This window comes from Helicobacter macacae MIT 99-5501 (assembly GCF_000507845.1).
GTDB classification, from domain to species: domain Bacteria; phylum Campylobacterota; class Campylobacteria; order Campylobacterales; family Helicobacteraceae; genus Helicobacter_B; species Helicobacter_B macacae.
Genome location: NZ_KI669454.1, coordinates 634,385 through 690,224 on the forward strand (window position 1 = coordinate 634,385; position 55,840 = coordinate 690,224).

A 55,840-nucleotide genomic window follows, 5' to 3' on the forward strand; every position below is an offset into this window, starting at 1 on the left:
GCGGAAAAACACCCAAGCGATATTTATAAAGTTAAATGTGATAAACCAGCAAAGGAATTTATAAAGGCGCGTTTGGGTAAAGCGGAGGAATTTTTGATTTTTTTTCATTGCTAGAAAATAATATTTTATTGTCATTTTGAGACTTTTTAACTTTGTCATTCTGAGCGAAGTGAGCGAAGAATCTCTACTTTGCGTTATTTGTAGAGATACTTCGCTACGCTCAGTATGACAACGCATAATAGATTTTGCAAGCCTTTCTAAAATCCACGAGTAGATTCGATGAATCATCATTGCCACTCCGTGCAACACTCCCCATATCACAAATCCCCACCCAGCTCCGTGCCAAATTCCGCTTAAAAACGCTACAATAAAAAGATTGCGTAAGTTTAGAATCTTACCTACACGATTGCCACCTAGCGGGATATATAAGCATTCGCGCAAAAATCGTCCTAGCGTGATATGCCACCTACGCCAAAACTCTGTAATGTTTAGCGATTTATAAGGCGAATCAAAGTTAAGTGGCAACACTATGCCAAACATTAGGGCAAGTCCCATCGCCATATCGCAGTATCCGCTAAAGTCAAAATATAGCTGAAATGTGTAGCTTATCGAAGTCGCCCAACTTTCTGCTATATTTAGCACTCCGCCTTGCTCTACTACGCCAAATCCTGCATTTGCCCATTTGGCGAAACTATCAGCGATGAAAACTTTTTTGAAAAGCCCAATGCTAAATATAAAAATGCCTTTGGCGAGATATTCATAATTGATTATAGATTGTGCGTTGTCTTTTTGGGAATCTACCCACCCCCTAACCCCCTCCGCAAAGGAGGGGGAATTTTTAGAGTGTGTGTATTCCATTTCGTCATTGCGAGATTCCACAATTCTAGTATTTGTGGTGGTGCTTGTGGAGTTTTTGCTAGATTTTGGGAGTGAGCTAGACTGAAGTGTCTGCGAATTCTCAAAATCTAGCAAATCTGCGCAATGATTACCCAAAGATGAATTGCCCATAGAGGCGAATTGTGGCATCATCTCGCGGTGGTGAACAATCGGTCCCGCAATCAACTGCGGAAAAAAGCTAATAAATAACGCGTAATCCACAAAATCAATGTGTAGATTTTCTCTCAACTCGCCTTTAGTGCGCTTGTAGCAGTCAAACAAAAATGCGATTTGCTGAAAGGTTACAAAGCTAAGTGCAAGTGGGAGCAAAATATGTGGCAGTGGAATATCAAAGTCTAAATGTGCTAGTTTGCTAAAGGTGTTGAAATTTTCTAGCAAAAAGTCTGTGTATTTGAAAAAGCCAAGTAGGGAAAGATTAAAGATAATGCCAAGAATGAAGTAGAATTTTGGGACAAATTCGTCTTTCGGCGATAAATCGTCGAGACTTGCCACTCCCTTCGTCAATTCGCAGAATTTGCGAGTGTAACAAAGCAACCATAGACTCTCAGTCTTATTTCCTTGCTCGTGGCTACGCAACCCCGATTTCTCGCTCGAAATACTAGAATTTGTGCGGTTATTGTTGTGGATTGCTTCGTTCGCTTCGCTCCCTAGCAATGACGAAACATCGGCGTTTGAATCGCGTGAGGCACTAGAATCTAAATAGCGATTCCCCCCCCCCCCCATTAGTTGCGCTAGATTTTAGCACAACTAATGGGTTGTAATTTTTTAGAATGAGTTTTGCCAAAGTGTAATTTATAATAATCGAGCTAAGCAAAATAGGTAAATACGCCACTTTCCAAAACGCATAGAAAAATAGACTAGAAATAATCAAAAATATTTTTGCGATTGTGTAGTGGGATTTGAATTTTGCATTTTTAAGCAAATGAAACACTATCCACACGATAGGTAAAAATATAAAGATGAATGTGAATGAGGAGAAGAGCATTTATGTCCTTATTTTTAAGAAGTTTTTAGTAAAAGTTTTTTTCACAAGATTTTGCAAGAATCATTAAGAATCTTTTTATAGAAAATCTTGTAGATTTTAGCAAGGAATCTTTATAAAAAATCACAAAATCTACATAGGTGTAACGCGCTACATTAAAAGCATAACTAAATCCTACTAAAGCCTTACAAGGAACTCACAGAGCAACAAAAACTATGCAAACAAAAACTACACAAAGAGTAATAAAGCTAAAACAAAACTAAAATAACAAAGCGCAATGATAACAAAAAAAAAAAAACGCAAAAGAATTTGAATACTTCTAAAACGAGTTTTTAGGGAAAAAGCTCTAGAGGGACTTTTAGCACGGTTTTATGCACTTCTGGGATTTTTTTGGCTGTCGCACCACCAAAATCCTCTAGCCCAAGTCCGCCTGCGTGGACATCTTGTGGGAAAAACACCGCTAGCGTTCCTGCGTTTAGAAATAGCTTTGAGCAGTGATTGGGAGTTTTATACACAAGCAAATCTTTTTCTGCATCGTATTTTTCTTCTATCGTGCATTCCCCACTAGGAGCGATGAGAAAATACTCCTGCCCCCGCACGATAAGCTGAAAATCCACAAACTCTTTGTGGCTTTCAAAAAAGGCTTTGGATTCTAGCTTTAGCGGATAGCTTTGCTCTATTGCGTAGATATTTTTGGTGATTTGGATTTTGCTCTCGCCCTTTGTAGATAGGATTCTTTGGTGGATTGGGCTTTTGGGAGTGAGTGCTTCAAGCATATATGGATAGACATATTGGAGTGCTTCAAAGACATTTGGTGGTTCTTCATTCACGCTATTTGGATTGATTTGAGCGCGATTTTCATCGATATTTAGACTATCAAAAAACTCTGGTGCAAAAACCTGCAAAAGCGCACCCGCCTTACCAAATACTGCCATTTTTACCCCTTTATTCACAAAAGATAAGCGCGATAAGCAGGAATACCGCGCTTTTTAGCCTTTCATTGTAGCATTTTTGTTTGTATTTGTGCTAAAGATTTTGCCTAGATTTTGCTAGGCAATCTTTTTTCTACGATTGTCTTTGCAGATTTGTTTTTGCGACTTTTTGCCACCTATTTTGTTGCTATTTCATTTGCGCGGCGACTTCATCAGCGAAGTTTTCAGCTTTTTTTTCTATCCCCTCGCCAAGCTCAAAGCGCGTATATTCTAGGATTTCTATCTCATCGCCTAGCTCTTTTGACTTTTCTTTCACAACTTGTGCAATCGTTTTTTTGTCATCTAGCACAAAAAACTGCCCTAGCAAAGTAAGCCTTTGGTCGATGAGTGTGTTATCTGCGATAAATCTCTCAAGTTGACCTGGGACAATCTTATCCCAAATCGCCTCTGGCTTGCCCTGCTTGGCTAGGTTTTCTTTTATCTTGGATTCTTGCTTTTTTAGCACTTCATCGCTAAGCTGTGCACGCGAGACAAATTCTGGCACATTTTTGAGAGGTTTGCCAAGTCGCTTTAGCTCTTCGTTTTCTTTCTCTATTTCAGCGGCAAGTGCTACGCATTCTTTTTCCAAAAACTCTTTGCTAAACCCACTATAATCAAGCACTGTAGGCTTCATAGCCGCTGCGTGCATACATAGATTTCGCACTAGCTCGGCGATTTTTTCTGCATTTGCGCTGTTTTGGAATCTAGCACTGATAAGCACGCCTACTCGTCCATTGAAATGCACATATCCATTTACAAGTGTGTTTGGCTGTGCTTTTATGCTTTTGATTCTGCGGAGTATGATATTCTCGCCGATTTTTGCGATTTGACTTTTTAGGTAGTCATCAAAGCTACTGGAATCTATCTGTAGATTTTGCAAGTCTTGTGCGTCATTTGCGGAGTTTTCATAGGCGAGCGAAGTGATTTTTGCTACCAAGTCTTTGAAGTTGTCGTTTTTGGCGACAAAATCCGTTTCGCTATTTATCTCTATAAGAGAGGCTTTGGAAAAATCTTTTGCCACTTCCACAGAGATGACACCCTCTGCGGCTACTCTATCAGCTTTTTTTGCAGCTTTGCTAAGCCCTTTTTCGCGCAAGTATTCTACCGCTTTTTCCAAATCTCCATTTACTTCGACAAGTGCTTTTTTGCAGTCCATCATTCCCGCGTCTGTCATCTCGCGGAGCTGCTTTACAAGCTGTGCGCTAATCTCACTCATCTTCGCCACCTTTTCGTGATTTTGGGCTTTCCTTTGGAGTGCTTTTTGGTGCTCTAGGAGCGCGTGGAGCTCTAGGGGTTCTAGGCTTTTTGTTAGCTTCGCTTGCTTCATCTGCTTGGCTGGAGCTTTTTTCACTCATAGATTCTTGCATAGCCTCTTGCAAGACTTCTTGTTTTTCTTTCTCGCTTGCGGGCACATATTCGCTTGATTGGGCGAAGTCTCCCTCTTGCAGTGCTTCAGAGTTCATCTCTCTCCCCTCAATGATAGCTTCACTCATCTCTTTGCAAAATAGCTGAATAGAGCGAATCGCATCATCATTTCCCGGGATAGGATAGTCTACTTTGTCGGGGTCGCAGTTGGTATCAAGCGGGGCGACTACGGGTATGCCAAGTCTGCGTGCTTCTGCTACGGCGATTTTTTCTTTTACGACATCGATGACAAAAAGCATATCAGGGGCTTTTTTTAGGTGTCGCACACCGCCCAAATATTGGGTAAGTTTGTCTTTTTTGCGAAGTAGCATAAGTTTTTCTTTTTTGGTTAGCAAGTCGATTTGCCCGCTAGATTCCATTTCTTCGATGATTTCTAGCTTGCGGACGGAGCGTTTTATCGTGCTAAAGTTTGTTAGCATTCCGCCTAGCCAGCGATAATTCACATAGGGGACATTGACTTGCTCGGCTACTTCTTTGATAGCTTCGCTTGCTTGTCGCTTCGTCCCTACAAACATTATCACTTTGCCTTGTGAGGCTGCCTCTCGCACGATATTGTAAGTGTATCGAAAGTATCGTAAAGTCTTTTGTAAGTCAATAATGTGGATATTTTTTCGCACACCAAAGATAAATGGCTTCATCTTTGGATTCCATCGCCTTGTCTGATGCCCGAAATGCACACCGCATTCAAGCAAATCTTTCATCGTTACCATTGTAGATTCTCCTCTTTAGATTTGGTTTGTCATCCACGCTCTTTAACGCAAAAAGGGCTTTTTGCTAGCCCAAATCGCGCAACACAAATAAGGAATAGCGTGTGTGAAATGTAGTCTCGCACTTAGATTTTGAGACAAAATGGACGAGCGGATTCTAGCCTAGTATCCCTGATTTTTTGCTTAAATTTAGCAAAATCAAAGCAAAACCACAATAATCAAACACAATCAAATAGAATAATTTAGCTTTTTGCGATAAAATGCGCGTTTTTGGCTTACTAAGATTTTGGCTTTAAGGGTAGAGATGCAAAAGCGGTCGTATTTTATGCTTGGGATTGAGCTATATATGGAGGACTTTTTGCCATTAGATATTTATGGCGAGCTAGGACTTCGCCCTAGCGAGTGCAAGATTCCACAAAAAGAAGCCATAACCCTATCCTATAAGGATTGGAGGGCAAGCCTAGAGCGTTACAAAAACGATGATTCTAATGGTATTGAGCCACAAGCCCAGCACAAAGCAGATGAGGCAAAAGAAGCAAAAATCGATGAAGCAAAAAAAATAAAGGGATTTTACAAAATCCGCTCAAAATCTTTTGAGTTTCATTCTTTTCGCAAAGAGTGCGATAGATTTGTCGCAAGGCTAGAAAAAAAGAAAAAATCCCTCCTAGCGATTAAGCAAAAGCATAACGCCTTTATCGTGCTTAGAATCTATGCTTTTATCAACAAAAAAGACTTCATAAGGCACGATTCTATATGGCTAAATCTATCTGCAAGCACAAGCCGATTTTGCGCTAGTGTAAATGCGAGAATCCTCACACAAATAAAGGTGCTATGATGAGCGTAAAAACCCCGCAAAACCCTAACCCAAAATCCAAAAGCGACACAGAATCAACGCATAAAATAAACCCTGAAATTCGCTCCAAAACAAACTCCAAAATCCACCTAGAAAATCAGCAAAAAATCCAGCCAAAAAATCATTGGAAAGGGACAAAAATGCCACCAAAAGTGGTGCTTGTAAGCTCGCTACTTTTAAGCGCGATTATCATCACAGCAAACTACACCGTGCAGTTCAAAATAGGCTCTACGCCGCTTACTTTTGGTGCGCTTACTTATCCTTTTAGCTTCTTGCTACTAGATGTTTTGAGTGAAAAATACGGCAAACAAGAGGTGGTAAAAGTGCTTTTTTTGGGGCTTTTGATTGCTTTTTATCCCTCTTATTTTGCCTCTACCCCACAAATCGCCCTTGCTTCTATCATTGCCTTTTGCGTATCCCAGCCGCTTGATGTAGTGATTTTTTATACGCTAAAGACTTACGCGCCAAGACATTGGTGGCTTAGAAATGGTGGCTCGACATTGAGTGCGCAATTTATCGATACGATAGTGTTTTTTTGCGTGGCATTTTGGGCGGTGCAATCTGTGGGCGAGTCTTTGCAAATGGCTTTGGCAGACTATTGTATAAAAGCAATGGTAAGCCTTGCAAACACGCCGATTTTTTACTTGCTTGCGATTCGGGCAAGGCGGATTTGGCGCAATATCACTTAAATGCAAATATCACTTAAGTGGATTGTGTAAAATTTTGCACGAAAATTTGCGTTAATTTTGAAAAATGCCTAGCATAGACACAGCACAACTGCGATAGCAAACCCGCCATCGTGGCTAATGCTTAGGGTAAATTTGGGGGTAAATGAAGTAAATGAATTGGGGGAAGTGCTAGCCACTTTGTCGGCTACTTTGCTAGATAAATGATTTTTTTTGAAGTGTTTTGAGAAATGCTTTGAAGCGCGTCTAGATAGTGTGATTTGAGGGGCGTTTGCGCTTGTGTAGGATACAATCATATCTTTAAATCCCAAATTTTTGCTGATACCCACACCAAGTGCTTTGCTACACGCTTCTTTACTTGCGAAAAACCCAGCCACGCTCGCAGGAGCAAAACCTTTTGATTTCAGTAGCTCTATCTCGCTTTTGCGCAAAAATCGCTTCAAAAAAGCATCTTTATAGCGAGATAAAATCCGCTCTATGCGAGAGATTTTTACAATGTCAATGCCAATGCGTGGCAACCAAATGCACGGCGATTTTGCAAAATCTACAAAATCACTTTGACAATCTTTTTTTGCAAAATCTAGCAAATCCTTTTTTGAATCTAAAGACTTGTGAGATTTTTTGCAAGACTTTTTGCTAGATTTTGTAGATTTGCTGGCGCATTTGGGCACACACTTAGCAGAGTTTTTTTTCATCTTGTGTTTTGGCATTTATCCACTCTATATATTTCTATCTACGCTTAGAAACCCCCCACGCCTAAAATCCAAAATCTTTAGAGAAAAATCTTTATGGAATCAAAAATTTAAGAATCCAAATTCTACAAAGCGATTTTGCAAAATCGCAAGATTCCCCTAAAAGATTCCAAAGACTTTATAAAAGCTACAAAGACTTATGAAAGCTGTATGATATAGTTTGTGAAAAGCACCGCGCTTACTTCACCGTCCATCAAAAATTCATTAAACCTATCCCTTAGCTCATTAAGGGCGCGATTTTTTCCTTTTGTGGTGTTTAGCTCTTCAGGGCTTTTGGTGCTTAGCACATCGATGATTGTGGATTTTATGATGTCGAGTTTTCTCTCTACTTCGGCTTGGAGCTTGGCATCACTTAGCACGAGCGATACACTCACTTGCAAAAACGCTATTCTGCCTTGCCCAGATAGATTGATAAGAAATGGTTGCCCTACGATTGGAAAAATCGGACCAGGGTTTAGAAACACTGCTGCTTCACTACTAAGGTTTGAATTTCGCTTCATAGATTTTTCTTGCTTTGCGGGCTTTTTTGCTCCATCCTCTGCTCCCTCTTCTTCCTCGTGTCCACCGCTCATTAGCATTATCACCACCACACCTATGATGATGAGAAGTAGCACCGCGCCCAAGATGATAAATAGCATCATCTTGCTCCCGCCTTTTGCTCCTTCTTGCTGTCCGTTTTCTTCTTCTGTCATTGTTGCTCCTTTGCCTTTGGTTTAGCATAATTCTTTGGGTGCAAAGTATGTAAGCGAACTTTTTCCAAATCTCTTTATCCGCACTTGAGAGAAGCACCCCAAGCACTCTTTAAACGCGTATAAGCTACTATGCTCGATGATGATAAGCCCCAACGCCCTAGAGTGAATATGAGCGATAATATTAGCGCATTTTTCATAAATATCGGCATAATTTTGGCGCATAAAAAATGGCGGGTCTATATACAATATACTAGAATCTGTGAGGGTGGCAAGAAATGTGGGGAGATTTTGCAGGCTATCGCCCTGTATGATTTGGTAGTTTTGGGGATTTTGCTTTGGTGCGCTTTTGTCTATGTGTTTGCTTATAAGGGCGAGATTTTGTCTAAGGACTTCCAAAGCCTCTTTATTTTGCTCAAAAAATACTGCCTTTTTTGCGCCACGACTAAGTGCTTCTATCCCCATACTCCCACTCCCGCTAAATGCCTCTATGAAGTGCATACCGATGATATAGCTCCCCAAAGTATCAAAGCAAGATTCTTTCAAAATCGCTTTGCTTGGGCGGGCAGACTTTGGTGCATATAGCTTTAGCCCCTTGTGCTTGCCACCTATCACGCGCAGTGTCTTTTGCGTGCGCGGTGGCTTGCGTGTGTGTTGGGATTGCGTGCGACTTTTTGTGCTACTTTGCGTGCGCGGTGGCTTTGATTTTGGCGCACCCATAGATTTTGCTTTGCGTAGCGACTTTGATTCACGCATAGATTTTGACTGCTTTTGCTTGGATTTGGCTATTTGCGAGATTCTTTGTTTGCTTGGAGTATTTCATAGAGTTTTTGACGAAAGTCGTTTAGCGTTTCTTGGATAAGCGCGTCAATTTGAGCAAAAGTCTTGGCATCTTTTGGGCTAAGAGAGGCGATTTGCTTTCCTTTGCAATACCGCTCATAAAAAATCCGCAAATTTGCTTTGAGCGTCTCTGGGGTAAATGGCTTTTTGATATGTGCACCGCTAAAGTTCCCCACCAAGCACACAGGCTTCATATCGCACGCTTGGTAGTCTGATAGCACAAAATCACATTTTTCTAGCGAGGTTTGGTAGTCTTTTAGGTATGGTTCTAGGCTTTTTTGGAGTAGTTCGGATTCACACATTATGGCGATTTTCATTTGGCTTCCTTGTGGCTTACCTTTCATTATCTTTGCTATCAAGCGCGAAGTTTCTTAGTGCGTTTGCAAAGTGCTTAGTGCGTTTGTAGATTTTGATACGCTTATAGATTTTGCAAATCTCTTTGCAAACGCTTTTTGTAGCACATTTTGCAAAGCTATTTGTAAATGCTTTTTTGTAAAGCTAGCTTAGATTTGACATTATACGCTTTTATCTTAAATCACTTTAGAATCTTAAAATCCCAATTCTTTGCCATACTTAATTCATTGTCATATCTTTAAACACACAAACCCAAAGTATCTCAAATCATTCCTCATTGCGAGAATCGCGTAGTGATTCGTGGCAATCCATAATTGAATTTAAAGAGGATAAAACCATAAATCCTCCCTCCCTTAGCACAAGTGGGCATAATGTTATTTCCCCCTTCCCTTGCGAGCAAGCATAAACAAATCAGTTCCCCCTCCCTTGCGGAGGGGGCTAGGGGGTGGGTAGATACCACCTCCGCTTCTTAAGCAAAGCTAACAACTGCTAGCGACAAAAACCCAACTGCTAGCAATGCAAATGCCCCATTACCAACAAAGCAAACACAGCACTTCTGTCATTACTAAAGAAACTTCGGCTTCGCCTTGTTTTCTAAAGAAACTTCGGCTTCGCCTTGTTTTCTAAAGAAACTTCGGCTTCGCCTCGTTTTCTAAAGAAACTGCGCTACGCTTGTTTTGTGAGCGAGCGAAGCGAGCGTGGTAATCTACAAAAGTAAAGAAATGGATTGCTTCGTTGTGGCTAAAGCCACTGCCTCGCAATGACGGTGTGGTGGATTGCCACGAATCGCTACGCGATTCTCGCAATGACGCAAAGTCAGCACATAATACAAAATTAACGCTCAAAGACGAAAGACTTACCCACCCCCAAACCCCCTCGTGCTGCGGGAGGGGGCTTTAAGAAGTTTCCCCACAAGTCAAAGCATTTGCGATACTACAATCCCTCGTCATACTTAAGCGAAGCGAAGTATCTCAAACAAACTTCTTAAATTGTCATACTACAACTTTTTGTCATACTTAAGGGCGTAGCCCAAAGTATCCCAAGCAAATCCACGCACAAACAACCAAATCCACCATTACACAAATTCTCTACATTTGCACTAAAATTGTGCATATTGTGCTTACACTACCCCAAAATCTAGCAAAATCCTCCCAAAAAATTCGCCGTTTTTTTTTTTTTTTGGTTTTTTTGCATTTTTTTTGAAATTTTTTCTTTCATTTAAGAAACATTTAAGCTACATTTACTTATCATTTACTTTGATTTTTTCATTACGAACAAGTGTTCTTGCTACCCAAAATCCAAAACGCAAGAGTAAAACACGAAAGGAGATGCAAAATGAAAAAAGCAAAATTCAACGCGATTAACGCTATAAACGAGAGAGAGAGAGAGAGAGAGAGAGAGTAGCTCACGCTTAAGTGGAATCTCAATCAGTTCCCCCTCCACTTATGAGGGACAATCTGTAATTTCCCCCTCTATTGTAGGTGGCGATTCTACTTATTCCCCCTCCATTGCGAGAGACAACCTCACGAGTTCCCCCTCCCTTGCGGAGGGGGCTAGGGGGTGGGTAGATACCACCTCCACTTCTCAAGTAAAGTCAGCGACTGCTAGCGAAAAAGATACCCACCCCCAAACCCCCTCCGCAAGGGAGGGGGCTTTAAGAAAGCCATCCAAACCCAAACGCCTAGCACTATCTCTAGCTACTGCTAGCATTCTAGCTAGTGGTGCTCTAGACATCGCTGCAGCGGCTTGTCGCTGGAGTGAGGATTGGAGTAGAGGAGATGCCAACTCACACGGCGTAGGACGATATGAGAGAGTGGATTGCACAGGTAGCTCTAGCATACAAAGTGCTTTTCGGGGCTCAAACTACTACCGCGAAACAAGATACTATCTAAGTGGTAGCACAAATGAGAGAACCGTGAATTGGACTTTTACCTCATCAAATCGGTGGTGGAGAAATAATGAATTCGTCCAAGAAGTATACTTCAATGGCTTCAATGCACCAAACACTAACTTTACTTTTAACAATGGTAGCAATAGTGTCGGCAATGTCGGTCTCTCTGTCACAGGGTCAAACCTAGCAAGCATCAGCACTAGTGGTAACTTCAATAGAGGCGTGTCTGTCTCTAGCTCAAATATCGGTAGCCTAACTGTCGGAGGCACTGCTAGCCACCTTATCATCGGTGGTAGCTCCACTATCGAATCGCTTACCATCTCTGGGACTATCTCTGGAATTGCCCAAATCGGTGGTGGCTCACTAGTTGAACGACTATCTATCACAGGTAATGTATCTGGCAATCTATCTGTGGGAGAGAGAGGTGTGCTAAATAGCGGCTTTTTGACAGACTTTAGCGGAGCGATTGGAAAATTTACCGCTGCTGGGAAGAACTTCATCGGTGTGCTAAGTGCAAACCTTACCATAGATGGCGATGCAAACACTTGGAATAATGGCTCAACTGCTGGACAGCACATACTAGGTGGTAATAACCAAATAGGACTTCCGCTATATGATAGCGATGGTAACATAAATGGTAATATCGTAATCAACGCTGGGGATAACATAGAGCCAAACCAAGTCTATCTATTTAAAAATGTCGTAAAAGATGCAGCAAATCAAACAAATCTCAATAAGGACCTAGACATTCGCTACTTCCGTCCGGGCACAGGGCTTACGCTAAATGAGGGCACAGACGCTAATGGCGAAAAAGGCTTTGTCGTATCAGCTGACATCGCTACTAGCTATGGAGCAAACCTTATGCGTGCTTTAGTGCTATCTAGCTTGCGCAGGACTGTCAATACCCAAAATATCTTAGATACGATGACAACTAAGACATTCCATAGCGATAGGTATTACAATCAAGAAGTAGAGCTAAGATTGCTTCAATACGATATGTCGCGACTAACAAATAGAAGCTCAAAGTTTTCTAAGCAAACGCGTAAAAACCAAGAGAAGCTAGACAAAGTGCGTGAAAAAATGGCAAAACTAACGCTCGAGCAATCTAAGGGGCAAAATCTAGATAAGGGCTATAACAACTTTGAAGTCATAGACCAACTAGATGCAATCTTTATCCCTTACACAGGTAGGAGAGATTGGAGATTTTTCGCTGTGCCTTATGCGACACATAGCTATGTGGATTTGGGAACTTCCCAAGCGCAAGAATATGCAGGCGGTGCGCTACTTGGTATACAGCGAAACCTACGCTCTTCTGGTATCATAGGTGCGTTTTTGGGCTATGAGTTTGTAAATACTGATACAGAACTAGCAGGTGGAGTAGATACTCGCATACAGACAAACTCACTCCAAGCAGGGCTAAACTACTTCAAAAGCTTCTCTATCACTTCTAAAGTGTGGGAAGCATTTATCAAAGGTAGTGTGCGTGCTGGGATAGATATGCCAAACTTCACGGCAAAAGCAGGTGCGTTTGAACTAAAGCTAGCAAACAATGCAAAAAATGTATCTATGCCTCTAGTGTATAATCTAGGTGCAGAGCTCAAAGGTGGGCTTACATTTTATCAGTTCAAACGCAATAGCTATGTAAGCCCTGAAGTAAGCCTAAGCTATGATATGATGGCTTCTACAAAGTCTATCATTACAAAGCCTATCGTAAATTTTGGGACAACTGCTACTTCATATCGTCCGCTAGGTGCTGATGAACGATATAGTGATGTCTATTGGCATCTGCCTCAACTAGGTGTGCATGTGCGCTATTATAAAATGTTTGGTAACAAATTCCGCACAAACCTAAAAGCAGGGATAAAGTATAATATGCTAAATAAGCAAAAAGCATATATCCAAATCGGTAACCTAAAAGATGCCTCTACTATCACGCTTCCTGCGGTGTATGGAAATCTAGGGTTTGATTTGATTTGGATGATAAAGAAAAACCACGAGCTTAGCTTTGGCTATGATGGACTTTTCTATGCTTCTAGCTTCGCAAAAGAGCGAAACAATCAAGGGCAAAATGTGAAGACAAATGATTGGTTTAATGGCGTAACCACCAATCTAAACTTCAAATACGCTTATTGGTTTGGCGGGACTGACTATGTAACTGATAAAGACGGCAACGCTGTCTCTCGCTCAATCGCAGAGGGCAAAAAGTCCAAAAAAGGCAAGAAGTCTTCTAAGTCTAAAAAGTCAAAGAAGTCTAAGAAAAAAGTCTACTATATCGATGGGTAATGGCATTGTGGATTGAGTAAGTGGGCTTGCAAAATAGCATAAGGACTTTTTGTAGGCAACACCAATAATTCCCCCTCCCTTGCAAGTAGGAATCTTAAGATTCCCCCCTCCCTTGCGAGTGCGGGCAAGCAAATTATTCCCCCCTCCCTCTGCGGAGGGGGACTAAGGGGGTGGGTTCTTTTAGATTCTTGCGTATTCGTCATTGCGAGAATCGCGTAGCGATTCGTGGCAATCCATTCTCTTTATTTTGTGGATTGCCACGCTCACTTCGCTCGCTCGCAAAACAAGCGTAGCGCAGTTTATTTAGAAAACAAAGCGAAGCCGAAGTTTCTTTAGTAATGACGGAAGTGTTTGCGTTTGCTTTGTTGGCAATGGAAATATTTGCATTGCTTGCAGTTGCCGACTTTACTTGAGAAGCGAAGGTAGTATCTACCCACCCCCAAACCCCCTCCGCAGAGGGAGGGGGCTTTAAGAGAGTCAAACACGGTTACTCTAAGGGAGGGGATTTTGAAATAGCAAACCAAATTAGTTTGTCATACTGACTAAAACATTTGTCATACTTAAGAGTGTAGCTCGAAGTGTCTAAAAAAACTCTGCTTGTCATACTGAGGCTTTAGCCGAAGTATCCAAAAATGCAAACGCAAATGTGCAAAATCCTTTGGATATTTTAGCTTCTTATAGAAACCTCAATATGACAATGAAAAATGAGTAGGCAAAATCTAGAGATATTTCGCTTATGCTCAATATGACAAAAAAATGAGCGACAAGGCAATATGACACAAGTCAAAAAGCCAACACAAAAGCAAGTGCTAGCAAAAAGCAAATGCAACAAAAAGCATTTTTACATTTCCTACAGCCATAGCAGTCTACTCCTCTCCAACTTTGTCAAATGAATAGACTTTGCTTTAAGCAAGCAAAACCTTAAGCCTAACGCCACATTCTCTCTCTCGTTGGTGCTAGGAATGAGATTTTGCGCTATGGTTGTGAGAAGTGTAAAAAATGTGAAGTAAGTGCAGTCTCTTTAGTAATCCACACAAAAAAGAAATGGATTGCTTCGATTTGACTTTGTCAAGTCTCGCAATGACGAATCTTTCCACGCTTTTGCTAACGCAAAAGATACCCACCCCCAAACCCCCTCCGCAGAGGGAGGGGGCTTTAAGAGTGGCAAACACTGTTACTCTAAGGGAGGGGGCTTTAAGAGTGGCAAACACTGTTACTCTAAGGGAGGGGGGTTTAAAATCGCAAGCACCATCCGCTAGAATTTTATCATTTGGGGAGTGGGTTTTTAAAGTCGCAAACCAAATCAGCTTGTCATACTTTGACTTCTTGGCAAACTTTAAGTATGGCAATATTTTGTTTGTGCTCAAGGTGGTTTATCTAAGTGGTTTTACAAATGGTTTTATGATAAGTGCAAAAATGGTTTTTTACGAAGCGTGATTGATTAAAGCGTTTTTAAGTAGATTTTGGCTAGAATTTGCCCGCTCCTTTTTAGACCTATGCAAGGTGGCTTCTAGGCAACGCTTCAGGGTGGAAACACAGCAGAGCACTTGGATTTTGCCTGTGCCGTAGGTATCTAAAGAGGGGTTTTGCTTTTGAAAATCTTATAAAATCCAAAAACTACTTTTTATAAACTCACACTAACTTACGCTGCATTTTTACCAAATAGAATCTTTATCGCGTTTGTTTTCTAAATAAACTTCACTTTGCGTATTGCTAAGGTTTGAGAAGTCAAACTTTTGGTGATACATTACTTTTTCCGTCATTGTGAGCGAGCAAAGCGAGCGTGGCAATCAAAAAAAAGAAATGGATTGCTTCGATTTGACTTTGTCAAGTCTTGCAATGATGAAAGAACCCACCCCCTTAATCCCCCTCCGCAAGGGAGGGAGAATCTTTGGATTGCCACTTGCAAGGGAGGGGGAATGGGATACTTCGCTTTGCTTAAGTATGACAAGAAAACTAAAAAACTAAACTCCTTTTAAAGCTAATTTTGGATTGCCACGCAAATGCTAACGCATTTGCTTGCAATGACAATGGAGTGGATTACTAAAGAAACTTCGCTACGCTTGTTTTACTAAAGAAACTTCGCTTCGCTTGTTTTACTAAAGAAACTTCGCTTCGCTTGTTTTACTAAAGAAACTTCGCTTCGCTTGTTTTGCCACGAATTTGCTACGCAAAACAAACGAGGTGAAGTTTCTTTAGTAAATTCTCACAATGACGAGGTGTGGCGGATTGCTTCGACTTGACTTTGTCAAGTCTCGCAATGACGAATAAAGGCGTGGCAATCTGCTTTCTATTTCCACGATTTTTGACTTCTTTTGTGGTTTTGCCATTTCGCATTATCTCTTACTACATTACTTCATTATCTCTTGCCACATTATCCTTGCTATTTTACTTCTTGCCACATTGCCTCTTGCCATTTCTTGCGACTTTCTCAAAAAGATTGCAAAAATACTACGAAAACACATTAGATATTTTTATGGTTTTTATTTTTTATGAGTGCATATTTCGGGGTGCATTTTGCCTTTAGATTTTGCTAGATTTTGTAGAATTTTGACAATATTTGTGGATAAAAGTTTTGGCAAAAAAACTTCATATTTTTTGCCAAAATGCGCATAAAGCTATTGATACAGCGATATTTCATAGATATATTCTATTTCCATTTATTCTACATAAATGCACACAAACTTTGCAAAATCTTAACAATTTTTTCGCAAAATTCCCAACTTTTTGATAAATTGTTATTGATTTATATTATAATTTCTCATCGCTTTTTTGAGAATGCCACTCTACATTTGTTTTTGGGGATATGCTAGATTTCACAAGCAAGTGATTTGTAGATTTTATGCCTAGATTCTAAGGTTTTGTGCGTGTTTTTGGGGCGAGATTTTATGTCTTAGATTCAAGTCTTGGAAAGGAGAGATTATGCGAGACGAGAGTATTATTGAGAGCTACACGGGCGTTACCAAAGAGCGCAAAAAAAGCAGAATGCCCGCCGTGCTAGACTTTTGGCAAAGTGCCACAGGGCTGTTTTTGGGGTTGTTTATGATTGCTCATTTGTTTTTTGTATCAAGCATACTTATCAGCAAAGAAGCAATGTTTACGATTACCAAAATGTTTGAGGGTAGCTTCATCTTTGGTGAGGCTGGCAAGCCCGAAATCGTGGCATTTATAGCGGCTATTGTGATTGTTGCGTTTGTGGCGCACGCGTTTTTGGCGATGAGGAAATTCCCCATAAACTACCGCCAATTCATCAAGCTAAAAACACACAAAAACTTGATGAGGCACGGCGATACGACATTGTGGGCGATACAGGCTTGCACAGGGTTTGCGATGTTTTTCCTTGCTATGCCACACCTTTTTGTCAATCTCACTCAACCTGAAAACATAGGACCACTTACTTCTTCATTCCGCTTCGTTCAGCAAAACTTTTGGCTACTTTACATTTTCCTACTTTTTGCAGTCGAGCTACACGGCTCTATCGGGCTATATCGCCTTTGTATCAAGTGGGGTTGGTTTGAGGGACTAGGACTAAAGACATTGCGCTCTATCAAGTGGGCTATGTCTGTGTTTTTTATCGTGCTTGGTATATGCTCTTTTGCCGCGTATGTCAAAATCGGGCTAGATTTAGACCCGCACAAAAGCATACACGATTATAGAGTGATAGATGAACAAACACAAGGAAAAGGAGAGTAGATGAAAGTAGTATATTCAGACGCGTTAATCATCGGTGGAGGCTTGGCAGGGCTTCGTGCAGCCGTAGCCGCAAGACAAAAAGGACTTAGCACGATTGTGCTTTCACTCGTGCCTGTGCGCCGTAGCCACTCTGCTGCTGCGCAAGGCGGTATGCAAGCAAGTCTAGGCAACTCAAAAATGAGCGATGGCGATAATGAGGACTTGCACTTTGCCGATACGGTAAAGGGAAGCGACTGGGGCTGTGACCAAGATGTCGCTAGAATGTTTGTAACCACTGCGCCAAAAGCTATTAGAGAGCTTGCCTCTTGGGGTGTGGCTTGGACTAGAATCCAAAAAGGCGATAGGACAGCGGTTATCAATGCGCAAAAAACCACGATTACCGAAGAGGACTTTAGGCACGGATATATCCACTCTCGCGATTTCGGTGGGACCAAAAAATGGCGCACTTGCTACACTTCTGATGCCACAGGGCATTCTATGCTATATGCTGTGGCAAACGAAGCCTATAAGCACGGCGCAGACATACAAGATAGAAAAGAAGCAATCGCACTTATCCACCAAGACGGCGTGTGCTATGGGGCTGTGGTAAGAGATTTGGAAAATGGCGAGCTAATCGCGTATGTGTCAAAAGGCACGCTTATCGCCACAGGTGGCTATGGCAGAATCTACAAAAACACTACCAATGCCGTAATATGTGAGGGTATAGGGCTTGCTATCGCGCTTGAAACAGGCATAGCAAAGCTAGGCAATATGGAAGCGGTGCAATTCCACCCAACTCCACTTTTCCCAAGCGGAATCTTGCTCACAGAGGGTTGTCGTGGAGATGGCGGGCTTTTGCGTGATGTCGATGGATATCGCTTTATGCCAGACTATGAGCCAGAGAAAAAGGAGCTTGCAAGCCGAGATGTCGTCTCCCGCAGAATGATTCAGCGAATCCGTGAGGGCAAGGGTGTAAAATCTCCTTATGGAGACCACTTGTGGCTTGATATTACGATTTTGGGTAGAGAGCATATTGAGCGAAACTTGCGCGATGTCCAAGAAATATGTGAAGTGTTTGCAGGGCTTGACCCCGCAGAGAAGTGGGCACCTGTCAAACCTATGCAGCACTACTCAATGGGTGGAATCCGCACCAACTACAAGGGCGAGACTTACCTAAAAGGGCTATTTGCTGCGGGCGAAGCGGCGTGCTGGGATATGCACGGGTTTAACCGACTTGGTGGTAACTCTGTAAGTGAAGCGGTGGTAGCAGGTATGATTATTGGGGATTATTTCGCACAACATTGTGTGGATTCTCAAGCAAATATCCATACTTCTGTGCTTGAAAAATTTGTCCAAAAAGAGCAGGCTTACCTAGAATCTCTTGTAAACAATAGCGGTAGCGAAAATGTCTATGCTATCAAAAACGCTATGAAAGAGATAATGGAAGAAGATGTGGGGATTTTCCGTGATGGCAAGGGGCTAGAAGACGCTGTGAAGCGACTAGAAGAGCTATATAAACGCGCTAAAAATATCGGCATCTCAAACAAAAAGCTCCACAACAACCCCGAGCTAGAAGACGCCTACCGCACACCAAAAATGCTAAAACTAGCACTTTGCGTGGCAAAAGGTGCGCTTGATAGGACAGAATCTCGTGGGGCACACACACGCGAAGACTATCCAAAACGCGATGATGAAAAGTGGCTAAAGCGCACACTCACAAGCTGGGAAGACCCAAGCCAAACAATGCCTACGGTAACTTACGAGGAGCTTGACATTATGAAAATGGAGATTGCGCCCGGATTCCGTGGATATGGAGCAAAGGGTATGATTATCGAAAATCCGCTCTCTGCAAAACGACAAGAGCAAATCGATAAAATCACTGCTGAAATCCAAGCTAAAGGTGGCGACAGATACGAGCTACAAGAAGCGTTAATGGAATTTAACTTGCAGCCAAAATACAAGGCTAGAAACCAACGACTAGGAGATAAGTAATGGAAAACAACAGCAAAAAAGGGAGAATCCTAACTATTCGTGCGCTAAAATTTGACCCAAAAAGCGCGGTATCTAAGCCACATTTTGCCGAGTATAAAATCGAAGAGACTGATTCTATGACGATTTTTATCGTGCTAAATATGATACGCGAAAATCAAGACCCTGATTTGAGCTTTGATTTCGTATGTCGTGCGGGGATTTGCGGAAGCTGCTCTATGATGATAAATGGACGCCCAAGACTTGCGTGTCGCACACTGACAAAGGACTTCCCTGATGGTGTGATTACGCTTATGCCATTGCCTGCGTTTAGACTTATCAAAGATTTGAGTGTCAATACAGGCGAGTGGTTTGCAGGTATGACAAAGCGCGTAGAAAGCTGGGTGCATACAAATGAGGAAGTGGATATTTCTAAGCTAGAAAAACCTATTGAGCCAAAAGAAGCTGATGAGGTGTTTGAGCTTGATAGATGTATAGAGTGCGGGTGCTGTATCGCTTCTTGCGCTACAAAGATAATGCGTGATGACTTCATCGGTGGTGCAGGTATGAATCGTATCGTGCGCTTTATGATAGATTCTCACGATAAGCGTAGCGATGAGGATTGGTATGAAATCGTGGGCGATGATGATGGAGTGTTTGGCTGTATGAGCCTAATCGCTTGCCACGACACTTGCCCTAAAAACTTGCCATTGCAAAGCAAAATCGCATATTTGCGCCGCAAAATGGTAAGCGTAGAGCAAGGCTCAAAGAAAGCAAACGCATAATGGCTTTTGTGGCTACCAAATCTGCCTAAAATCTTGCTAGAATCCGCTAGGCTTTGCTTTGTGATTTAAGAGTATCGTTTTTAAGCAAAGTCTAGCGATTTTGGTGGGTTTGGTGGGGTTTGGTTGGCTGGGTTTTGGCGTTTGTGCAGATTTTGCGCAAGTCGATAAACCGAAGTCGGCAAAGAAGTCGATAAAAATCTTTGATTCCACACTATAAGATTTTGGCTAAGATTTTGGTAAATCATTTTGATGATTTTTCATAAAATCTAATAAAGCTAGATTTTATGAAATTCTAAAAACTTCTCTAAAATTCCTGCCCAAATTTTTTGACATAAAAAACTTACTACAAAATTTTTGCAAAAATTTTCCTCCACTGCCACATTTCACAGCACTTATACTAAATCATCACTAATCACTTACAAGCAAAAATCACTAGTGCAAAACCTATATGTAGTTGTAGCTATATTTACTTTGTGGGTATATATTTCCTTGCAATCCATTACTAATAAGGAGAATTTATGCCTAAAATCTATTTAGCTTTTGTAATATTTGTAGCGATATTTTTTGGTGGTTGTGCAAGCTATTTTATCACGCCAAAGGGTGAAGTGGTGCTTGAAAAGGGCGTGCAGATTTTGCGCTCTGCAAAGCCTCTATCCAAAGTCCAAGCCGAGCTAGCACAAAAAGACTTGCAAGATAATGTCGTGGTGGTGCATATAAGTGCGGAGCTACTTGGTGGCAAGCCTTTGATTTTTGGCACGGAAGCTGTAAGCGCGAGATTTGAGGGCAAGCCCCTTAGGATTTACTCTTATGATAAATTGCGAAATAGTGAGCTTAATTTTATTGATATTTTGCAGTTTTATAATATCCCTACACCCACACCGAGCGTGCAACAAAACAATTTTTATAATATCTCGCCACTTTATTATTATGGCTATCAAGGATTTTTGTTTTATCCACCGATGATGAGTCCGTTTTTTAGTCAAAGTCCTAGCTCGATTGCTTATATGCAAGAGAAGCGCGGAGCTTTGAAAGTGTTTTTGATGAATTATTTGAGAGAATCTAGCCTAAAGCCAAATGCTAGGGCGCAAGGCGGGTTTGTCGCTATCGCCAAAAAGGGCATAAACAAAAATGGAATCCTAGAGCTAAAAGTCCAAATAGGCGATGAGGAGCATACATTTTATTTTCGCATAAAAAAGAGAAAGAATATTTAGCGTTTTTGTGTGAAAATTGTGCGAAAGGATGGGGTTTGATTTTTGGTGTAGCGATTAGTTTGCTTATTGTGCCGTTTTGTTGCATTGGCAAATGTGGAGTTGCCAAAAATCATAGAGCGTGGATTTTAAGAGGTGTGATTTTAGCGCAAAATAAATTTACGCTAAATTTTTTGCTTGGTATAAAATTTCCATAAGATTCTACAAGTTTGCAAACCTCCACAAGTTTTCCACAAATGCCTATAATATCCACAAATTTCCACAACCTCTATATAAGCCCATCCACAAGCAAAGTCTAAATTACTTAAGCCTAGTTAAGCGGTGTGCCATCTTCTAGGGTTGTGCCACTCATACTTTCATCTAGGACGGATTTTATGCTTCTAAGCCCTGTGGGCTGGGTAAAGATAAAAATCTCTACGCGATTGTTGTTTTGCTGATTTTGGGCTGTGGTATTGGGCGCGGTGGGGCTAGATGAGCCGTGTGCAGAGTAGGAGATATTGCTATGTGTCGCTCCGTTTTTAAATAGCCCCTCTGTTACCACCCTTGCGCGTGCTGCGGCTAAATCATAGTTATCTCTAAAAGGTGAGCCTTTTGGCAAAGGTTTATCATCTGTGTAGCCACGCACATCGATTTTGACTTCTTCTGGGAGTTTATTTAGCACTTCGGCGATTCTGCGCACAGATAGGGCATTTTCATTGTGAGCTATGTCGGCTTTGCCCTGCTCAAAGGGAAGCGATACAGGTAGCCTAAGCACGATTCCTTGCTCGATTTGCTCTAGCACACCACCTTCTTGGATTACCATTTGCATTTGTGATATAGAGCTTTGGCTAGCAAAAGAGGGCGAAGAGCCATCAGAAGTATGAGGCATTTTGCCCTCTGTGGATTCTCGCACTTGCCCTGGGTCTGGTGGACGCTGGATAAGTGGCTGAAATGTAACGCTAGGTCGTGGCACATTAAACACATTTATCATCGCATCACTCATCGCTTTGGCTTTGGATGCATCGGTGTTGGAAATCGCCCAAAGAGCGATAAATAGCGCAAGCAGTAGGGATAGAAAGTCCGCATAAGGAACAGCCCATTTCTCGCCTGCGGGGCATTCTTGTTGCTTTTGTTTTGCCATTTTTCGCCCTTTTTAGATTTGCTTTTTAGAATTTATTGCTCTCTAGATTTTGCTAGCTAATTATTCAAATTGAGATACTCTAGGCACGCCCGGTGGTAAGAATCCAAATAGTTTTGCTTCTAGGTTGCGCGGGTTTTCGCCATTTGCTATGCCAAGTATGCCCGCCATCATCATTTCTTTTTCTTTTATGATGTCCCCTGCGTTTGCTTTCATTTTGTTCCCCCAAGGTCCAAAAATCGCATACGCCGTCATAATCCCCGTAACCGTCGCTGTAAACGCCCCCGCAATACCCATAGCCATTGCCGTTGGGTCATCAAGTAGTTGCAGCGCAAGCATAAGCCCCAAAACCGCACCGACTAGCCCAAATGTCGGAGCGGACTCACCAGCTAGAAGCCAATAATGCGCTGCGGTGTGATAATAATGCTCCATTTGCTCAATTTTAATCTCTAAGTCCTCGTGGACAGATTTTGCTTCGCGTCCGTCAATAACCATATTTAGCCCCTCACGCAAGAAGTCATCTTCTATCCCTGCTGCGCGTCCCTCTAGAGATAGTATCCCATCGCGTCTTGCTGCGGAGGATAGCTCTGTGATTTCTTTTACCCTTGCAGATAAATCAACCTTTGGTGGCATAAAAATGATTTTAAACTCTTTGAAAGCAGCTTTGACAGCTGAAGCGTGAGTGGCTGCCATAGCAGCAAACATCGTTGTAGGGATAATGATGATACACGAGCTTAGATGCACGACGTGCAGAGGGTTTCCGCCCTCAAGTATATCTCCCACCGAGATTGAAGCCACCGCTAAAACTAAGCCTAGAACTGAGGTTAAATCCATTTTTTCTCTCTTGTGTTGGGGTAGTTGCTTGCGCTAGAGTTGAAGCTATTTCTAGCGATTCTAGCAAAAAGTATGCCAAAACATAGGGAAAATCAAGGAGTATTTAAGAAGTATTTTTAGCTGCTTGTGATGAATTTTGCACTTTATAAAGTGGCGCAAAAACTAGGGGAAAATCAAGGATTTGATAGAATTTAGTGCTTTAGATTTTTCTAGCGTTTTTTGATTTGGGGCTAGCTTTGGAGTGGGATTTGGGATAAAAATTTTGGGAGATAAATTTTAAGTCATTTTGGGAGTAAATTTTTAGCCAAATTTTTAAGGCGATTTTGGAATCAACTTAAAAATCAATTTGTCTAATCTTTTGTTTGTTTGATTTTTTCTAGCCATTCATTTAGTGTTTTTTCAAAGCCTTTTTGTGTGGACTCTACGAAATGCAAATCTTTGGTAAGATATTTTTGTGCCACCCATCCACCGAAGTTGTGAGGGTATTTGTAGGATTTGGCGTGTGGGAGAATATTTGGTGCTATTGGGAGGACTTCGCCATCGTGTATAGCTTTTATCGCTAAATCTATTGCGGTATAAGCGGTGTTGGACTTGGGACAGGAAGCGAGGAAAATCACGCATTGAGAGAGAATGATACGAGCTTCTGGATAGCCGATTTTGCCTACGGCTAGGAGGGTGGAGGTGGCTAGATTTAGCGCGTTTGGATTTGCATTGCCTATGTCCTCGCTAGCGAGTATGACAAGTCGCCTTGCGATAAATTCTGGGTTTTCGCCACCTGCTATTAGGCGAGCTAGGTAGTAGATGCTAGCATCTACATCGCTTCCGCGTATGGATTTTATGAGTGCGGATGCTAGATTGTAGTGTGTGTCATCTTCGCTTGCGCCGTCATTTAGGCTAAATGGTCGCAGTGATTTTGCGCTTTGAAGTGTGATATGTGGGCTTAGGGCTAGGACTTCAAGTAGGTTTAGCATAGCGCGTGCATCGCCTGCGCTACTTGAGATAAGATAGTCAAACGCTTCTTTTGTGATTGTCCTATCTATGTTGCCCTTAGGGCTAGAATCTGCATTAGAATCTTGGCTAGATTGTGTGTTATTTTGCGGTGGATTATTTTTGGGTGGGCTACTTTGGGATAGGCTATTTTGGGATTTTTCACTAAAATCTTGGCTAGAATCCTCGTTAGGGTTTTGGCTAGGGTTTTGACTAGATTTTGCAATGTCAAATCCCAAAACTCCCAATGCCTTTGTCAAAATCTGCTCTAGCTCAACATTTTTAAGTGGTTTAAACTCAAATAGCAAGCTGCGAGAGCGAATGGCATTTGTAAGTGTGTAGAAAGGATTTTGCGTGCTAGCCCCTAGCACAATAGCACTTTTCTCTTCCATTATCGGCAGGAGGGCTTCTTGCTGGGTTTTGGATAGTCTATGAACTTCATCAATAAATACTAGCGGGACAACAAGTGCATTTTCATAAGACTTTAGCTTGGTGCGGAGATTTTCTAGCTTGAAATTTGTCGCGTTAAACTCCAAAAAATCACTGCCTAGCTCGCTAGCGATGATTTTTGCTAAAGTTGTTTTGCCACTGCCCGGTGTCCCATAGAAAAAGCAGTGAGGGAGATTTCTAGCCTTTAGTGCTTCATATAGTGGCTTGCCATTGCCAAAGATATGGCTTTGCCCGACAAAATCGCTGATAGATTTTGGTCGCAGGGCAAGGGCTAGATTTTTCATCTCTTTTTAAGGCTCGTGCGTGGCTTTTGTGAGATTTAGCGATAAAAATCATTGATAATGATATATCGCTCATTTTGTGGATTTTCTCTAAAAGAGATATATTTATCGGGGAAATGCCCTCTTAGCTTTTTTAGTGCGATAAAGGCTAGAATCCCATCTAGTGGCTTAGTCTGGGCTCTGCCCTCTCGCTTGACTTCGTTTATGATTCCCACCAAATAAGCATCGATAGCGTCTTCTTGGTTTTGCAAAAATTGTGCAATTTCTAGACGGATATTGTATCCATAAGCAGGCTGAATCCAATTAAACAATAAGTAAGAAATCGCTTTGTAGCGATAGCCTCTCTCCCCGATAAGCAGTGCAGAATCCTCGCCGTCAATGTAGATAGATAGCGTTTGGTTGTCATAAAAGCCAACATTGACATTATCGATTTTATATGGCGTGTAGCTTAGCATTTCTTGGATAAGATTTTGGATTTCGCTAGCGACTTCCTCTTTGGTTTGGAATTTTTTTGTTTGCGTGGTGCTGGTGTTATCTGCGTTGTAGGACTCATCATAGTTTGCGTAGCTTTGATTTGTGTGGCTTTGTTTGCCACTCTCATAGTTTGGCTCGCTAGATTCTAGGCTTGCAGAAGCGACAAACTCCGAAGCGTCAAAAAAGCCTTGATTATTTTGGTTGGGATTAGTTTGGCTAGAATTTGCTTGGCTAGATTCTTTTATATTTTGATTGCTTTGTGGGCTTTGGCTTTGCTGATAGCTTGCTTCTTGGTGTTTTTGTGCGCTATCTAGCTGGGCAGATGAGTTTTTTAGGTTTGCGATGATGATAGCGTCCTTTTTGCCTATGCCTAGCACGCCTTTTGATTCGTATTGGACTACTTCATAGTCTAGCTCCGTTACAGAGCAGCCTAGCTCTAGGGCGGCTTTTGAGAGGGCTTCTTGTAGTGTGTTTGCAGTTACTTTTGTCATTTGGATTCTCCTTTTGGATTTTGTGGGGTGTGCTTGTGCTCTTTATGCTCTAAGATAGCTTTTTCTCGTTGTTTGTCGATGATTTTGTTTATAGCGATTTGCATAATGATTGCAAAGATATTATTAACCGTCCAATACAGCACAAGCCCTGCGGGGAATGTGATTAAAAATATTGTAAATATGACAGGTAGGAGCTTAAAGATTCTAGCTTGCATAGGGTCTAGGGTATTGGGCGTTAGGACTTGCTGAATATACATACTTATCCCCATCAAAATCGGCAGGATAAAATACGGGTCCATCACAGATAAATCGTGTATCCAAAAAATCCATTCGCTGTTTTTTAGCTCCACAGCATTGTATAGCACGCGATAAATCGCGAAAAACACTGGAATCTGCAAAAGCAGTGGCAGACAGCCACCTAGTGGGTTTGCCCCGTGCTTTTTGTATAGCTGCATAAGCTGGGCTTGCATTTTTTGCGGGTCGCCTTTGTATTGCTCTTGGATTTCTTTCATTTTGGGGGTTAAATCTTTTAGCTTTTGCATACTCATCACGCCTTTGTAGCTTAGAGGAAACAAAATAATCCTAACTACAAGCGTAACGCCGATAATCGCCCAACCCCAATTCCCTAGCAAACTATAAAGCCAATCAAGTAGCAAAAATACAGGTTTTGCAAAAAATGTGATAAGCCCATACTCTACGACATCAGTAAGAACGGGATAGATTTTGGCTAAGTCTCTATAATCCTTTGGTCCTACATAGCCATCTAAGGAGGTATTAGAGTCTAAAGTGATATATGGAATAGGGTTTTTGGTATCGCTCGTGCCAAGAACTTGCACGGACAAGCCATTTTCATCACGCGTAAAAAGTAGCGTAGTGAAATATCTATCAGAGGCAGAGACAAATGGGACTTGGCTGAAGTTTTCGCCTGCGACTTTGGCGTCTTTATCCTCTATTTTTTCGATTACGCCTTTTAGTCCGCCCTGCTTTAGCACCACTCCGTGGAAAGCATAGCCATCATCATCGGCTATGGGGCGAGAACCACTAGAGAGGAAATACACCTTTGGCTCGCTAAGGGCAATGTCTAGTTTGTATTTTAGCCCGTCTTCATCATATATAAATTCTATGGTTTTGGTAATAGTAAGTGTGGGTAGTTTTTGGGTTAGGGTTAGAATCTGATTTTGTGTAGAATCTAGCGAGATATTTTGGAGCGAAGCAGTGTAGGGGGTTTGTGTGGCTTGCGCATTTAGCGAAGCATCTAAAAAGCGCATTTCAAGTGGAAATACTGCATTTGGCGAGAGTAGTGGGAGCTTTTGGAGTGGTTGATTTGGCGAGCTAGCAAAACCAAGAAGCCGTCCTAAATGTGTGAAAATCCCCTCTTGCTTGGGTGCGATAAATTTTTTGTCTTTGAGATAGACTTGAGCGATTCTGCCTAAATCATCAATCTCTACTTCTACACCACTTGATACAATCGTAGAGATTATCTCGCGCTTGGTCGCAGGAGCTGTGGCTTGTGGAGAGGTTTGGGCGGTGTTTGTTTGATTTGGAGTTGGATTAGTGCTTGGTTGATTGGCTATGTTTGTTTGATTTGTCTGCACGCTACTTTGTGTTGTGCTTTGTGTGGTGGCACTTTGTGATTTTTGCTTTTGTGGGTCTTGGAAAAGCAGGCTATATACGATGATAAACACAAATGAAATAAGCACTGCAAGTAGCACTCTTGAATTCATATCATCTTTTCTCATTTTGGATTCTCCTTAATTAGTTTGGGATTATTATATATTTGGAAGTCTTTTTTTTGGCAATCATTTTTTGAAATAATGTGGAATCCGCTTTAGAATTTACTTTAGGGCTTGTTTTGGAATCTATTTGGGATTTTAGTGGGACAAGCCACACACAAATGCGTGGGAATTTTTTGCATTTTTTCGCATTTGTGATAGCACTGCGTGAAGCTGTGTTTTTTAGATTTGTAGAGATGATGGGATAGTCAAATCCACTATTGCAAAAAGGCTGGCAGCGCAAAATCCTCCACAAAGTAGCGATAAATGCACTAAAAGGAGTAGAATGCCTAAAGGACAAATATGCGTAATGTGAGCAAGTAGGGTAGAAGCGACAGCTACGAGGAAGCAAGGGGGAAATAATGATTTTATAAAATCTAAAGCCAAATTTTAGCGCGACATAAGAAAAAGATTTTGTGCTAAAGGGCGCTTTTAGGCTATGTGGGTATGTAAGCATTTGTGTAAAATCTAGTTTTGTATTATTTTTTATCATAGCTACTTTTAAACTCCCTTGTTTGTGCGTTTGATACTTGTTTGGATTATTTTGCGTGGCATTTTTGTGTTGTTTCTTGTGTGGTTTTTGTAGCCTTTTAGCTTTTCTAGTGCGAAACCAAGCGTCATCTCAAAGCTTAGTTTTAGCTCGCTAAAACTAAGCATATCTACCCCTGCTTTTGCTACAAAAATAATCCTAAATCCACGCTCAATTTCTCTAAAATCTTTTTGGTAATCCCTTAGTATTGCTTTGACTCGCCGTTTGATTTTGTTTCTAGTAACGGCATTGCCTATTTTTTTGCTGACACTTAAGCCGATTTTGGATTCTTGGTGCTCTATTTTGGATTGTGCGTTTTTTGACTCGCTAGATTTGCTAGGAAGCAAGTGGGGATTTTGTGGATTTGCTCGCTCTTTATACACATAGAGTGCAAATGACTTTCCATAGCGTAAAAATCCGTTTTTATACACGGTGTCAAACTCTTTTTTTGTTTTAAGTGTTTGCATTTTGTGCTTCTAAAATGAGTGATTAAACTTCTAGGATAATCTTGGCTAGTTTTTGGTGGTTTTGCGAGATTTGTTCTGCTTTGGCAACGAATCTGTGCTAAACCCACTCCAAACGCCAAAAGTTTTCACAAATCTTTGCAAGACTTTGGCAAGATTTTACAAGTTTGCGCCAAGATTTGACAAAATCCAAATCAATTAAAAAACTTGTAAAAAACTTCAAAAACCACGCGGTTTGCTACGCGGCAAGTTTGCTACACAGCAAGTCTCTTGCGTCCTTTTGCTCTTCTAGCGTTTATGACACGGCGTCCGTTTTTGGTTTTCATTCTCTCTCTAAAGCCGTGAGTGCGCTTTCTAGGGGTGTTGTGAGGCTGGTAGGTTCTTTTCATACTTCTGTCCTTTTTCCCGAGATTAAAAATTGGGAGCGATAAAATAAAACTGCGATTGTAGCAAACCTTATCTTATATAAACCTTGTGTTTGTGTTTTTTCCAACTTTTTAGCGTGAAGTTTTTGTGCCTATTTTTGCCAAAATCACCCAAAAATCCCCTAAAATCTGCTAATTTTTTCAAAGAAAACATAAATTTTGTGAAATTTTTGTGCTTATCATTGTGATTGCGTATCAACATTTATTGTGTATAATGTGGGCTGACTTGGATTTACTCTCAAAGCAAGTCAAATCTACATTTTGGTAAAGGAGTTATTATGTCGTATTCATCGCAAATCATCAAGGCATTGCAGGATAAAAATCCCGCGCAAAGTGAGTTTCATCAAGCTGTTAGCGAGGCACTAAGCTCGCTTCAACCATTGCTTGATAAAGAGCCAAAATATCAAAAACACAAGATTTTGGAGCGGCTTACTGTTCCAGAGCGTTCGCTTATCTTTCGTGTGCCGTGGGTAGATGACAAGGGCGAAGTGCAGATAAATTATGGCTACCGTGTAGAGTTTAATTCTGCTATTGGTCCATATAAGGGCGGGCTTAGATTTCACCCAAGCGTTACGCTTGGAATGCTGAAATTTCTAGGATTTGAGCAGGTGCTAAAAAATTCGCTAACTACGCTTGCTATGGGCGGAGGCAAAGGCGGAAGCGACTTTGACCCGCACGGCAAAAGCGATGGAGAGGTGATGAGGTTTTGCCAAAGTTTTATGAATGAGCTATTTCGACATATCGGGGCGCATACTGATGTCCCTGCGGGCGATATAGGCGTAGGCGGGAGAGAAATCGGCTATCTTTTTGGGCAATACAAAAAACTAGCAAATCGCTATGAGGGCGTCCTAACAGGCAAAGGGCTAAATTGGGGTGGAAGCCTTGTGCGTCCTGAAGCCACAGGCTATGGCTGTGTGTATTTCGCTGAGGAAATGCTAAAAGAGAGAGGCGAAAATCTAGAGGGCAAAATCTGCACCGTTTCAGGTGCTGGGAATGTCGCAACCTACACCATAGAAAAGCTATATCAAGTCGGTGCAAAGCCTGTAACTGCAAGCGATTCTAAAGGAATGATATACGACAAAGATGGGATTGATTTGGCTCTGCTAAAAGAGATAAAAGAAGTCAAAAGAGAATCCCTAGAATCCTACCAAAAAGCCAAAAAAACAGCTCAATACACTCCTGCAAATCGCTATGAGAGCGGGTGCAATGGTGTGTGGAGTATCCCTTGTTTTGCCGCATTTCCAAGTGCTACCCAAAACGAGCTAAGCGCGAAAGATGCCAAAATCTTGCTAGAAAATGGCTGCAAATGCGTAAGTGAGGGGGCAAATATGCCCTCCACAAATGAAGCGATTGACTTGTTTCTAAAAGCAAAGATAGCTTATGGACCGGGCAAAGCTGCAAATGCTGGTGGCGTGTCTGTGAGCGGGCTAGAAATGGCGCAAAATGCAAGTATGAATGCTTGGACTTTTGAAGAAGTAGATGGGCGTTTGCATCGCATTATGAGCGATATTTATCAAAACGCTTCAAACACTGCAAAAGAGTTTGGCGAACCTACCAATCTTGTAATGGGCGCAAATATCGCAGGATTTCGCAAGGTGGCAGATGCGATGATAGACCAAGGTGTGGTATAAAGCACAACGCGTAAAAAATGCACCAAGTTTTTATGCCAAAAACTCACGCCAAAATTGCGCTCTCATAGATTTTTGTATTTTTGGGCGTTTTGCTAAAAAGTGGCGTGAAATCACTCTAGTGCGAAATCTGCAAATGTGATTTTGGGATTTTGCGCTAGAGTGATGATTTTGGTGTGAAAATTTGGAGCGAGATTTTTGCGAGATTTTTGGCAAAGATTTTATGTAGAGGGAATTTTGCTTAAGTTTTTTGACTTTTGCAAATCACAAAGAGGAGCGTAAGCAATGGATATAAATGGCGAAATGACACAAAATCTATTTTTGATTTTTGGCTCTATGAGTGGGTTAGATTTTGCCAAATTTGTCATCGTAGGGCTTATAGCTGGCATTGCTGCGGGGAGTTTTGGGATTGGTGGGGGGATTATCATCGTGCCTACGATGATGTTTTTGGGGCTACCTATCACGCACGCGATAGGAATGTCAATAATGCAGATGATTTTTTCATCGATATTTGGCTCTTATATCAACTATAAAAAGCGCAATTTCGACTTAAAAGACGGCATATTTATCGGTATAGGCGGGCTTATTGGGGCTAGCTTTAGTGGGATTTTGCTAAGTGTGCTTAGTGATGTGGTGATAAACGCACTTTTTTTATCTCTAAATCTTGTAGCATTTTATCGTTTTGCGTTCAAAATCAAACCTCAAGTGAGTGCCACACCGCCAAATCTCACAACTTTGAAAAAGAATGTGATTTTGATATGTGCTGGTATGGTTACAGGGGTGTTTGCTATCTCGCTAGGTATCGGTGGGGGATTGCTTATTGCACCGATTTTGGCGTATTATCTAGGCTATGATTCTAAAAAAGTCGTGCCTTTGTCGCTATTTTTTGTGATATTTTCCTCTGTGTCTGGGACGGCTTCGCTCTATCGTGCGGGAGTGCTAAGCGCGGAAGCTATGCAAGGTGGGCTAAGTATCGGGCTAGCTTCGCTTGTGGGTGTGGCAGTGGGTATTTATCTAGTTAGCAAAGTCTCTAGTGCTTTTCATAGAAATGCACTTGTTGGTATTTATGTCTATGCGATTTGCTTGATGAGCTACAAACTTGGGGAGAAAATCTTTGCGTGATTTAGTGGTGGTTTTTGATAGATTTGGTGTGGATTTTTGTGTTTGTAATGTGCGAGAATTTTGCGCGCTAGAAAGTGTGTGGTGTCATAGAGAGATTAAAAGTCTTTTATACTTAAAAATTTTTGTTTTGTGAGGGGGTGCGATGAATTGCAGGATTTAGATTCTATGTGGTTTTAGACTTTACTTAAATTTTTTATTTGCCATCAAATCACTTTAGCGATTCAACCTTATCTTTTGCCATTTCTATGAAGCTATTTAGCGTTTTTCTATAATCTTTTTGCCAACCAGATTCTACTACAAATTTTTGATTCCCCCCCCCCCATACAAAGCGATATTGCGCCCTTTTGTCGGTAAATACTAGCGCGGGGATTTGCAAGATATTACACAAATGCACATTGCCCGTATCAATGCTTATTAGATAATCTAGGCTCAGCGACACACTCACCAGCGAAGCGATATTATCATCATTGATAAAAACTTTTAGATTTGGCAGATTTGATAAGTCATTATATTGCAAAGGATTATGCTTAAAATTTAGCAGGATAAACAAAAATCGCGGATAAATCCTAGCGAGATTTACCGCCAAATAATACCAATCCTTATGGTAAAAGTTAATCCCTAAAAATTCTATGTGGTTTGAAAATGCGTTGATGCCGATGACTTTTTTATATGGAAAATCCACGCTTTTAAAGAGATTTTCAACCAAGCGCGAATCTTTTGGCAAAAAATCTTTCATCTTTGCAAAGTCAATTTTATGGAAATTTTCATCATAATGCTTTGGATTTATCGCACGCGCAAGCGTTAGCACAATATCTGCCATATATTTTTTAGCGCGGAAATACGGAAATGGTGTGCTAAAAGCCCGTGAAGTAAAGCTCACAAAATGCGGGTGCGCGATGACTTTTTTGAAATTTAGCTTTTTAATCTCGCGGAAAAATTTGCCACTGCGATTATTTAGGATTAAAATGTCTGGATTCATTGCGCGAATGCGCTCAATGCTGACTTTATTTGGATTTATTATGTCATCAATAAAGCCCACTTGCCTTAAAAATCGCTCATCAATGCCTTCGTGATAAATAATTAGCTCATCATTTGGATACAAATTTTTTATCGCATACAACGCCTTAAAACAACACAAAAAGTCGCCAAATCCATTGCCTTGAAAGATAATCTTTGCCATTGTCGCTCCATTTTAAGTGATTCTAATTTGATTGAGTGTGGATTTCAAAATTTTACAAAAAAACATTGAATCGCTGTATAGATTCGTGCCTATTTTGCAAATCTTTAGCATAAATATATGTTTAAAGCAAGTCGTGTTAATTTTATGCCATTTTCTCCATACCATCTTTATTTTATTTCTTTAGTGAACTTTTAAGCGATTTGATTAGAATGTCAGTCATTTGCTCTTGGTGTTCTTGTGCTTTGCTAATTTTCTTATTTTCTGCATTGTCGTTATTTTTTAAATTTTTTAGACAGCACATTAGCACCAATTTTAAACTTTCGCTATTGCCCTCTTTGGCAATGTCAATTTCTTTTTTATCTAAGTTTTGTTTGCCTAATAACGAGTTTAGACTGCGACTTATCAGTGCCAAATTCCCAAAAGTATCCATTTCACTTTTATCATTTAGCCACCACTTTTTATCTGGCTCACTTTGTGGCTGAAAATGCTCAACAGAGCCTAGATTTCTAAAATAGAAATTCTTTCGTATTACGCTAAAATTTTTGTCTTTAATTTTTAAATTTTCCTCATTTTCAACGCCATTTTTCCACAAATAATACTCCAAGCGGTAGAACCAATAATGTGGTGTCCTTGTGCCATTATTTAGAAAATCCCAAGTTGGATTTTCTAAAGTTTTTGGTTGCAATCTTTGTGCTTGTCGTATCGCCTCATTTGTTTCATCTAGCAATTCGCTATCTTTGAATTGTGCAATGGCTAAATTTGTATCCAAATTTTCAAGGAATCTCACTAAGACTTTTTGCCGCTCATCGCATTCATCTTTTGAAAATTGTTTAGCAATTTTTTTAGCACCACATTTAAAGTTAGCAAAATCAAATTCGCAGTTTTTCATAAGCGATAAGTCCATTTCTAAACAAATTTGGTTATCTAAAAACTTCAAAAACGGCGTGAGCCAATGATGATAATTTTGCCTATCGCCTTGCCGTGATACTCGTAAATAGTTTTGAATCATTACCAAATCGTGCAAAACGCCACTTTGTAAGCTCCCCTTTTTACTATTTTCTGGTAGGCTATAATTGTCTTTAGATTCATTCAAACGCATAATTTTATAACTATCACCACCTTTTGCCACTACATCACTTTTAATTACAAAATAATCAAACAACACGCGATAATAAAGCATATCTATGATAAATTCTTTACAATTTTCTTTCGCTTGTCTATTTGTATCATTTTTAATATTAAATATAAAATTGCCGTCAAGAATTACTTCTTTATTTTTACCCTTATTGGCTTGATTGTCCCACATAATTTCTAAAAGTCTATCTTTTGTGATAGTAATTTCTTTTGGAATTTCATTTTCGTTGCATTGCTTTACAACCCATAGTTTATAACAATGCAATAAAAATGCAGGAAAATCAACGATAGATTCGACTTTGTCTGGTGTTTCTTTATCTTTGTTTTCTTTTTCAAATATGTTTCTATCACTTGCGCTTTGGAAAATGTATTTATTCATATCACTACACAAATCCCAAATTTTGGCGTATTTTTGCCAATCTCCACCACCTTGCTGTATCACGCCAAGAATCCGCGCTTTTAGAATCTCGTGTTTTTCAAGCTGTTTGCCACGATTATTCATACGAACAAAGAAACGATTTAAGTCCGTTTTGGGTGCTAACTCTACAAATACAAAACAAATTTTTGTGTAAATAAAATTTGCAAAACAATTTAGTCGCTTAGAATCTATTTCTTTTTTATTATCATCTTTACTAAAATTCTCATTGAACCACGATTCTATACAACCAAAAGCATCGATAATCTTTTTATGAATGCCTTGCAAATCCTTTGAAATCTCTAATTTTTCCTCTTTATTATGTTTTTGAATCTTTTTGGCAAGGCTTTCTAATGCGTCTCTTTCTTTATCGCGTATAGGCATATTGATTCGCAATTTATCGTCTTGTGCGATAAAATTATCCCATTCACCACACTTTTTACTTGCAAGATAAAATCCTATAAACCAAAGCGTAGTAAGCCTTTGCTGTCCGTCTATAAGGATAAATTTATTGCTATCATCTTTATCTATACTTGTAGTGATATTGCCAATAAAGTATTGTTTGCTGGATTTTTGCGAATCCTCATTTGACTTATCACTTTGGCAATCGTCTGGTTTCCACGCCTTTTTCATATCATCAAGTAGTGTTTCAATCTCGTCTTTTCCCCATTCATAAAGCCTTTGATATGGTGGAATTTCAAAGAATGTATCCTTAATACCTACTATCATTTGTTTTTGTGCTTTATTTTGATTATTCATTGTTTGCTCCTTTATTTTTGAATTGGGTGTGGCGTAATGTCGTAACGCTCATATTCAGTTTTTTTATTATTGTCATTTTTGTCTTTTTTTTGCACCATTTTTAGATATTCCTCCGTAGCATTGGTTCTTTTATCGTTGCCACTCTCCTTGTCTTTTCTATTATCAATAAACTTCTTTAACTCACTCTCAAGTTCTTTTTCGTAGCTTGTAAAATAAATTAGCGATAAAAGTTTTTCCTCTTTAACATAATTTTTAATAGTAGCCTCACCAACCCTACTTGCCTCTACGCGCAGGCTAAATACCGCTCTTGCAATAAGCCGTAACATATAGTCTGCATTGCCATTTGGGAATTTATCAAAGTAAATCATCATAGCCATAATGTAAATCAAACGATTATATGCAAAACCTGTTTCATCAATACTTGCGATTTTATTTTCATAAAATTCTGTAAGCAGTAATTTTTCATAAAGCCTATTAAAATGTGCTAAAAACTCAAAGAAATCCGCCCCACCGATAAAATTTTGCAAGATACCAAAAGAATTGGTGCTAGGCTGTGATTTTGTTTGCAATGTTGCAGAAAATTCCTTGCAAAATTCATTATAAATATGGCTTTCTTGTGGGTTTGCAATAGTAGAATGCGTGGCATTAGCCAAACTACCCCTATCTCGTAGCCAAATCCTAGCTGGAGCTAATATGTCATTAAATAATATTTTTATGGGTAGATTTTTGTCATCGCTATCTTTAGACACCAAAGATTCAAAATCTTTTGCATAAAATTTTATCAAATCCTTGCAATTTTGAGATTCTAGCATTCTTAAATGAAATGCCTTTATCAAATCATAGCCTTCAAGTCTTTTGCCCTTTGCGTTTGCACTATCAAAGAATATAAAAGCATCATCAAGGCTATTTGTAAAAACGCAGACAAATTCTATATTTGTTTTAAGATACTTTATAAATTCATCTTTATTTCGATTGCTGAACCAAGCATTGATTGTTTCTTGCGCCTTACCTTTGGTATCACTCTCACTAGGAAATATTACATTATCATTTGTTTTATCCAACAATCCACCTCCCAAAACCAAATCCAAAGTCGTAAGCCTTTGCTGTCCATCGACTATGTTGAATTTAACTTGTTTTTTCTTTTGCGGTTCGTCATCATTTTCTTTAGCTTCATTGTCATTTTGCTTCGCTTCATAAATTTCAATGTGGATAATCAAACTACCCAAAAGATACTTTTTGCCCTCTTTCCTTTGCTCATCTATATCTTCGAGCATAATTTTTACCATTTCCTCGCTCCACACATAGGCGCGTTGATAAAATGGGATTACTAGCTTATATTTTTTATCATTGAAATATTTTGCCACTTCCTTGCAATGCGTCAATTTATCCTCATTGCCTACACTATTCTTTACTTCACCACTCATCAACTCACCCAGCGTTAAAACGCAAGTCTCTATCATTGTTTCCGTTGAACTTGTTTCACTCATTTTTACCCCTTTAAATTCTAGAATTTAAACGCATTTTACAAAAAAAAAAAAAAACAATTTCAATAGTTTTTGCTCTATTTTTAGATTTTTTTTATAAGAATTTTGCCCTAAATTTTTAGGGGCGATAAAAGTTGGGTAAAAAATGAAAAAAATCTATGCTTGACTTTATTTGGATTTTTTAGTGAAGTGCTTCATCATTGCTATTGTTTGCTTGAGGGTTTGCAGAGATTGTAGCGTTTGCGCCGATTGCAGAGGTTCTAAAGTTTGCAGGGATTCCAACGATTGCAAGCTAGCACACGCATTGCCTAGATTTTTGCATAGATTATCGTATTTGGCTTGCAAGTCGCTAAGTATGGATTCAAACTCGGCTTGCTTTAGGTTTTGCCCAAATTTTGCTTTCACACTTATGTGTTCAATCTCTATAAACCCCACAAACACACCCCTTTCACTCCCTGCAAACGCCTTTTTGCTAAAGCTAAAATTGCTACTTTGTGGCTCGTATTTAGCCACAAGCGCGCTTAAAATCTCTCTTTTGCTCGCACTATCCTCCACCACGCGAAACTGCCCCGCAATCATCACGCAAAAGAAAAACTGCGTGGGAATCATCGCTCCACCCAAAAACTCCGAGCCAATGTAAGCATAAGGCTTTGTCGCGCTAAAGCAAACTTTGGGGTTTTGCGCTAATAAGGCAAATTTGCGCCCTGCCTTTGCGCCGTGAATGCCTATCGCACCTTTTTGTGCGCTGCAAGAGGGTGTGGGGCAAAGAGTGTTATGTGTAGAAGTGTCGTGTGTTTGAGCGTGGTTTGTCGTGCTATCTTGGCTAGGGGGAAGCGGTGGAAAGTAGCAAAAACTAAGCGGAAGTGCGTAGGGAAGCGGTGTGTCAGGGATACTCATCACGCCATATTGTATCTCATCTAGGTGAGAAGTGATAAGCCCCAAATCATCGCATACAAATTCAGCCCTACGCATTGCCCTCTCCTTAAGAAGTTTGCCCCTTAAAATCTACACCTAAAGGGGATTTTACCTCTAAAGGCTTGCCACTAAAACCATAGAGGTTCATAGAAGTTTTTAAGAGGTTTTTGGCATTATAGCCCAATTACACCAACGCGCACTTGGTTTAGCTTGGGATTTTGGGCTATGTCTATCATCGCGCTTGCATAGTCTGCGTAAGAGCCTTTGGATTGCCCTTTAGCATTTACCTCAAACTCCTCGCCGATGATTTTGTATTTGCCACTTTTGGGTGCGTCTGGCACAAACTCCGCAGGTGGGCTTACATACACCCAATTTAGCCCCTTTTGGGTGCGCAAAAACTCCAAAAGCTCGCCGTGTGCGTTTGCCACGCCTTTGTAGGCTTCTGGGAAGCTAGGCGTATCCATTAGCCTTGTGGTGTGGCTTTTGTCCATATACAAGCCTCCTGCACCGCCCACGACTAGCAATCGCGCCTTATTGCCTTGCAAGATTTTCGCCAAATACTCGCCGTGCTTTTTATACAGGCTAAAGTCTTTCCACTCGCCAAAGGCATCGATGATGACATCAAAGCCTTGTAAATCCGCGCTTGTGAGTGCGAAAATGTCTTTTTGCACTACTTTTGCTCCCTTTTGCTCCAAATCTTTTGCCTTGCTCGCATTGCGCACAAACGCACTCACACTATGTCCGCGACTTAGTGCTTCTAGCGTGATAAGTCGCCCTGCTTTACCTGTGGCTGCCAAAACTGCAATATTCATTTTCGCTCCTTTTTTTGCTATATTTTTGCCAAAAGCACTACTGCTTAAAACCGCCAATCCTACGCCCAAAATCGAAGCCTTTAAAAAAGCTCGTCTATTGTTGTTTCTCATATTTTTCTCCTTTTTTTGAATCGTTTCTATTCGCCCATAATGCCGTCATTTTGCGTCCATTGCGTAAGGCTATTTTCCTTTACCTGCATACACAAAAAGCGCAAATCCGTTTTCGCCGACATTTTACGCATAACGCTAGGTGCGACACGCAACGCGTCATTTGCCTTAAGCGCGACTTTTTGCCCATCTAGCTCCATTTCGCCATCACCTTGCAAAATAATATAAACTTCCTCATTTTGCTTGTGCGCGTGGTAAAATGGCACAGCAGCACCCGCTGGGAGCGCGTTGTATGAGATTTCACAGCCACTTAAGCCCATTGCTTCCTTAAACTCCGTGCGTGGCTCAGCACCAAATGAGATTTTACTAAACTTTGACATTTCTGCCTCCTTTGATTTTTGGTATTTAGATTCGCCAAAAGGATTTCGCTTTTAGCGTGAGGGAATTATAATGAAGTAATATCATAAAATCAAGTAGGGATATTTTTATAATATAATATCATTTTTAGGACTATTGCGTAAAATAGGCTAAAATTTAAGCAAAGATTTTTTGAAATTTTGCTAGAATGTGTCGTTTAAATTTTAAAAAAGGAGTAAAAAATGGGCGCGAAAATGTATAGCGAGGAGTTTTTCTCTCCCTGCCCTGTGGAAACCACACTGAATCTCATCGGTAATAAATGGAAGCTCATCATCGTGCGGGATTTACTCACGGGCAAAAAGCGATTTGGCGAGCTAAAAAAGTCCATAAGCGCGAGCAAAAATCAAAGCATAAGCCAAAATGTGCTCACCCAAAATCTGCGCGAGCTAGAGGGTGCTGGAATCATCAAGCGCAAGGTGTATGCGGAAGTCCCGCCCAAAGTGGAATACTCGCTAACCGAGCTAGGGCAATCGCTTGATGCGATTTTGCTAAGTCTGCAAACTTGGGGAATGACATATCAAAGCAACCTTAAAAAAATCGGGTAGAAATCCGCAACAGAAACACGCAGTGGAGAATCTAATAAGCTAGCGCGGGGGAATGCAGGGGGGAAATCTAGTTCAGAGAGAATTTAGTGACGGGAAAAAATTTGGTGGCAGAAATCTAGCGCGGGATAATCTAGCGAAAAAAAAGCAGTGTGGAAAATAGGGCAGTGAAAGTCGGGCGAAAAATCAGGGCAAAAAAGTGGGTGAAAAATTAGGTAGGTTTTGACAAGGTGTCTAGCAAGCTAGATTTTGATAAGCTATTTTAGTGAGTTTTTTAGTAAAATTATTTCCACATTTTTTTTGGACAAAAATTTTTGTAGAAAAACGATAGAATCGTAAAATTGCCTAAAAAAAACAAAACAACAACTAAGAGGAATAATATGGAATTTTGGAGTGTATTTTTGGTGGCGTGTGCGCTTAGTGCAGATGCCTTTGCTGTTAGCCTTTGCAAAGGATTTAGCCTAAAAAAAATAGAGCCAAAGCATTATGCGATTGTGGCGGCGTATTTTGGTGGATTTCAGGGGGCTATGCCCTTGCTTGGATATGCGCTTGGATTTTCTTTTAGTGCGTTTATCGCTAAGTTTGACCATTGGATTGCGTTTGGTTTGCTCTCTTTTATCGGGCTAAAGATGATAAAAGAATCCTTTGGGGAGCATTCTTGTGGTGTGGAGGGAGCGGATTTTGGCTATAAGATTATGCTTCCTTTGGCTATCGCTACGAGCATAGACGCGCTAGCAGTGGGAGTAAGCCTAGCTGTGCTAGAAACGCATATTTTTGCAAATGCGCTTTGTATCGGCGTGGTGAGCGCGGCTTTTTCTATCCTTGCGCTAAAAGTGGGCAATCGCTTTGGCTTGCGCTTTGCAAACAAAGCCGAGCTTTTGGGCGGTGCTATACTTGTGCTTATCGGCACAAAAATTCTAGTAGAGCATTTAATCGAGGGGATTTAAAGCATTGATTTTGCTATAATTGCGCTTTTTTAGTTTCGTTTAAGGCTTATATATTATGAAAAAAAATCACAAAAAAGATTTTGATATTATTGTCGTGGGTGGCGGACACGCAGGGCTAGAAGCTGCCTGTATAGCTGCCAAGATGGGCGCAAAAGTGCATTTGCTAACGATATTAGTGGAAAATATTGCCCTTGCAAGCTGCAATCCCGCTATCGGCGGGCTTGGCAAGGGGCATTTAGTCAAAGAAATAGACGCGCTAGGCGGGGTTATGGGGCGTATAAGTGATAAATGCGGAATCCAATACCGCACGCTAAATGCTTCAAAAGGTCCAGCTGTGCGAGGCACGCGAGCTCAAATCGATATGGACGCTTATAGAATCTATGCGCGAAATCTAGCTCTAAACACTCCAAATCTCACTATCTCACAAGAAATGGCGTGTGAGATTTTGCTACAATCAGATGGGCTTCCTAGCAAATCTAGCACAAAGGCTAGTGTAAAATCAACTAGCACAAAATCTAAAAAACCACACGATTTGGCACAAGAATCTATAAAACCCAAAGCCATAGGCATTCGCACCAATATCGGTAAATCCTACTATGCTGATAAAATCATCATCACCACAGGCACATTTTTGCGCGGGCTTGTCCATATCGGGGAAAATCAAATCATAAATGGGCGATTTGGCGAGAGTGCTAGCAATGAGCTAAGCCAAAGCCTAAAAAACATAGGGCTAAAGCTAGGACGACTAAAAACAGGCACTTGCCCGCGCATAGATGGGCGAAGCATAGATTTTGCCTCCCTAGAGCGACACATAGGCGATGAGAATCCACCGCACTTTAGCTACCACACAAGTGTGTCTTTGGAAAAATCCGCTAGCGATTTTGCACCACAGGATTTGCCTTGCTTTGTAACCTATACAAATCAAAACACGCATAAAATCATTAGAGAAAATTTCCACCGTGCACCACTTTTCACGGGGCAAATCGAGGGTGTGGGTCCAAGATATTGCCCAAGCATCGAGGATAAAATCAATCGCTTTGCTGATAAAGAGCGACATCAATTATTTCTAGAGCCACAGACAAAAGATTGCGTAGAATACTACATAAATGGGCTTACTACTTCGCTACCTGTGGATGTGCAAGAGGAAGTCATTCACAGCATAAAGGGGCTAGAAAACGCACGCATAACGCGCTATGGATATGCCATAGAATATGACTATGTCGAGCCAACACAGCTAAAGCACACGCTTGAGTGCAAAGAGGTGGATTGCTTGTATCTAGCGGGGCAGATAAATGGGACTACGGGCTATGAGGAAGCGGGGGCATTGGGGCTTATGGCGGGGATAAATGCGGCGTTGAGCCTAAAGTCGAATTTACCAAAAAAAGAAGAAATTTTAGAGAATCATTACGCCAAAAAATGCGCAAAATCTAGCGAGGTAGATTCTACACTTGATAAGTTAGTCTTTCGCCGTGATGAAAGCTATATCGGTGTGATGATTGATGATTTGGTAACTAAAGGCACAAAAGAGCCTTATCGGCTTTTTACCTCGCGTGCGGAGTATCGCTTGCTTTTGCGCGAGGATAATGCGATATATCGCTTGCTAGAATATGCCAATGCACTAGGCACGATTTCGCCTAGTGATTATGCGATTTTCGCACAAGAGAAGCGTGATATTGCTAGTGCTATGGAATATCTAGAAACTGTCTCTATCACGCCTGCTAAGCGTGTGCAGGAGTTTTTGGCTAGCATAAATCAACCTGTGCTAAATGATAAAACCGCGCTTGTGCATATCATAGGGCGAGGTGAGTTTGGGCAAAATCTTTTGCAAAATGATTTTAGTGATTTTTTTGCGCTAGAGGAGTTTTTGGAAAAAGAAGCTTTGGCTAAAGACTCTAGCTTGCGAGTAGCACAGCAAGTGGGACAAAATCTCACACAAGATATTTCGCAAAATATTCCCCAAAATCTTGCTTCAAATTCTGTCAAAGATTTGACTAGCAAGGCAGACAAAAAAGAAAATCCACAAAATTTATTGCCACCGAAATTTCACACTATGTCAAAGCGGACACTAAGCCAAATCCAAATTTTGTGTAAATATCACAACTACATACAAAAGCAACTAAGCGATGTGGCAAATATGAATGAAATGCTAAAGCTAAAGATTCCGCAGGATTTTGAGTATAGGGGGATTTCTGGGCTTTCACTTGAAGTGGTAGAAAAACTTAGCCTTGCAAAGCCAGCTACGCTTTTTGAAGCGAGCAAAATCAGTGGGATTACCCCTGCTAGCTTAGATGTGCTTCATCTATATATTCATCTGCGCTCTTAAAGGAATTTAGTAGCTAGAATCTAATATGCCAAAATCTAAACACTAAGGAAAAAAATGCCACCAAAAAATCAAAGTGATTGCAAAAATATTCCACAAAAATCTTGTCAAAAGGATTTTCAACAATCTTGCATAGAGCTTTTGTGCGAGCTGATAAAGAAACCAAGCATAACCCCACAAGAATGCGGAATCTACCAAATCATAGAATCCAAACTTGACGAAGTGGGAGGGTTTAGATTTTTGCGCTTTGATAAGGGCGGGGTAAAAAATCTTTTTGCTTATAAGGTTTTGGAAAAAAAATCTAGCGCAAAATCTAGTGGGGATTTGAGCGCGGATTCAAATATAAACTTAAGCGCAAAATCAAGCACAATCTCAAGTGATAGCATAAGGCATTTTTGTTTTATGGGGCATATTGATGTCGTGCCTGCAGGGGGGAATTGGAGTGTTGAGCCATTTGGTGCGGCAGTGAGAGAGGGCAAAATCTATGGTAGAGGCGCACAAGATATGAAAGCTGGGGTTGCTGCATTTGTGAGTGCGGTGGTGGATTTTGCAAGAGAGATAGAAGCAAGCAAAATAAAAGCAAGAGGGGTAGGGGAGGCAAGCAAAGCAATGGAAGCAAGCGAGGCAAAATCTCAAAATGACTTGCCTATCCTCTCAATACTTCTAACTAGTGATGAAGAGGGTGAGGGCATATATGGCACTAGATATGCCCTAAGTGAGCTACAAAAGCTAGATTTGCTCCCCACCCACGCTATTGTCGCAGAGCCCACTTGTGATGAGGAGTTTGGCGATATGATAAAGGTGGGGCGGAGAGGCTCGATAAATGGTTCACTCAAAATCATAGGCAAGCAAGGACACGCAGCCTATCCGCAAAAATGCCTAAACCCTATCGAAGCACTAAGCGTGGCACTGCCGCTAATAGCTGGCGTGAAGCTAGATGAGGGCAATGAGTATTTTTCCCCATCTACGCTTGTAGCAACGGATATAAGAGGTGGGCTTGAAGTTTGCAATGTAACGCCAAGTGATGTTACTTTGCGATTTAATCTGCGAAATTCTACGCTTTTTGGATTGGGCGATTTGGAGGTGCATTTTGGGCGTATTGTGGAGATGATTGAGCACAAAGTAGAGGGTGTGAAATGTGAGCTAACTCTATCCCAAAGCTCAAAGCCGTTTTTAAGCAATGCTAATAGCACTCTTATAAAATCTCTAGCAAAAAGTGTGGAGAAAATCACGCATATAACGCCCACTCTTGGCACAGGTGGTGGGACAAGCGATGCGAGATTTGCCAAAGAGTTTGGTATAGAAGTGGCGGAATTTGGCGTGAAAAATGACAAAATCCACAGCGTAGATGAATGCGTAGAGATAGCCCAAGTAGTGGGACTTTATGAAGTGTTTTTGGATTTTCTAAAAAATGAGATAGCGTAGATAAAATCTTTTGTCAAAAAATATGTTTTTGGATTTTTATTTTACTGCAGTGCTAGTGTAAATTATGAAAAACATAATCATTTCATAAATTTAATCATTTTTATATGCTTTCTGCATATTTTTAATTATTTTTACACATTTTTGTATAAAATCGTAACATATTTGTATTTTTTACAAAAGTTAAAATATATTTTACTTGACAAATTATTTTTTCTCTTTTACAATTTACTTGCTACCCCAAAAAGAATTGATAAATAATTGACAGATTATTAAATCTTTTCTTTAAAAATTTTTAAGAGGTGGCAATATTACTTCATTGAAAGGAGGCGCGAAATGAATAAAATCATTTCAATCCTAGCTTTAAGTGCCTTTGTAGGCATTAGTGGTTTATCAGCTGGCGTTGATTCTAGCCAATCCAAAGCAGTGCAAACGCTATCTAAAGCAGATAGTGAGTTTCTATTTGGTGCAAATGCTAAGAATCTAAATGTAGAAATTCTATCTCAAAAAGAGCTAGATGAAACAAGAGCCGAGTTTTGGCCTTTGTTTTTATACGGACTTAGCATAGGCTATATGGGTGTAGCAAATGCTCCAGGACCAAATGGTCCTACTTATAGTCATCCTGCACAAGTTTTTTGGAAATAGATGACTAATAATATCCAAAACATAGAAATGTTGCATTTTTTGGAAGCATTTGTGTATCAAACCACATATTTCCTGCTGTTTGTGCAGCCACTATGTTTTGGGCTTTTGTTTGGGAAATACACAAAATTGCGTGATATTTTTTTGTGTTTGTGCTTGATTTTTGCACAACTTTTTCTTATTGATTTTGATTATTCTCGCTTGAGTGTTCCTACATTAAGTGCCTTGAATTATATCTGCTTTGCACTATCTTTAGGTGGTTTTGGCTATATGATGAGATTATTATACATTGTTACAAAGGCAAGGAATGTGGCAAAAAATAACACAAAATGTTCTGTGGAATATTATCCAAAGTATTTTACAAAAGATTTTATGGGTATAGTCATTATTTTTGCGTTACTGTTCGTGGTAGTGGTAGCAAAAATGGTGTATGATTTTGTTTAAAAATTAAGAATCTAAAGAAAGATGATAAGTTATAAAAAATAGAAATACTTAAAAACTTAATCATTTTTATATTTTCTGCATATTTTTGTATAAAATCGTAACATATTTGGATTTTTTATAAAGATTAAAATATATTTTGCTTGATAAATTATTTTTTATTCACTTATAATTTACTTGCCACCCCAAAAAGAATTGATAAAGAATTGACAGATTATTAAATCTTTTCTTTAGAAAATTCTTTTAAGAGGTGGCAAAATATTACTTCATTAAAAGGAGGTGCGAAATGAAGCAAATCATTTCAATCTTAGAGCCTTGTTCTTTTGTGGGTATATCTGTGTCAAGTGTGCAAACTCCGCAAGCCACACTTACTACCCCTGCACCTAGTGTGCAAAAAATCCACACTCACAAAGGCAGTGGACTCTCCGTTGTAGCTGGAGGCATTGTATTTGGTGGGCTTGGTAGCAAGATTGGTATTCGTTAGTGTAATTTTTGTCAATCAGGCAATATTATGAAGCGATTATCAAAAGTCTTTCTTTTTTACTTTTTTGGTATGTTTTTTAGCCATTTGATAATCACTTATGTGATTTCTCATATACCCGCTTGGGGATATGCTACCTTACAACAAGGGAAAATCATAGAATGGCTAACTTCAGCTTTTGTTGTGGCATTTTTTTGGGCGATTAGTATGTGTGCTTTTTTGCTTTTTAGACGCAAAAGACATTAGCAAAATATCCACATACCAAAAAAGTTTTTATGTATTTATGCAAGCTAAGCAAGGGATAAAATCCTTGCTTAGCAAAAAATATTTTAAATCATAAAATAGATGGTAGAATCTCTTAAAAAAGTGCTAAGAGAAATGTTTTTCTTACATTTGAGGGCACGATAGTTTATAAATGAGTAAGGCTTTCAAAATGAAATTATGTAAAATCTGCATATATTGGTTTTTGCTAATGTTTGTTGGGTTTTTGATTCCGCCATATATTTTTCCTTATGTCCCCATTGAGTTTTTTGCAGAATGGGGCTTAGAGTGGCAACAATCGGCATTTGCAAGGGCTTTTAGCGTAGGGGTTATGAGTGCGCTCGGGGCAGGTGCTTGGCATTATTTGAAAAAAGATTAAAGGATAGTTTTGCAATGAAAGGTTATGTTGTCCGCTTTGTTTATATGTTTTTGTTTTTCCTGCTTGTGCCAAATCTGCTTGCCTTTGTCCCATTTTTTGATAGATTTTTTTCTGCGAAATTTAGCTCATTTGGGATAGATTTTGTTTTGACAGTTATTGGGGCTTTTATTATGGGGTTGGGCTTTGCGTTTTTTGGTAAATCAAAAAATGATAAGGCTAACACATAGGCTAAGCAAAAATAGCAAAATGTATTTACCAAAAAGCAGATGACTTTTTGAAGCAAAAACTCGTTAGTTTTATATGCTTAGTTTTTAGCGTGCTTAGATTTTGTGCTATTTGAGTTTATCTAGCGTGCTAGATTTTGCACGCTAGACAGGTGTTTTACTCGTGAGTATAGATTTCTTAAAAATGGTGCAAAATCTATAATATTTCGCTTATAATCATCACAGCTTTGCCACTAAAAGAATCTCTTTGTAATGTGAATCTAGCCGTGATTTCATCGCCTTTTTGTAGTTCTTTCTCACAGAAAAAATACATTGCTTTTAGGTGAATATTTTGCGCTAGATTTTGATTGGTGTCCTGCTTGGAATCTTGCCTAGAAATTTGCGCCAAATCTTGCTTAGCATCTTTTATAAAATCCTGCTTGGTATTAAAATCTTGCGGGCAATTTAGGGGACTAACATAATCTAGTGGGCTAAAAATGATTTTTCTATGCACTTCTTTGATAATATCTACGCTTTCTACGCGCAAAGTAGCTTCAAAAATAGGCTTTGGATTGCCCTGCCCATAGGGCTCAAACTCTTCTAATATATGTAGCAACTCCTCATCAATATCTCTAGAATCTATTTTTAGCAAAAACTCATCGCACAAATTTTCATCATTTTTTGCATAGTCTATATTCACGCTTGCCAAATACTTGCAAAACTCCTCATATTTCTCCTCATCTAGCTGCACTCCTGCCGCGCTTTTGTGTCCGCCAAACTCTCCTAAAATTTCTTTTCCTCCATTTAGCAAATCTATGATATTCACACCGACAATCCCGCGCACCGAGCCTTTTAAAATGTTTTTTTGGTTTGTGGTGTTGCTAGCTTGGTTTGTCAGCACAAAGGCGCATTTTTGGAATCTTTTTGCAAGTTTGGCAGCTACTATGCCTAGCACGCCCTCATTCCATTGTCCTTTTGTGATTATTGCATTTGGGTATTGGCGTGCGTTTTTTAGGGCGGACTCTAGGGTGTCATTGGCGCATTTTTTGCGCTCCTCGTTTATGGATTTTAGATTTTCTAGGCTTACCTTTGTAGAGTCTAGCAAAAATTCGCTTGCTATTGCCCCCTCGCCCATCCTGCCTGCTGAATTTAGCACGGGCGTTATGCTAAAGGCAATGTCGCTTGCTGTGGGGAATGGTGTCTTTAAGAGTGTTTTTAGTTTGCTTATGCAGGGGAAGTGTGGGTGTTTTAACTTTTTGATTCCATATAGCACGATTGTTTTGTTGATATGTTTTAGGGGCATCATATCTGCGATAGTGGCGAGTGCTACAAACTCTAGCAATGGAGCTAAATCTATGCTATTTGCAGGGATTGAATCTATTTTTTGCAGGGCGATTTTTGTCCCTGCGCATAGATACCACGCCACAAGCGCACCGCAAATCTCTTTTTGTGGGAACTCACAATCGTGTCGCTGTGGGTTTATGATAAAATCTGCATTTGGTAACTGCTCTTTTGGCAAATGATGGTCAGTGATGATTAGGCTTCTACCCGAAGTTGCGCAAAACTGAGCTGCTTCAAACGCGTTTATTCCATTATCTACGGTAATGACAATATCGCTAGGATTTTCTTGCAAGATTTTTTGGCTTATACCATAGCCGTCCCTAAAGCGATTTGGGATAATGTAGGTGGCATTTTTGTGCCCCACAGAGTGCAAAAATCTCATCATAATCGCACTAGATACAATCCCATCGACATCATAATCACCCACGACTAAAATCTGCTTTTGATTTGCTATCGCTTGGGCGAGGAAATGTGAGGCTTGCTCGCAGTCTTTGAGAGAAAATGGATGGGGTAAGGAGGATAGAGATGAGAAATCCCACTTGCTATTTTTGGATTTTAGGAGTTGGTGGATTTGTGTTTTGCTAATAGGTGGTGTGTAGCTTTGACTTGAGTTTTGGTTTGGGCTTTGTTTGGGAGGTTGCTCGTGGGGTTGATTGGATTTTTTAGGATTTTTTATCATAGATTCTCTTTATAATTTTTGCGTGGATTTGACTAAAAATATTGTCTAAAATCGCATTATAGCTAAATTTTATTACGCATAAAAAGTGCAAAAGATTATGCTTTTATTTTTTTTGCGGTTTTTATGCAATCTTTGCACGACAAAAAGCAAAAATCTATGATGACTTAAGCAAAATAAAATCACTAAAAATGATATAAAATCCTCGCCCCGATTGAGTAGCTTTGTGTGATTTGCCTAGAGATGATATTTGATTCATCGCCTTTGTTTATGAAGTAGTGTGAGATAAAAGGGACACGCGCAATGATTTCTAAGCCCACAGATTTGCAAAGTGCGGATTGTAAGCCTAGCTGCAGTCCTGTTTCTACGCCATTTTGTCGCACGCCAAATCCTTGAGTGCTTGAGCTAGCTTGGGATTTTAGTCTATCTACACCGCTACCAAAATAATGCACCCCACCTACGCCTATTCCTACAAATACGCCGATTTCTCTAAAATCCATTAGCAAGTCTGCGTTTATTCCATAGTGGAGAGATTGGATTGTGCCAATAGAGGCTGGGGCTTCAAAGTAGTCGATGTTTGCATATCCACGAATGCCAATGCCTGATAAGAAAAAGTGTCTATATCCACCAAGTAATCCAAACCTTAGCCCACCTCCACTATATGGCTCTAGTGCGCTTGTGGCAAGCGTGCCTTTTTCGTCATATTTGATTCCTGTGTAGCTAGCTTCTAGCCCGACAAAGCCGTGCTTTGTCTTTGTTAGATTTTCGTGTTGGGATTGTGTTTTTTTGGATTGTGCGTTTGCGTCTTTACTTTGTGATTGCATTTTTTCTTGTGATTCTTGGGGTGAAGTATGATTTTGCGGTGTGTCTTGTGCGGGCTCTTGCTCTTTGCTTTCTTTGGGAGTTTGTGTGGGGAGTTGATTAGAGGTTTGCTGGCTTGTTTCTTGTGTGTTTATATCCACCTCTTTTATTTTTTCGTTTATCTCATCTGTCCCGTTTTCTGTAATAGTTTCTGTGAAGCCAAAGCTAGCGCACGCAAAAGATAACAAAAATAGTGCTTTTTGGATTTGTCGCATTTTTAACTCCGTTATGAATTTTTAAGATTGTGTTTTTGAAGCAACAAATTAAATAGCAAAAAATAAAATTCACTACTAATTTGAATTTTTAATGTTACACATTTTTTCTTAAATTCTGCATAAATTTTGATAATTTTTTGCAAAATAAACAATCAAAATCTTTGGGAGTGTGCAAAAACAATATAATACCAAGACAACAAAGAATGCAAAAATAAGTAAAAAATAGTGTAGAATTTCTTATTTATTTTTGGGTTTAAAAAAGCCCGATACCAAAACTTGATATAAGGAGAATCAAATGAATAAAATTGAAGGCAAAATCCTCCTAAAAGGTAGCGAAAAAATCGCAATTATATGCTCGCGTTTTAATCACATAATCACGGATAGGCTTATCGAGGGGGCGCAAGATAGCTTTGCGCGACACGGAGGTAATACTAAGAATTTGGACTTGATTTTGGCACCGGGAGCGTTTGAGCTACCTTTTGTGCTTGATAGGATTTTGGCTACTAAGCGATATGATGGGGTTTGTGCGATTGGAGCGATTATACGCGGTGGGACGCCACACTTTGACTATGTGAGTGCGGAGGCGACTAAGGGAATTGCAAACACCACGCTAAAATACGGCACTCCTGTGAGCTTTGGGGTGCTAACGACTGATAATATTGAGCAAGCAATAGAGCGTGCAGGCTCAAAAGCTGGCAACAAGGGCTTTGAAGCGATGAGTTCACTTATAGAATTGCTTAGCCTTTATGCAGAGTTAAAAGTGTGAATTTTGCGCGGATTTAGCTAGAAACATAAAAATAACCGCATAAAATCTAACTGTAAATTTAAGATAAAAATCTAAAAACAAAGGCACAAAATGGCGACTAGGACACACGCTAGAGAAGCGGTAATCTCGCTATTATATGCGTATCAAAGCGGCAATGCAGAAGTGCAAGCCTTTGCGTCAAGTTTTTTAGAATCTCGCAAAATCAAAAACAAGCAAAAAGATTTTGCGCTTGGGCTTTTTGCGGGTGTTATGGAGCATTTGGAAAGTATTGATTTGGAGCTAGCACAGAATCTAAAGGAGTGGGATTTTGAGCGATTGGGACAAATGGAAAAAAGCATACTGCGACTTGGGGCTTATGAGATAGCGCATACTAGCACGGATACACCTGTGGTAATAAATGAGGCTATCGAGCTAGCAAAGAATTTTTGCGATGATAATGCTTCAAGGCTGATAAATGGCGTGCTTGATAAAATCAAAAAGGTAGGGTAGAGATTCTTTGTGGGGATTTGTGATAATTGATTGTGTTTTGTGTGGATTTTGCAGAATGAAGTTTTTTATATTTTTACATAAAAAAGCGTGGCAAAGTCTTGCCTAAAGGCTTAAAAATTGCTCTTTCCAAAGAAGTTAAGTGAAGCTAAAGCAAGTGGTGCGCCCAAGAGGACTCGAACCTCTGACCTACGGCTTAGAAGGCCGTTGCTCTATCCAGCTGAGCTATAGGCGCAAAAACTCATAAGTGGTGCGCCCGAAGGGAGTCGAACCCCTAACCCCCAGATCCGAAGTCTGGTGCTCTATCCAATTGAGCTACGAACGCAAAAAACCTTACAAAAAAAACAAAAATCCTCTACAAGAGTAAAAATTTTAAGAAAAATAAAATCTAAAAAAAAAAAATCGTTTAAGAAGTAAAAAGCTATAAAAGAAGCGAAAATGGGGTGGGTGATGGGGCTCGAACCCACGACCCTCAGTGCCACAAACTGATGCTCTAACCAACTGAGCTACACCCACCATTTACACACAAGAGCGTGCAATAGCCCTTGACTTTGTGCTTATCAAATCTGCAAAAACTATGCAAATCCGCATATCCACACCTAATATCTAATAAGCTCTCCTATAAACTTGCGTTTGCAAATCTTATAAGCCACTATCAAACACAACAAAATCAAAAAACTTCAAATGGTCGGGGCGAAAGGATTCGAACCTTCGACCCCTTGGTCCCAAACCAAGTACTCTAACCAGACTGAGCTACGCCCCGATATTTGAATCTAGCCAAACGCTAGCAAAAGCCAAAAATGGCGGACAGAGAGGGATTTGAACCCTCGAGACCCGATTAAGGTCTGCACCCTTAGCAGGGGTGTGGTTTCAGCCACTCACCCATCTGTCCACAAATCCTGCAAAAATTGCAAAAAATAAAGCTGTAATTTTAATCTATACTGCATAAAATATACCTTAAAATTTAGCATAATTTTGGAATCCACCTCACAATCCACTTTTAATCTATTTCTAATCTATGCGTTTTTGGTTGTGTAGATTTTGATTGAAGTGAAAGGCTACTTATTCCCTCTTGCAATGAGTAAGCCCAGCAATGATAAGAATCTGCAATAGCTAAACTTGCAATAACTAGGCACAATTAAGCCACACTTGCTTTCTATCCTCACTATTTGTGCTACTTGCTTGCTACTTCGCTTGGGATAGATTTTGTCGCGGCTTTTTGTGTGGTTAGCTCCTCTATACCTTGCATCGTCTTAAACATTCTCTCCCATCGCAGAGAATATCGCTGCTTTGGCTCAAAATAAGCGTTTGATTCTATGCTTTGAGCGAGGTTTATGCTTAGGTAGATAAACCACGGCGTGCCTACGATATTTGAGTATGGCACACTTCCCCAAAATCGAGAGTCTTCGCTGTTGTTGCGATTATCCCCTACCATAAAGTATTCATCATCAGCGATTTTTTTGTAGAAATATTCTACTCGTCCGTTATCAATGAGTGCTTCCATAGAGATTCCGCGATATTGTGCGCTAAAGTCATAGGGCGAGCGTCCATCTTGTCTAGCTTCATTATAAATACTTGCCATTTGGTAAAAAGATGAGATTCCCTCATCATAATTCACGCCTAAATGTTTTTTTGAGTATGGCTCTAGCACAAAGAGTTTATCCCCTCTTTGCACCATTTCATAATCACTATAATGCTCTTTTACATAGTCATTACCCTCGCTTGGGTGTAGATACATTCCGCGCGGAGTGAAGAGGACTTCATCGCCACCTTTGGCAAAAGCTCGCTTGATATAGTGGTCGGTTTTTAGTCCTAGCTTTTCTAGGTGCGGGGGGATAAATATGACTATATCGCCACGACTTGGTCCCTCTGCTTTGATTAGATGCCCATTGCCAAAAAAGTCGGGCAAGATAGGCGTATTTATCCACGGAAGTCGTGGCAGGGGAATCCCATAGGAGTATTTTTTGGCAAACAAAATATCGCCCTCATAAAGCGTGCCAACCATAGACCGTGAGGGAATCACAAAGCCTTGCGCGACAAAAAATATCACAAATAGCACAAGCACAATCGTCCCTGTCCAGCTAGAAAAAAAGACATATATTCCACTTAAAAATTTCGTAGCGAAAGTTTTTGGGCTACTTTTTGTTTGGCTAGATTCTTGTGTGCTATTCATTTTTGTATTCCTTTTTTGTGGTGGTTTTTAGAGGTTTTGGGGATTTTGGATATGGTAGGCTTTTAGGGTGTTTTGCAAAAGTGCAGCTATCGTCATAGGTCCTACGCCACCGGGCACAGGCGTGATGAAGCTAGCTTTTTTGCTTACATTTTCAAAGTCTACATCTCCACATAGCTTACCATCATCTAGGCGATTTATGCCTATGTCTATGATGATTGCCCCCTCTTTTATATGCTCTTTTGTGATTAGATTTACTTTGCCAACCCCCACACAGACAATATCTGCATTGCGCGTAAATACCGAAATATCACGCGTGAAAATATGGCAAATGCTAATGGTTGCACCTGCATTTAGCATAAGCTGGGCAAGTGGCTTTCCTACGATATTGCTAGCACCGATGATAGCGACATTTTTGCCTTGTAGCTCGATATTATACGCCTTTAGTAGCTCCATAACACCTAGCGGAGTAGCGGGGGAAAATCCAATGTCTGCGCTATCATAAGGTGCGCTATTTTTATCTTGTTTTGTATTTTGTTTTTCAAGTCCGCATTGCACCCTGCCGACATTGATAGGGTGAAATCCATCGACATCTTTGTGCGGTGCAATAGATTGTAAAATCTCGTGCGTGTCAAAGTGCTTTGGCAATGGTAGTTGGACAAGGATTCCATTCACACTCTTATCGGCATTTAGCCTAGCGATTTCTTTTAGGATTTGCTCTTGGGAGGATTCTTGGCTAAAGCGCAGGACTTCGCCTATGATACCGACATTTTGACAGGCTTTTGCTTTCATATTGACATAGGCTAGGCTTGGGGCGTCTTCGCCTACTAGGATAACCACTAGCTTTGGTTTTGGATTTAGGTTTGCTACTTGGGATTTGAGGGAGTCTTGGATTGAGAGAGAGAGGGATTTGCCATCTAGGATAGTCATCAAGTGCCTTTGTGTTATTGCTTGGTGCAAATTTGGTGGATTTGGTGTGCTTTAGTTATATTTGGGTGTTTTAGACTATGGTTTTTATCGTGGTTAGGATTGAATAAAAAGTGCTATTATAATGAAAAAATATTAAGGGTTTGATATGAAGTGCATATCTTTTGGCAAAACTTTTGCAAAAATCTCGTGCGTGGCGTGGAGTGTGGGGCTAGCCCAAATGCTAAACGCACAAAATCCCACACAAAGCGGACAAAAAGAGAATACAAAGCCAGAATCACAATCTAGCGTGCCTGAATATATCTCACAATCAGCTTTAGAATCTACCTTAGAGTCTACTTTAGAATCCGCTTTAGATTCTATCTCACAAGATTCTAAAACCCAAAAAGATACAGACAAAGACGCAACTAAAGAAAGCACAAAAGAAATGGCACAGAGAGAAAAAGAATCTAGCTCAAATTCTGCTACAAAATCAAGCACACAAGAAAACACACAATCAAGTCCTACAACCTCAAAAAATGAAAAAAGCGAAAAAAAAGATGAAAAAGATACAAAAAAGTTTGGCAATATTTTTAAATCCCAAAAACTAGATTCTGCCACAAAAGCTGACTTACAAGCTGATTTGCAAAACTCACAAATAAGCAACCAACCAAGCACGCAATCAAATGAGAGCTTTATCACTCCACAAGAGTATGGCGCAAGTCTGTATGAATATCCTCGCGGAATCGGCTGTATTAAATGCCACGGCGCAATAGGCGAGGAAACTTTGCTAGCCACATACACCCATAAGGGCAAACAAAAAACACTCCTTGTCCCGCGCATAAATAATCTAGAGCTTCTCAACTTCAAAACCGCTCTAAACCAAGACAAAGGCATAATGCCAAAATACAATCTAACAGATGAGGAAATCCAAGCGATTTATCTCTATATCAGTTCCAAAAACCCCACAAGAATCAAGTAGGGTTTGTGTAAAAAATAGCGAACACTTATAAACACTGATAAGCATAGGTAGTGCGGATTACACAGCATTGGCAAATATAGATTTTATGATATTAAAAGGCTAGATTTTTACAAAATCTAGCCCCATATATTCCACCATTTTTTCTGTGTGCTTTTTGCCTCTTTTATCTTTTTTGCTTCTTTTTTTGATTTTTCATCTTTTTCTTGTGTGCGGTGTTTTTTGTGCTTTTCTTTGATTAGATTTTGTCTTTTGGCAAGCTCTTGCATATCTCGCGCTTCATCAAACTCATCGACAATCTCATCGCCTAGCAGCGTCTCAAGCACATCTTCAAATGTTACGATTCCCATAAATTGCTCATATCTATCAAGCACCACAAAAAGTTTTGTATTTGCCTCATCATCGCTTTTGTAAGAATCTTTTGTGTTTTGTTTTGTGCTATCGTTATTGGTAAATAAATGCAGAAGTTTTAGCACAGAAATATTATGCGGGACAATGTTTGCTGGCTTTGCAAATTCTCCTACTTCTTTGTCATCTTCGCCTTGCAGGCTAAGGGCTAAAATCTCTTTAGAATCCACCACCCCCACAATAGAATCTACACTCTCCCCTAGCACAGGGACGAAAGAATGGTGCGTGATTCGCTTATGTTTGATAGCGTCTTTGATTTTTTCATCGCTTTTTAGGCTAAAAACCACACTGCGGGGGGTTAGAATATCCACAGCTTGATAGTTTTTTAGGGTTAGTAGATTTTTGACAATATTTGTTTCTTTTGCACCTAGTGAGCCACCTTTGTTGCCTATTTCGCTAGCTGCCAAAATCTCGCCACGACTAATGGCGACTTTTGCTCCGCGTGTGAGAAAATGTGTGATTCCCTTTGCCAATACGACAAAAGGGAAAGTGATTTTTAGTAAATATCTCACGCACACCGCTACGCTAGGGGCAAAAGCCCTCCAATAAGTTGTGCCTAAAGTTTTGGGGAAAATCTCTGTGATATAAATCATCGCTATGGCAAATATCGTAGAAGCGATGAACTGCCACTCC

At 40.2% G+C, this 55,840-nt stretch carries 56 protein-coding genes, 5 tRNA genes and 1 other RNA gene (2 of these 62 cut by a window edge); 24 read left to right on the forward strand and 38 right to left on the reverse strand.

All coding sequences use genetic code 11. The features are described 5' to 3' along the window. The 5 genes from HMPREF2086_RS12035 to rpsB all read right to left on the reverse strand — a co-directional run. Window positions 1–1,620, reverse strand: the 5' portion of a protein-coding gene (locus tag HMPREF2086_RS12035) for an MBOAT family O-acyltransferase (protein WP_023927246.1). The gene continues 384 nt to the left of window position 1, outside the view; the window shows 1,620 of its 2,004 coding nt (coding positions 1–1,620); the start codon lies at window positions 1,618–1,620; its stop codon lies beyond the left edge, outside the window. Then, a complete protein-coding gene (locus HMPREF2086_RS11885) occupies window positions 1,586–1,882 on the reverse strand; it encodes a hypothetical protein (RefSeq protein ID WP_023927248.1) in 297 nt (98 codons plus the stop codon). Before HMPREF2086_RS11885 ends, HMPREF2086_RS12035 begins: the two co-directional genes overlap by 35 nt. Window positions 1,883–2,211: 329 nt before the next feature. Beyond that, window positions 2,212–2,814: a NanQ anomerase/TabA/YiaL family protein gene (locus HMPREF2086_RS10660; protein WP_023927249.1), complete on the reverse strand. Its 603-nt coding sequence runs from the start codon at window positions 2,812–2,814 to the stop codon at window positions 2,212–2,214. Between the two features lie 184 nt (window positions 2,815–2,998). Beyond that, window positions 2,999–4,066, reverse strand: a complete 1,068-nt coding sequence (gene tsf, locus HMPREF2086_RS02790; protein WP_023927251.1) for a translation elongation factor Ts — start codon at window positions 4,064–4,066, stop codon at window positions 2,999–3,001. Beyond that, on the reverse strand, window positions 4,059–4,985 hold the full coding sequence (rpsB, locus tag HMPREF2086_RS02795) for a 30S ribosomal protein S2 (protein WP_023927253.1): 927 nt from the start codon (window positions 4,983–4,985) through the stop codon (window positions 4,059–4,061). Before rpsB ends, tsf begins: the two co-directional genes overlap by 8 nt. A 301-nt stretch (window positions 4,986–5,286) precedes the next feature. On the opposite strand from rpsB, the gene HMPREF2086_RS02800 reads away from it, so the two are divergent. Further along, window positions 5,287–5,817 carry a DUF4279 domain-containing protein gene (locus tag HMPREF2086_RS02800; RefSeq protein ID WP_023927255.1) on the forward strand — a complete coding sequence of 177 codons (531 nt, stop codon included), beginning with the start codon at window positions 5,287–5,289 and terminating at the stop codon, window positions 5,815–5,817. Further along, a complete protein-coding gene (locus HMPREF2086_RS02805; RefSeq protein WP_023927257.1) occupies window positions 5,817–6,524 on the forward strand; it encodes a queuosine precursor transporter in 708 nt (235 codons plus the stop codon). The genes HMPREF2086_RS02800 and HMPREF2086_RS02805 overlap by 1 nt, the downstream gene beginning before the upstream one ends. A gap of 68 nt (window positions 6,525–6,592) precedes the next feature. Here the strand turns inward: HMPREF2086_RS02805 and acpS are convergent, their stop codons facing one another. The 4 genes from acpS to HMPREF2086_RS10670 all read right to left on the reverse strand — a co-directional run bounded on the left by acpS (window position 6,593) and on the right by HMPREF2086_RS10670 (window position 9,146). Next, on the reverse strand, window positions 6,593–7,231 hold the full coding sequence (gene acpS / locus HMPREF2086_RS12305) for a holo-ACP synthase (protein ID WP_023927259.1): 639 nt from the start codon (window positions 7,229–7,231) through the stop codon (window positions 6,593–6,595). A 179-nt stretch (window positions 7,232–7,410) separates the two neighbouring features. Beyond that, a complete protein-coding gene (locus HMPREF2086_RS02815; protein ID WP_023927260.1) occupies window positions 7,411–7,965 on the reverse strand; it encodes a flagellar basal body-associated FliL family protein in 555 nt (184 codons plus the stop codon). Window positions 7,966–7,986: 21 nt separating this feature from the next. After that, window positions 7,987–8,718 (reverse strand): 16S rRNA (guanine(966)-N(2))-methyltransferase RsmD, encoded by a 732-nt coding sequence (rsmD, locus tag HMPREF2086_RS02820; protein ID WP_023927262.1) that lies wholly within the window; start codon window positions 8,716–8,718, stop codon window positions 7,987–7,989. Between the two features lie 29 nt (window positions 8,719–8,747). Next, window positions 8,748–9,146: a hypothetical protein gene (locus HMPREF2086_RS10670; protein ID WP_148374460.1), complete on the reverse strand. Its 399-nt coding sequence runs from the start codon at window positions 9,144–9,146 to the stop codon at window positions 8,748–8,750. A gap of 745 nt (window positions 9,147–9,891) precedes the next feature. Here HMPREF2086_RS10670 and HMPREF2086_RS11395 point away from each other — a divergent pair. After that, window positions 9,892–10,056, forward strand: a complete 165-nt coding sequence (locus HMPREF2086_RS11395) for a hypothetical protein (RefSeq protein WP_156921307.1) — start codon at window positions 9,892–9,894, stop codon at window positions 10,054–10,056. Between the two features lie 684 nt (window positions 10,057–10,740). Here HMPREF2086_RS11395 and HMPREF2086_RS11400 read toward each other — a convergent pair. Continuing rightward, on the reverse strand, window positions 10,741–10,995 hold the full coding sequence (locus HMPREF2086_RS11400) for a hypothetical protein (RefSeq protein WP_148374461.1): 255 nt from the start codon (window positions 10,993–10,995) through the stop codon (window positions 10,741–10,743). Here HMPREF2086_RS11400 and HMPREF2086_RS02830 point away from each other — a divergent pair. After that, on the forward strand, window positions 10,970–13,330 hold the full coding sequence (locus HMPREF2086_RS02830; RefSeq protein WP_023927265.1) for a hypothetical protein: 2,361 nt from the start codon (window positions 10,970–10,972) through the stop codon (window positions 13,328–13,330). The two genes, HMPREF2086_RS11400 and HMPREF2086_RS02830, sit on opposite strands and share 26 nt — an antisense overlap. On the opposite strand, the gene HMPREF2086_RS11405 is transcribed toward HMPREF2086_RS02830, so the two are convergent. Then, complete coding sequence (locus HMPREF2086_RS11405; RefSeq protein ID WP_148374462.1) at window positions 13,315–13,533, reverse strand: hypothetical protein; 219 nt, start codon at window positions 13,531–13,533, stop codon at window positions 13,315–13,317. The two genes, HMPREF2086_RS02830 and HMPREF2086_RS11405, sit on opposite strands and share 16 nt — an antisense overlap. Then, entirely contained in the window at window positions 13,530–13,811 is a 282-nt protein-coding gene (locus HMPREF2086_RS02835) for a hypothetical protein (RefSeq protein WP_034560278.1), read from the reverse strand. The genes HMPREF2086_RS11405 and HMPREF2086_RS02835 overlap by 4 nt, the downstream gene beginning before the upstream one ends. A gap of 599 nt (window positions 13,812–14,410) precedes the next feature. On the opposite strand from HMPREF2086_RS02835, the gene HMPREF2086_RS02840 reads away from it, so the two are divergent. From HMPREF2086_RS02840 to HMPREF2086_RS11410, 3 genes are all read left to right on the forward strand, one after another. Continuing rightward, window positions 14,411–14,767 carry a hypothetical protein gene (locus HMPREF2086_RS02840; protein ID WP_034560280.1) on the forward strand — a complete coding sequence of 119 codons (357 nt, stop codon included), beginning with the start codon at window positions 14,411–14,413 and terminating at the stop codon, window positions 14,765–14,767. Between the two features lie 48 nt (window positions 14,768–14,815). Continuing rightward, an RNA gene (gene ffs / locus HMPREF2086_RS11140) (signal recognition particle sRNA small type) lies at window positions 14,816–14,913 on the forward strand. Window positions 14,914–15,133: 220 nt separating this feature from the next. Next, entirely contained in the window at window positions 15,134–15,298 is a 165-nt protein-coding gene (locus tag HMPREF2086_RS11410; RefSeq protein WP_156921308.1) for a hypothetical protein, read from the forward strand. Between the two features lie 198 nt (window positions 15,299–15,496). Here HMPREF2086_RS11410 and HMPREF2086_RS11415 read toward each other — a convergent pair whose 3' ends face one another. Beyond that, window positions 15,497–15,667: a hypothetical protein gene (locus tag HMPREF2086_RS11415; protein ID WP_156921309.1), complete on the reverse strand. Its 171-nt coding sequence runs from the start codon at window positions 15,665–15,667 to the stop codon at window positions 15,497–15,499. 585 nt (window positions 15,668–16,252) lie between these two features. Here HMPREF2086_RS11415 and HMPREF2086_RS02845 point away from each other — a divergent pair. From HMPREF2086_RS02845 to HMPREF2086_RS02855, 3 genes are read left to right on the forward strand one after another with little or no spacing between them, the layout of a single operon-like run. Then, window positions 16,253–17,023 (forward strand): fumarate reductase cytochrome b subunit, encoded by a 771-nt coding sequence (locus HMPREF2086_RS02845; protein ID WP_023927268.1) that lies wholly within the window; start codon window positions 16,253–16,255, stop codon window positions 17,021–17,023. Further along, window positions 17,024–18,994 (forward strand): fumarate reductase flavoprotein subunit, encoded by a 1,971-nt coding sequence (locus tag HMPREF2086_RS02850; protein ID WP_023927269.1) that lies wholly within the window; start codon window positions 17,024–17,026, stop codon window positions 18,992–18,994. Next, the gene (locus tag HMPREF2086_RS02855; protein ID WP_023927270.1) at window positions 18,994–19,755 is read left to right on the forward strand and encodes a fumarate reductase iron-sulfur subunit; all 762 of its coding nucleotides are present in this window, start codon (window positions 18,994–18,996) and stop codon (window positions 19,753–19,755) included. The genes HMPREF2086_RS02850 and HMPREF2086_RS02855 overlap by 1 nt, the downstream gene beginning before the upstream one ends. A gap of 80 nt (window positions 19,756–19,835) precedes the next feature. On the opposite strand, the gene HMPREF2086_RS11420 is transcribed toward HMPREF2086_RS02855, so the two are convergent. Further along, window positions 19,836–20,000, reverse strand: coding sequence for a hypothetical protein (locus HMPREF2086_RS11420; RefSeq protein ID WP_156921310.1), 165 nt, complete (start codon window positions 19,998–20,000; stop codon window positions 19,836–19,838). A gap of 273 nt (window positions 20,001–20,273) precedes the next feature. Here HMPREF2086_RS11420 and HMPREF2086_RS02860 point away from each other — a divergent pair, with 273 nt between their 5' ends. Further along, on the forward strand, window positions 20,274–20,966 hold the full coding sequence (locus HMPREF2086_RS02860; RefSeq protein WP_023927271.1) for a hypothetical protein: 693 nt from the start codon (window positions 20,274–20,276) through the stop codon (window positions 20,964–20,966). A gap of 307 nt (window positions 20,967–21,273) precedes the next feature. On the opposite strand, the gene motB is transcribed toward HMPREF2086_RS02860, so the two are convergent. The 8 genes from motB to rpmH all read right to left on the reverse strand — a co-directional run bounded on the left by motB (window position 21,274) and on the right by rpmH (window position 28,751). Further along, complete coding sequence (gene motB / locus HMPREF2086_RS02865; RefSeq protein WP_023927272.1) at window positions 21,274–22,083, reverse strand: flagellar motor protein MotB; 810 nt, start codon at window positions 22,081–22,083, stop codon at window positions 21,274–21,276. 60 nt (window positions 22,084–22,143) lie between these two features. Beyond that, entirely contained in the window at window positions 22,144–22,914 is a 771-nt protein-coding gene (gene motA / locus HMPREF2086_RS02870; protein WP_023927273.1) for a flagellar motor stator protein MotA, read from the reverse strand. 350 nt (window positions 22,915–23,264) lie between these two features. Then, entirely contained in the window at window positions 23,265–24,635 is a 1,371-nt protein-coding gene (locus HMPREF2086_RS02875) for a replication-associated recombination protein A (protein ID WP_023927274.1), read from the reverse strand. A gap of 35 nt (window positions 24,636–24,670) precedes the next feature. Continuing rightward, window positions 24,671–25,597 carry a Jag N-terminal domain-containing protein gene (locus HMPREF2086_RS02880; protein ID WP_023927275.1) on the reverse strand — a complete coding sequence of 309 codons (927 nt, stop codon included), beginning with the start codon at window positions 25,595–25,597 and terminating at the stop codon, window positions 24,671–24,673. Continuing rightward, on the reverse strand, window positions 25,594–27,336 hold the full coding sequence (gene yidC, locus HMPREF2086_RS02885) for a membrane protein insertase YidC (protein ID WP_023927276.1): 1,743 nt from the start codon (window positions 27,334–27,336) through the stop codon (window positions 25,594–25,596). The genes HMPREF2086_RS02880 and yidC overlap by 4 nt, the downstream gene beginning before the upstream one ends. A gap of 16 nt (window positions 27,337–27,352) precedes the next feature. After that, a complete protein-coding gene (yidD, locus tag HMPREF2086_RS11145) occupies window positions 27,353–27,862 on the reverse strand; it encodes a membrane protein insertion efficiency factor YidD (protein ID WP_198012741.1) in 510 nt (169 codons plus the stop codon). Window positions 27,863–27,870: 8 nt separating this feature from the next. Continuing rightward, window positions 27,871–28,365, reverse strand: coding sequence for a ribonuclease P protein component (gene rnpA / locus HMPREF2086_RS02895; protein ID WP_023927278.1), 495 nt, complete (start codon window positions 28,363–28,365; stop codon window positions 27,871–27,873). Window positions 28,366–28,616: 251 nt separating this feature from the next. After that, entirely contained in the window at window positions 28,617–28,751 is a 135-nt protein-coding gene (gene rpmH / locus HMPREF2086_RS02900) for a 50S ribosomal protein L34 (protein ID WP_034560283.1), read from the reverse strand. Between the two features lie 314 nt (window positions 28,752–29,065). On the opposite strand from rpmH, the gene gdhA reads away from it, so the two are divergent. Both gdhA and HMPREF2086_RS02915 read left to right on the forward strand, forming a co-directional pair. After that, on the forward strand, window positions 29,066–30,418 hold the full coding sequence (gene gdhA / locus HMPREF2086_RS02905) for an NADP-specific glutamate dehydrogenase (protein WP_023927280.1): 1,353 nt from the start codon (window positions 29,066–29,068) through the stop codon (window positions 30,416–30,418). 333 nt (window positions 30,419–30,751) lie between these two features. Continuing rightward, the gene (locus HMPREF2086_RS02915) at window positions 30,752–31,537 is read left to right on the forward strand and encodes a sulfite exporter TauE/SafE family protein (protein WP_034560826.1); all 786 of its coding nucleotides are present in this window, start codon (window positions 30,752–30,754) and stop codon (window positions 31,535–31,537) included. 208 nt (window positions 31,538–31,745) lie between these two features. On the opposite strand, the gene HMPREF2086_RS02920 is transcribed toward HMPREF2086_RS02915, so the two are convergent. From HMPREF2086_RS02920 to HMPREF2086_RS02945, 6 genes are all read right to left on the reverse strand, one after another. Continuing rightward, complete coding sequence (locus HMPREF2086_RS02920; protein ID WP_023927283.1) at window positions 31,746–32,717, reverse strand: glycosyltransferase family 9 protein; 972 nt, start codon at window positions 32,715–32,717, stop codon at window positions 31,746–31,748. 172 nt (window positions 32,718–32,889) lie between these two features. Continuing rightward, window positions 32,890–35,025, reverse strand: coding sequence for a GmrSD restriction endonuclease domain-containing protein (locus tag HMPREF2086_RS02925; protein WP_023927285.1), 2,136 nt, complete (start codon window positions 35,023–35,025; stop codon window positions 32,890–32,892). Between the two features lie 11 nt (window positions 35,026–35,036). Next, entirely contained in the window at window positions 35,037–36,512 is a 1,476-nt protein-coding gene (locus HMPREF2086_RS02930; RefSeq protein ID WP_023927287.1) for a DUF262 domain-containing protein, read from the reverse strand. A gap of 165 nt (window positions 36,513–36,677) precedes the next feature. Continuing rightward, the gene (locus tag HMPREF2086_RS11150; RefSeq protein ID WP_023927289.1) at window positions 36,678–37,481 is read right to left on the reverse strand and encodes a pyridoxamine 5'-phosphate oxidase family protein; all 804 of its coding nucleotides are present in this window, start codon (window positions 37,479–37,481) and stop codon (window positions 36,678–36,680) included. Window positions 37,482–37,597: 116 nt separating this feature from the next. Further along, the gene (locus tag HMPREF2086_RS02940) at window positions 37,598–38,236 is read right to left on the reverse strand and encodes an NAD(P)-dependent oxidoreductase (RefSeq protein ID WP_034560830.1); all 639 of its coding nucleotides are present in this window, start codon (window positions 38,234–38,236) and stop codon (window positions 37,598–37,600) included. A gap of 137 nt (window positions 38,237–38,373) precedes the next feature. After that, window positions 38,374–38,724: a cupin domain-containing protein gene (locus tag HMPREF2086_RS02945; RefSeq protein ID WP_023927292.1), complete on the reverse strand. Its 351-nt coding sequence runs from the start codon at window positions 38,722–38,724 to the stop codon at window positions 38,374–38,376. Window positions 38,725–38,955: 231 nt separating this feature from the next. Here HMPREF2086_RS02945 and rrpB point away from each other — a divergent pair, with 231 nt between their 5' ends. The 8 genes from rrpB to HMPREF2086_RS11425 all read left to right on the forward strand — a co-directional run bounded on the left by rrpB (window position 38,956) and on the right by HMPREF2086_RS11425 (window position 46,423). Beyond that, a complete protein-coding gene (gene rrpB / locus HMPREF2086_RS02950) occupies window positions 38,956–39,306 on the forward strand; it encodes a MarR family transcription factor RrpB (protein ID WP_034560834.1) in 351 nt (116 codons plus the stop codon). Between the two features lie 377 nt (window positions 39,307–39,683). Continuing rightward, window positions 39,684–40,250: a manganese efflux pump MntP gene (locus HMPREF2086_RS02955; protein WP_023927294.1), complete on the forward strand. Its 567-nt coding sequence runs from the start codon at window positions 39,684–39,686 to the stop codon at window positions 40,248–40,250. Window positions 40,251–40,305: 55 nt separating this feature from the next. Next, the gene (mnmG, locus tag HMPREF2086_RS12045) at window positions 40,306–42,573 is read left to right on the forward strand and encodes a tRNA uridine-5-carboxymethylaminomethyl(34) synthesis enzyme MnmG (RefSeq protein WP_023927295.1); all 2,268 of its coding nucleotides are present in this window, start codon (window positions 40,306–40,308) and stop codon (window positions 42,571–42,573) included. Window positions 42,574–42,627: 54 nt separating this feature from the next. Continuing rightward, on the forward strand, window positions 42,628–43,995 hold the full coding sequence (gene dapE / locus HMPREF2086_RS02965) for a succinyl-diaminopimelate desuccinylase (RefSeq protein WP_023927296.1): 1,368 nt from the start codon (window positions 42,628–42,630) through the stop codon (window positions 43,993–43,995). Between the two features lie 333 nt (window positions 43,996–44,328). After that, window positions 44,329–44,637: a hypothetical protein gene (locus HMPREF2086_RS02970; protein WP_023927297.1), complete on the forward strand. Its 309-nt coding sequence runs from the start codon at window positions 44,329–44,331 to the stop codon at window positions 44,635–44,637. A 724-nt stretch (window positions 44,638–45,361) separates the two neighbouring features. Next, the gene (locus HMPREF2086_RS02980; RefSeq protein WP_023927299.1) at window positions 45,362–45,559 is read left to right on the forward strand and encodes a hypothetical protein; all 198 of its coding nucleotides are present in this window, start codon (window positions 45,362–45,364) and stop codon (window positions 45,557–45,559) included. A gap of 430 nt (window positions 45,560–45,989) precedes the next feature. Next, a complete protein-coding gene (locus HMPREF2086_RS02985; RefSeq protein WP_023927300.1) occupies window positions 45,990–46,196 on the forward strand; it encodes a hypothetical protein in 207 nt (68 codons plus the stop codon). Between the two features lie 14 nt (window positions 46,197–46,210). After that, entirely contained in the window at window positions 46,211–46,423 is a 213-nt protein-coding gene (locus HMPREF2086_RS11425) for a hypothetical protein (RefSeq protein WP_023927301.1), read from the forward strand. A 193-nt stretch (window positions 46,424–46,616) separates the two neighbouring features. On the opposite strand, the gene recJ is transcribed toward HMPREF2086_RS11425, so the two are convergent. After that, window positions 46,617–48,419: a single-stranded-DNA-specific exonuclease RecJ gene (gene recJ, locus HMPREF2086_RS02995; RefSeq protein WP_023927302.1), complete on the reverse strand. Its 1,803-nt coding sequence runs from the start codon at window positions 48,417–48,419 to the stop codon at window positions 46,617–46,619. A gap of 182 nt (window positions 48,420–48,601) precedes the next feature. Continuing rightward, on the reverse strand, window positions 48,602–49,492 hold the full coding sequence (locus tag HMPREF2086_RS03000; RefSeq protein ID WP_023927303.1) for an outer membrane beta-barrel protein: 891 nt from the start codon (window positions 49,490–49,492) through the stop codon (window positions 48,602–48,604). A gap of 295 nt (window positions 49,493–49,787) precedes the next feature. Between HMPREF2086_RS03000 and ribH the strand changes: the two genes are divergently transcribed. Beyond that, on the forward strand, window positions 49,788–50,258 hold the full coding sequence (gene ribH, locus HMPREF2086_RS03005) for a 6,7-dimethyl-8-ribityllumazine synthase (RefSeq protein WP_023927304.1): 471 nt from the start codon (window positions 49,788–49,790) through the stop codon (window positions 50,256–50,258). A 90-nt stretch (window positions 50,259–50,348) separates the two neighbouring features. Next, window positions 50,349–50,747, forward strand: a complete 399-nt coding sequence (gene nusB, locus HMPREF2086_RS03010) for a transcription antitermination factor NusB (RefSeq protein WP_023927305.1) — start codon at window positions 50,349–50,351, stop codon at window positions 50,745–50,747. A gap of 155 nt (window positions 50,748–50,902) precedes the next feature. Here nusB and HMPREF2086_RS03015 read toward each other — a convergent pair. From HMPREF2086_RS03015 to HMPREF2086_RS03045, 7 genes are all read right to left on the reverse strand, one after another. Continuing rightward, window positions 50,903–50,979: transfer RNA gene (locus tag HMPREF2086_RS03015), tRNA-Arg, on the reverse strand. 13 nt (window positions 50,980–50,992) lie between these two features. After that, window positions 50,993–51,069, reverse strand: a tRNA-Arg gene (locus HMPREF2086_RS03020). Window positions 51,070–51,183: 114 nt separating this feature from the next. Beyond that, window positions 51,184–51,260: transfer RNA gene (locus HMPREF2086_RS03025), tRNA-His, on the reverse strand. A 169-nt stretch (window positions 51,261–51,429) separates the two neighbouring features. Then, window positions 51,430–51,507: transfer RNA gene (locus HMPREF2086_RS03030), tRNA-Pro, on the reverse strand. Between the two features lie 38 nt (window positions 51,508–51,545). Next, window positions 51,546–51,636 (reverse strand) — tRNA-Ser (locus tag HMPREF2086_RS03035). A gap of 282 nt (window positions 51,637–51,918) precedes the next feature. Continuing rightward, window positions 51,919–52,917, reverse strand: coding sequence for a signal peptidase I (gene lepB / locus HMPREF2086_RS03040; RefSeq protein WP_023927306.1), 999 nt, complete (start codon window positions 52,915–52,917; stop codon window positions 51,919–51,921). 27 nt (window positions 52,918–52,944) lie between these two features. Beyond that, the gene (locus HMPREF2086_RS03045) at window positions 52,945–53,844 is read right to left on the reverse strand and encodes a bifunctional 5,10-methylenetetrahydrofolate dehydrogenase/5,10-methenyltetrahydrofolate cyclohydrolase (protein ID WP_023927307.1); all 900 of its coding nucleotides are present in this window, start codon (window positions 53,842–53,844) and stop codon (window positions 52,945–52,947) included. Window positions 53,845–53,989: 145 nt separating this feature from the next. Between HMPREF2086_RS03045 and HMPREF2086_RS12500 the strand changes: the two genes are divergently transcribed. Next, entirely contained in the window at window positions 53,990–54,802 is an 813-nt protein-coding gene (locus HMPREF2086_RS12500; RefSeq protein WP_023927308.1) for a c-type cytochrome, read from the forward strand. A 116-nt stretch (window positions 54,803–54,918) separates the two neighbouring features. Here HMPREF2086_RS12500 and HMPREF2086_RS03055 read toward each other — a convergent pair whose 3' ends face one another. Further along, on the reverse strand, window positions 54,919–55,840 hold the 3' portion of the coding sequence (locus HMPREF2086_RS03055) for a CNNM domain-containing protein (RefSeq protein ID WP_023927309.1). Its footprint extends 257 nt past the window's final position; the window shows 922 of its 1,179 coding nt (coding positions 258–1,179); the start codon falls outside the window, past its right edge — the gene reads right to left on this strand; it ends in the stop codon at window positions 54,919–54,921.

Bases quoted from the DNA above. Each gene is read 5' to 3' on its own strand.
- HMPREF2086_RS11885 (WP_023927248.1), bottom strand. From the start codon at position 1,882: ATGCTCTTCTCCTCATTCACATTCATCTTTATATTTTTACCTATCGTG.
- HMPREF2086_RS10660 (WP_023927249.1), bottom strand. From the start codon at position 2,814: ATGGCAGTATTTGGTAAGGCGGGTGCGCTTTTGCAGGTTTTTGCACCA.
- tsf (WP_023927251.1), bottom strand. From the start codon at position 4,066: ATGAGTGAGATTAGCGCACAGCTTGTAAAGCAGCTCCGCGAGATGACA.
- rpsB (WP_023927253.1), bottom strand. From the start codon at position 4,985: ATGGTAACGATGAAAGATTTGCTTGAATGCGGTGTGCATTTCGGGCAT.
- HMPREF2086_RS02800 (WP_023927255.1), top strand. From the start codon at position 5,287: ATGCAAAAGCGGTCGTATTTTATGCTTGGGATTGAGCTATATATGGAG.
- HMPREF2086_RS02805 (WP_023927257.1), top strand. From the start codon at position 5,817: ATGAGCGTAAAAACCCCGCAAAACCCTAACCCAAAATCCAAAAGCGAC.
- acpS (WP_023927259.1), bottom strand. From the start codon at position 7,231: ATGCCAAAACACAAGATGAAAAAAAACTCTGCTAAGTGTGTGCCCAAA.
- HMPREF2086_RS02815 (WP_023927260.1), bottom strand. From the start codon at position 7,965: ATGACAGAAGAAGAAAACGGACAGCAAGAAGGAGCAAAAGGCGGGAGC.
- rsmD (WP_023927262.1), bottom strand. From the start codon at position 8,718: ATGCGTGAATCAAAGTCGCTACGCAAAGCAAAATCTATGGGTGCGCCA.
- HMPREF2086_RS10670 (WP_148374460.1), bottom strand. From the start codon at position 9,146: ATGAAAGGTAAGCCACAAGGAAGCCAAATGAAAATCGCCATAATGTGT.
- HMPREF2086_RS11400 (WP_148374461.1), bottom strand. From the start codon at position 10,995: ATGCTAGAGCTACCTGTGCAATCCACTCTCTCATATCGTCCTACGCCG.
- HMPREF2086_RS11405 (WP_148374462.1), bottom strand. From the start codon at position 13,533: ATGACGAATACGCAAGAATCTAAAAGAACCCACCCCCTTAGTCCCCCT.
- HMPREF2086_RS02840 (WP_034560280.1), top strand. From the start codon at position 14,411: ATGACGAATCTTTCCACGCTTTTGCTAACGCAAAAGATACCCACCCCC.
- HMPREF2086_RS11410 (WP_156921308.1), top strand. From the start codon at position 15,134: ATGGATTGCTTCGATTTGACTTTGTCAAGTCTTGCAATGATGAAAGAA.
- HMPREF2086_RS11415 (WP_156921309.1), bottom strand. From the start codon at position 15,667: ATGCGAAATGGCAAAACCACAAAAGAAGTCAAAAATCGTGGAAATAGA.
- HMPREF2086_RS02845 (WP_023927268.1), top strand. From the start codon at position 16,253: ATGCGAGACGAGAGTATTATTGAGAGCTACACGGGCGTTACCAAAGAG.
- HMPREF2086_RS02850 (WP_023927269.1), top strand. From the start codon at position 17,024: ATGAAAGTAGTATATTCAGACGCGTTAATCATCGGTGGAGGCTTGGCA.
- HMPREF2086_RS02855 (WP_023927270.1), top strand. From the start codon at position 18,994: ATGGAAAACAACAGCAAAAAAGGGAGAATCCTAACTATTCGTGCGCTA.
- HMPREF2086_RS11420 (WP_156921310.1), bottom strand. From the start codon at position 20,000: ATGATTTACCAAAATCTTAGCCAAAATCTTATAGTGTGGAATCAAAGA.
- HMPREF2086_RS02860 (WP_023927271.1), top strand. From the start codon at position 20,274: ATGCCTAAAATCTATTTAGCTTTTGTAATATTTGTAGCGATATTTTTT.
- motB (WP_023927272.1), bottom strand. From the start codon at position 22,083: ATGGCAAAACAAAAGCAACAAGAATGCCCCGCAGGCGAGAAATGGGCT.
- motA (WP_023927273.1), bottom strand. From the start codon at position 22,914: ATGGATTTAACCTCAGTTCTAGGCTTAGTTTTAGCGGTGGCTTCAATC.
- HMPREF2086_RS02875 (WP_023927274.1), bottom strand. From the start codon at position 24,635: ATGAAAAATCTAGCCCTTGCCCTGCGACCAAAATCTATCAGCGATTTT.
- HMPREF2086_RS02880 (WP_023927275.1), bottom strand. From the start codon at position 25,597: ATGACAAAAGTAACTGCAAACACACTACAAGAAGCCCTCTCAAAAGCC.
- yidC (WP_023927276.1), bottom strand. From the start codon at position 27,336: ATGAGAAAAGATGATATGAATTCAAGAGTGCTACTTGCAGTGCTTATT.
- yidD (WP_198012741.1), bottom strand. From the start codon at position 27,862: ATGATAAAAAATAATACAAAACTAGATTTTACACAAATGCTTACATAC.
- rnpA (WP_023927278.1), bottom strand. From the start codon at position 28,365: ATGCAAACACTTAAAACAAAAAAAGAGTTTGACACCGTGTATAAAAAC.
- rpmH (WP_034560283.1), bottom strand. From the start codon at position 28,751: ATGAAAAGAACCTACCAGCCTCACAACACCCCTAGAAAGCGCACTCAC.
- gdhA (WP_023927280.1), top strand. From the start codon at position 29,066: ATGTCGTATTCATCGCAAATCATCAAGGCATTGCAGGATAAAAATCCC.
- HMPREF2086_RS02915 (WP_034560826.1), top strand. From the start codon at position 30,752: ATGAGTGGGTTAGATTTTGCCAAATTTGTCATCGTAGGGCTTATAGCT.
- HMPREF2086_RS02920 (WP_023927283.1), bottom strand. From the start codon at position 32,717: ATGGCAAAGATTATCTTTCAAGGCAATGGATTTGGCGACTTTTTGTGT.
- HMPREF2086_RS02925 (WP_023927285.1), bottom strand. From the start codon at position 35,025: ATGAATAATCAAAATAAAGCACAAAAACAAATGATAGTAGGTATTAAG.
- HMPREF2086_RS02930 (WP_023927287.1), bottom strand. From the start codon at position 36,512: ATGAGTGAAACAAGTTCAACGGAAACAATGATAGAGACTTGCGTTTTA.
- HMPREF2086_RS11150 (WP_023927289.1), bottom strand. From the start codon at position 37,481: ATGCGTAGGGCTGAATTTGTATGCGATGATTTGGGGCTTATCACTTCT.
- HMPREF2086_RS02940 (WP_034560830.1), bottom strand. From the start codon at position 38,236: ATGAATATTGCAGTTTTGGCAGCCACAGGTAAAGCAGGGCGACTTATC.
- HMPREF2086_RS02945 (WP_023927292.1), bottom strand. From the start codon at position 38,724: ATGTCAAAGTTTAGTAAAATCTCATTTGGTGCTGAGCCACGCACGGAG.
- rrpB (WP_034560834.1), top strand. From the start codon at position 38,956: ATGTATAGCGAGGAGTTTTTCTCTCCCTGCCCTGTGGAAACCACACTG.
- HMPREF2086_RS02955 (WP_023927294.1), top strand. From the start codon at position 39,684: ATGGAATTTTGGAGTGTATTTTTGGTGGCGTGTGCGCTTAGTGCAGAT.
- mnmG (WP_023927295.1), top strand. From the start codon at position 40,306: ATGAAAAAAAATCACAAAAAAGATTTTGATATTATTGTCGTGGGTGGC.
- dapE (WP_023927296.1), top strand. From the start codon at position 42,628: ATGCCACCAAAAAATCAAAGTGATTGCAAAAATATTCCACAAAAATCT.
- HMPREF2086_RS02970 (WP_023927297.1), top strand. From the start codon at position 44,329: ATGAATAAAATCATTTCAATCCTAGCTTTAAGTGCCTTTGTAGGCATT.
- HMPREF2086_RS02980 (WP_023927299.1), top strand. From the start codon at position 45,362: ATGAAGCAAATCATTTCAATCTTAGAGCCTTGTTCTTTTGTGGGTATA.
- HMPREF2086_RS02985 (WP_023927300.1), top strand. From the start codon at position 45,990: ATGAAATTATGTAAAATCTGCATATATTGGTTTTTGCTAATGTTTGTT.
- HMPREF2086_RS11425 (WP_023927301.1), top strand. From the start codon at position 46,211: ATGAAAGGTTATGTTGTCCGCTTTGTTTATATGTTTTTGTTTTTCCTG.
- recJ (WP_023927302.1), bottom strand. From the start codon at position 48,419: ATGATAAAAAATCCTAAAAAATCCAATCAACCCCACGAGCAACCTCCC.
- HMPREF2086_RS03000 (WP_023927303.1), bottom strand. From the start codon at position 49,492: ATGCGACAAATCCAAAAAGCACTATTTTTGTTATCTTTTGCGTGCGCT.
- ribH (WP_023927304.1), top strand. From the start codon at position 49,788: ATGAATAAAATTGAAGGCAAAATCCTCCTAAAAGGTAGCGAAAAAATC.
- nusB (WP_023927305.1), top strand. From the start codon at position 50,349: ATGGCGACTAGGACACACGCTAGAGAAGCGGTAATCTCGCTATTATAT.
- lepB (WP_023927306.1), bottom strand. From the start codon at position 52,917: ATGAATAGCACACAAGAATCTAGCCAAACAAAAAGTAGCCCAAAAACT.
- HMPREF2086_RS03045 (WP_023927307.1), bottom strand. From the start codon at position 53,844: ATGACTATCCTAGATGGCAAATCCCTCTCTCTCTCAATCCAAGACTCC.
- HMPREF2086_RS12500 (WP_023927308.1), top strand. From the start codon at position 53,990: ATGAAGTGCATATCTTTTGGCAAAACTTTTGCAAAAATCTCGTGCGTG.